This window comes from Streptomyces rugosispiralis (assembly GCF_024505145.1).
Classification (GTDB): domain Bacteria; phylum Actinomycetota; class Actinomycetes; order Streptomycetales; family Streptomycetaceae; genus Streptomyces; species Streptomyces rugosispiralis.
Map to the genome: position 1 here is coordinate 1 of NZ_JANIAA010000036.1, position 57,671 is coordinate 57,671.

The 57,671-nt window shown below is 71.2% G+C and carries 49 protein-coding genes (1 of these 49 running past the window's edge); 28 read left to right on the forward strand and 21 right to left on the reverse strand.

The features are described 5' to 3' along the window. Nucleotides 1-310: 310 nt before the first annotated feature. A complete protein-coding gene (trpS, locus tag NP777_RS35775; RefSeq protein ID WP_256654352.1) occupies nt 311-1,330 on the forward strand; it encodes a tryptophan--tRNA ligase in 1,020 nt (339 codons plus the stop codon). Between the two features lie 54 nt (nt 1,331-1,384). Here the strand turns inward: trpS and proC are convergent, their stop codons facing one another. Further along, complete coding sequence (proC, locus tag NP777_RS35780) at nt 1,385-2,194, reverse strand: pyrroline-5-carboxylate reductase (protein ID WP_256654353.1); 810 nt, start codon at nt 2,192-2,194, stop codon at nt 1,385-1,387. A 309-nt stretch (nt 2,195-2,503) separates the two neighbouring features. On the opposite strand from proC, the gene NP777_RS35785 reads away from it, so the two are divergent. Both NP777_RS35785 and NP777_RS35790 read left to right on the forward strand, forming a co-directional pair. After that, a complete protein-coding gene (locus NP777_RS35785) occupies nt 2,504-2,890 on the forward strand; it encodes a hypothetical protein (RefSeq protein WP_256654354.1) in 387 nt (128 codons plus the stop codon). Between the two features lie 178 nt (nt 2,891-3,068). After that, a complete protein-coding gene (locus NP777_RS35790) occupies nt 3,069-4,643 on the forward strand; it encodes a SulP family inorganic anion transporter (protein ID WP_256654355.1) in 1,575 nt (524 codons plus the stop codon). 143 nt (nt 4,644-4,786) lie between these two features. Here NP777_RS35790 and NP777_RS35795 read toward each other — a convergent pair whose 3' ends face one another. Next, the gene (locus NP777_RS35795) at nt 4,787-5,119 is read right to left on the reverse strand and encodes an SH3 domain-containing protein (protein WP_256654356.1); all 333 of its coding nucleotides are present in this window, start codon (nt 5,117-5,119) and stop codon (nt 4,787-4,789) included. A 146-nt stretch (nt 5,120-5,265) separates the two neighbouring features. Between NP777_RS35795 and NP777_RS35800 the strand changes: the two genes are divergently transcribed. Then, nucleotides 5,266-7,581, forward strand: coding sequence for a protein kinase domain-containing protein (locus NP777_RS35800; protein WP_256654357.1), 2,316 nt, complete (start codon nt 5,266-5,268; stop codon nt 7,579-7,581). 75 nt (nt 7,582-7,656) lie between these two features. Further along, complete coding sequence (locus NP777_RS35805) at nt 7,657-9,939, forward strand: protein kinase domain-containing protein (RefSeq protein ID WP_256654358.1); 2,283 nt, start codon at nt 7,657-7,659, stop codon at nt 9,937-9,939. Between the two features lie 67 nt (nt 9,940-10,006). Here the strand turns inward: NP777_RS35805 and ilvD are convergent, their stop codons facing one another. The 4 genes from ilvD to NP777_RS35825 form a co-directional block, all read right to left on the reverse strand. Then, nucleotides 10,007-11,857 carry a dihydroxy-acid dehydratase gene (gene ilvD / locus NP777_RS35810; RefSeq protein ID WP_256654359.1) on the reverse strand — a complete coding sequence of 617 codons (1,851 nt, stop codon included), beginning with the start codon at nt 11,855-11,857 and terminating at the stop codon, nt 10,007-10,009. A 133-nt stretch (nt 11,858-11,990) separates the two neighbouring features. Beyond that, the gene (locus NP777_RS35815) at nt 11,991-12,620 is read right to left on the reverse strand and encodes a TetR/AcrR family transcriptional regulator (RefSeq protein WP_256654360.1); all 630 of its coding nucleotides are present in this window, start codon (nt 12,618-12,620) and stop codon (nt 11,991-11,993) included. Further along, a complete protein-coding gene (locus NP777_RS35820) occupies nt 12,617-13,462 on the reverse strand; it encodes a sugar phosphate isomerase/epimerase family protein (protein WP_256654361.1) in 846 nt (281 codons plus the stop codon). Before NP777_RS35820 ends, NP777_RS35815 begins: the two co-directional genes overlap by 4 nt. 96 nt (nt 13,463-13,558) lie before the next feature. Then, the gene (locus NP777_RS35825) at nt 13,559-14,488 is read right to left on the reverse strand and encodes a Ppx/GppA phosphatase family protein (protein ID WP_256654362.1); all 930 of its coding nucleotides are present in this window, start codon (nt 14,486-14,488) and stop codon (nt 13,559-13,561) included. A 201-nt stretch (nt 14,489-14,689) separates the two neighbouring features. Between NP777_RS35825 and NP777_RS35830 the strand changes: the two genes are divergently transcribed. Continuing rightward, nucleotides 14,690-15,490 (forward strand): hypothetical protein, encoded by an 801-nt coding sequence (locus tag NP777_RS35830; RefSeq protein WP_305890472.1) that lies wholly within the window; start codon nt 14,690-14,692, stop codon nt 15,488-15,490. A gap of 44 nt (nt 15,491-15,534) precedes the next feature. Here NP777_RS35830 and NP777_RS35835 read toward each other — a convergent pair whose 3' ends face one another. Beyond that, a complete protein-coding gene (locus tag NP777_RS35835) occupies nt 15,535-17,247 on the reverse strand; it encodes an RNA polymerase sigma factor (protein WP_256654364.1) in 1,713 nt (570 codons plus the stop codon). A 174-nt stretch (nt 17,248-17,421) separates the two neighbouring features. Here NP777_RS35835 and radA point away from each other — a divergent pair, with 174 nt between their 5' ends. Continuing rightward, the gene (gene radA, locus NP777_RS35840) at nt 17,422-18,846 is read left to right on the forward strand and encodes a DNA repair protein RadA (protein WP_256654365.1); all 1,425 of its coding nucleotides are present in this window, start codon (nt 17,422-17,424) and stop codon (nt 18,844-18,846) included. Nucleotides 18,847-19,272: 426 nt separating this feature from the next. Beyond that, a complete protein-coding gene (disA, locus tag NP777_RS35845; protein WP_044581604.1) occupies nt 19,273-20,331 on the forward strand; it encodes a DNA integrity scanning diadenylate cyclase DisA in 1,059 nt (352 codons plus the stop codon). Nucleotides 20,332-20,855: 524 nt separating this feature from the next. Here the strand turns inward: disA and NP777_RS35850 are convergent. Then, entirely contained in the window at nt 20,856-21,743 is an 888-nt protein-coding gene (locus NP777_RS35850; RefSeq protein ID WP_256654366.1) for a hypothetical protein, read from the reverse strand. Nucleotides 21,744-22,033: 290 nt separating this feature from the next. On the opposite strand from NP777_RS35850, the gene NP777_RS35855 reads away from it, so the two are divergent. The 5 genes from NP777_RS35855 (at nt 22,034) to cseC (ending at nt 26,571) form a co-directional block, all read left to right on the forward strand. Next, a complete protein-coding gene (locus NP777_RS35855; RefSeq protein WP_256654367.1) occupies nt 22,034-22,960 on the forward strand; it encodes an A/G-specific adenine glycosylase in 927 nt (308 codons plus the stop codon). A 234-nt stretch (nt 22,961-23,194) separates the two neighbouring features. Further along, nucleotides 23,195-23,806, forward strand: coding sequence for a SigE family RNA polymerase sigma factor (locus NP777_RS35860; RefSeq protein WP_256654368.1), 612 nt, complete (start codon nt 23,195-23,197; stop codon nt 23,804-23,806). A 26-nt stretch (nt 23,807-23,832) separates the two neighbouring features. After that, a complete protein-coding gene (locus NP777_RS35865; RefSeq protein WP_256654369.1) occupies nt 23,833-24,528 on the forward strand; it encodes a hypothetical protein in 696 nt (231 codons plus the stop codon). 9 nt (nt 24,529-24,537) lie between these two features. Continuing rightward, nucleotides 24,538-25,245, forward strand: coding sequence for a two-component system response regulator CseB (gene cseB, locus NP777_RS35870; RefSeq protein WP_201857125.1), 708 nt, complete (start codon nt 24,538-24,540; stop codon nt 25,243-25,245). Between the two features lie 6 nt (nt 25,246-25,251). After that, nucleotides 25,252-26,571: a two-component system sensor histidine kinase CseC gene (gene cseC / locus NP777_RS35875; protein WP_256654370.1), complete on the forward strand. Its 1,320-nt coding sequence runs from the start codon at nt 25,252-25,254 to the stop codon at nt 26,569-26,571. Nucleotides 26,572-26,707: 136 nt separating this feature from the next. Here the strand turns inward: cseC and NP777_RS35880 are convergent, their stop codons facing one another. The 3 genes from NP777_RS35880 to NP777_RS35890 form a co-directional block, all read right to left on the reverse strand. Next, on the reverse strand, nt 26,708-27,175 hold the full coding sequence (locus NP777_RS35880; RefSeq protein ID WP_256654371.1) for a VOC family protein: 468 nt from the start codon (nt 27,173-27,175) through the stop codon (nt 26,708-26,710). A gap of 88 nt (nt 27,176-27,263) precedes the next feature. Beyond that, nucleotides 27,264-27,722 carry a helix-turn-helix transcriptional regulator gene (locus NP777_RS35885; RefSeq protein WP_256654372.1) on the reverse strand — a complete coding sequence of 153 codons (459 nt, stop codon included), beginning with the start codon at nt 27,720-27,722 and terminating at the stop codon, nt 27,264-27,266. 70 nt (nt 27,723-27,792) lie between these two features. Further along, a complete protein-coding gene (locus NP777_RS35890) occupies nt 27,793-29,430 on the reverse strand; it encodes an MDR family MFS transporter (RefSeq protein ID WP_256654373.1) in 1,638 nt (545 codons plus the stop codon). 158 nt (nt 29,431-29,588) lie between these two features. Here NP777_RS35890 and NP777_RS35895 point away from each other — a divergent pair, with 158 nt between their 5' ends. After that, complete coding sequence (locus NP777_RS35895; protein WP_256654374.1) at nt 29,589-30,170, forward strand: TetR/AcrR family transcriptional regulator; 582 nt, start codon at nt 29,589-29,591, stop codon at nt 30,168-30,170. 71 nt (nt 30,171-30,241) lie between these two features. Here NP777_RS35895 and NP777_RS35900 read toward each other — a convergent pair whose 3' ends face one another. Continuing rightward, nucleotides 30,242-30,868, reverse strand: coding sequence for a M23 family metallopeptidase (locus tag NP777_RS35900; protein WP_256654375.1), 627 nt, complete (start codon nt 30,866-30,868; stop codon nt 30,242-30,244). A gap of 323 nt (nt 30,869-31,191) precedes the next feature. On the opposite strand from NP777_RS35900, the gene NP777_RS35905 reads away from it, so the two are divergent. After that, complete coding sequence (locus NP777_RS35905) at nt 31,192-34,254, forward strand: NACHT domain-containing protein (protein WP_256654376.1); 3,063 nt, start codon at nt 31,192-31,194, stop codon at nt 34,252-34,254. Nucleotides 34,255-34,374: 120 nt separating this feature from the next. Next, a complete protein-coding gene (locus NP777_RS35910; protein ID WP_256654377.1) occupies nt 34,375-36,690 on the forward strand; it encodes a tetratricopeptide repeat protein in 2,316 nt (771 codons plus the stop codon). Between the two features lie 15 nt (nt 36,691-36,705). On the opposite strand, the gene NP777_RS35915 is transcribed toward NP777_RS35910, so the two are convergent. Continuing rightward, nucleotides 36,706-37,029 (reverse strand): hypothetical protein, encoded by a 324-nt coding sequence (locus tag NP777_RS35915; RefSeq protein WP_256654378.1) that lies wholly within the window; start codon nt 37,027-37,029, stop codon nt 36,706-36,708. A 159-nt stretch (nt 37,030-37,188) separates the two neighbouring features. Between NP777_RS35915 and NP777_RS35920 the strand changes: the two genes are divergently transcribed. After that, nucleotides 37,189-38,076 (forward strand): helix-turn-helix domain-containing protein, encoded by an 888-nt coding sequence (locus NP777_RS35920; RefSeq protein WP_256654379.1) that lies wholly within the window; start codon nt 37,189-37,191, stop codon nt 38,074-38,076. 10 nt (nt 38,077-38,086) lie between these two features. Further along, a complete protein-coding gene (locus NP777_RS35925) occupies nt 38,087-38,281 on the forward strand; it encodes a DUF397 domain-containing protein (protein WP_256654380.1) in 195 nt (64 codons plus the stop codon). A 397-nt stretch (nt 38,282-38,678) separates the two neighbouring features. Here NP777_RS35925 and NP777_RS35930 read toward each other — a convergent pair whose 3' ends face one another. From NP777_RS35930 to NP777_RS35940, 3 genes are all read right to left on the reverse strand, one after another. Further along, on the reverse strand, nt 38,679-39,788 hold the full coding sequence (locus tag NP777_RS35930) for a methyltransferase domain-containing protein (protein ID WP_256654381.1): 1,110 nt from the start codon (nt 39,786-39,788) through the stop codon (nt 38,679-38,681). A gap of 301 nt (nt 39,789-40,089) precedes the next feature. After that, a complete protein-coding gene (locus NP777_RS35935) occupies nt 40,090-40,977 on the reverse strand; it encodes an alpha/beta fold hydrolase (RefSeq protein ID WP_256654382.1) in 888 nt (295 codons plus the stop codon). Between the two features lie 42 nt (nt 40,978-41,019). Next, nucleotides 41,020-42,261: an MFS transporter gene (locus NP777_RS35940; protein ID WP_256654383.1), complete on the reverse strand. Its 1,242-nt coding sequence runs from the start codon at nt 42,259-42,261 to the stop codon at nt 41,020-41,022. Between the two features lie 88 nt (nt 42,262-42,349). Between NP777_RS35940 and NP777_RS35945 the strand changes: the two genes are divergently transcribed. The 4 genes from NP777_RS35945 (at nt 42,350) to NP777_RS35960 (ending at nt 46,428) form a co-directional block, all read left to right on the forward strand. After that, nucleotides 42,350-43,351: an AraC family transcriptional regulator gene (locus NP777_RS35945; protein WP_256654384.1), complete on the forward strand. Its 1,002-nt coding sequence runs from the start codon at nt 42,350-42,352 to the stop codon at nt 43,349-43,351. A gap of 168 nt (nt 43,352-43,519) precedes the next feature. Continuing rightward, nucleotides 43,520-44,653, forward strand: a complete 1,134-nt coding sequence (locus tag NP777_RS35950) for an NADH:flavin oxidoreductase (protein WP_256654385.1) — start codon at nt 43,520-43,522, stop codon at nt 44,651-44,653. Nucleotides 44,654-44,767: 114 nt separating this feature from the next. After that, nucleotides 44,768-45,028: an RNA recognition motif domain-containing protein gene (locus NP777_RS35955; protein ID WP_020869496.1), complete on the forward strand. Its 261-nt coding sequence runs from the start codon at nt 44,768-44,770 to the stop codon at nt 45,026-45,028. A 101-nt stretch (nt 45,029-45,129) separates the two neighbouring features. Further along, nucleotides 45,130-46,428 carry an LmeA family phospholipid-binding protein gene (locus NP777_RS35960; protein WP_256654386.1) on the forward strand — a complete coding sequence of 433 codons (1,299 nt, stop codon included), beginning with the start codon at nt 45,130-45,132 and terminating at the stop codon, nt 46,426-46,428. A gap of 75 nt (nt 46,429-46,503) precedes the next feature. On the opposite strand, the gene NP777_RS35965 is transcribed toward NP777_RS35960, so the two are convergent. Together NP777_RS35965 and NP777_RS35970 are read right to left on the reverse strand one after the other, a co-directional pair. Beyond that, nucleotides 46,504-47,754, reverse strand: coding sequence for a sensor histidine kinase (locus NP777_RS35965; RefSeq protein WP_256654387.1), 1,251 nt, complete (start codon nt 47,752-47,754; stop codon nt 46,504-46,506). Further along, entirely contained in the window at nt 47,748-48,404 is a 657-nt protein-coding gene (locus NP777_RS35970; protein WP_256654388.1) for a response regulator transcription factor, read from the reverse strand. The genes NP777_RS35965 and NP777_RS35970 overlap by 7 nt, the downstream gene beginning before the upstream one ends. Before the next feature lie 212 nt (nt 48,405-48,616). On the opposite strand from NP777_RS35970, the gene NP777_RS35975 reads away from it, so the two are divergent. The 6 genes from NP777_RS35975 (at nt 48,617) to NP777_RS36000 (ending at nt 54,572) form a co-directional block, all read left to right on the forward strand. Then, nucleotides 48,617-49,153: a hypothetical protein gene (locus NP777_RS35975; RefSeq protein ID WP_256654389.1), complete on the forward strand. Its 537-nt coding sequence runs from the start codon at nt 48,617-48,619 to the stop codon at nt 49,151-49,153. Next, nucleotides 49,150-50,298 carry an efflux RND transporter periplasmic adaptor subunit gene (locus NP777_RS48255; RefSeq protein ID WP_256654390.1) on the forward strand — a complete coding sequence of 383 codons (1,149 nt, stop codon included), beginning with the start codon at nt 49,150-49,152 and terminating at the stop codon, nt 50,296-50,298. Before NP777_RS35975 ends, NP777_RS48255 begins: the two co-directional genes overlap by 4 nt. Further along, entirely contained in the window at nt 50,295-51,017 is a 723-nt protein-coding gene (locus tag NP777_RS35985) for an ABC transporter ATP-binding protein (RefSeq protein WP_256654391.1), read from the forward strand. Before NP777_RS48255 ends, NP777_RS35985 begins: the two co-directional genes overlap by 4 nt. Next, complete coding sequence (locus tag NP777_RS35990) at nt 51,014-52,240, forward strand: ABC transporter permease (protein WP_256654392.1); 1,227 nt, start codon at nt 51,014-51,016, stop codon at nt 52,238-52,240. The genes NP777_RS35985 and NP777_RS35990 overlap by 4 nt, the downstream gene beginning before the upstream one ends. 148 nt (nt 52,241-52,388) lie before the next feature. Further along, nucleotides 52,389-52,517, forward strand: a complete 129-nt coding sequence (locus NP777_RS35995; protein ID WP_256654393.1) for a hypothetical protein — start codon at nt 52,389-52,391, stop codon at nt 52,515-52,517. A gap of 111 nt (nt 52,518-52,628) precedes the next feature. Beyond that, entirely contained in the window at nt 52,629-54,572 is a 1,944-nt protein-coding gene (locus NP777_RS36000) for an ABC transporter ATP-binding protein (RefSeq protein WP_256654436.1), read from the forward strand. Nucleotides 54,573-55,275: 703 nt separating this feature from the next. On the opposite strand, the gene NP777_RS36005 is transcribed toward NP777_RS36000, so the two are convergent. The 3 genes from NP777_RS36005 to NP777_RS36015 all read right to left on the reverse strand — a co-directional run. Continuing rightward, entirely contained in the window at nt 55,276-56,697 is a 1,422-nt protein-coding gene (locus tag NP777_RS36005) for a HAMP domain-containing sensor histidine kinase (protein ID WP_256654394.1), read from the reverse strand. After that, entirely contained in the window at nt 56,694-57,434 is a 741-nt protein-coding gene (locus tag NP777_RS36010) for a response regulator transcription factor (protein ID WP_256654395.1), read from the reverse strand. Before NP777_RS36010 ends, NP777_RS36005 begins: the two co-directional genes overlap by 4 nt. An 88-nt stretch (nt 57,435-57,522) precedes the next feature. After that, nucleotides 57,523-57,671: the end of a S1C family serine protease gene (locus NP777_RS36015; RefSeq protein ID WP_256654396.1), read on the reverse strand. Its footprint extends 976 nt past the window's final position; 149 of the gene's 1,125 nt are visible here — the last part of the coding sequence; its start codon lies beyond the right edge, outside the window — the gene reads right to left on this strand; its stop codon occupies nt 57,523-57,525.

The window sequence follows — 57,671 nt, forward strand, 5'->3', positions numbered from 1 at the left end:
GGTAGTGGTTTGCCGCCGGTGCGGCTCGATGGTCGCCGCGTTTCCCCGTAGGGCTCCGTGGCAACTCGGTGAACAGTACACGACGCCCCGAGGTCCACCAAACCCATGGCCGGACCCCCCCGTCAGGGCGTACTGTCTATGGCATGACGAGCGCATGTGTTCACCCACGGTGGTGGGCCGCCTGACGGCGGCCGCCCCTTACACACATGCGCAACCACGGCCGCCGCTCCGGCGGCCGTTCGCGTTTCTCCCTCCCGCGAATCCCGGCCGACCGGGTCGGCGGCCCCGACACAGCGGGAGACGCGGAGCGATGACAGAGACGAAGACGGCGGGGCGCCGGATCTTCAGCGGGATCAAACCGAGCGGGCATCTGACCCTCGGGAACTACCTCGGGGCCGTACGCCGGTGGGTTCAGGAGGACCAGCACCGTGCCGACGCGCTGTTCTGCGTCGTCGATCTGCACGCGCTCACCGTGGAGCACGATCCGGCGCGGGTGCGGCGGCTGACCCGGCAGGCCGCCACGCTGCTGCTGGCCTCCGGGCTCGATCCCGAGCTCTGCACGCTGTTCGTGCAGAGCCATGTGGATGAGCACGCGCGGCTGTCCTATCTCATGGAGTGCACGGCCACCGACGGCGAGATGCGGCGGATGATCCAGTACAAGGAGAAGTCCGCGCGGGAGCGGGCCGGAGGGGGGAGCGTACGGCTGTCACTGCTCACCTATCCGGCGCTGATGGCGGCCGACATCCTCGTCTACGGAACGCATGAGGTGCCGGTCGGCGAGGACCAGACGCAGCATGTGGAGCTGGCCCGGGATCTGGCGCAGCGGTTCAACCAGCGGTACGGACCGGTCTTCACCGTGCCCCGGGCCACCAGTCCGCGGGTCTCGGCGCGGGTGATGGATCTGCAGGACCCGACCTCGAAGATGGGGAAGTCGCACGCGGAGACGGCGGGCATCGTCTATCTGCTCGACGAGCCGGATGTGGTGCGGAAGAAGATCATGCGGGCGGTCACGGACAGCGGTACCGAGGTGCGGTACGACCGGGCGGAGCAGCCGGGGGTGGCCAATCTGCTGGATGTGCTGGCGTCGTGCACCGATGGCAAGCCGGAGGTGCTGGCCGAGGAGTTCACCTCGTACGGGGCGCTGAAGGGGGCCACGGCGGAGGCGGTGCTGGAGGTACTGCGTCCGCTTCAGGCCCGGCACGCCGAGCTGTGCGCCGATCCGGCGTATGTGGACGGGGTGCTGCGGGCCGGGGCCGAGCGGGCGCGTGGGCTGGCCCGGCCCCGGGTGGACGAGGCGTATGCGGCGGTCGGGCTGCTGCCGTCCACCTGAGCGGAGCGGCTCTCCCTGAGCGGAGCGACCTCCGTCGGCTGGAGCGGCTCTCCGTCAGCTGTTGCCGGAGGCGAGCTCGCGGCTGCGGTCGCGGGCCGCCTCCAGCGCGGCGATCAGCGCGGCGCGCACCCCGTGGCTCTCCAGCTCGCGGATGGCGTTGATGGTGGTGCCCGCCGGGGAGGTCACCGCCTCGCGCAGCTTGACCGGGTGCTGATCGCTGTCGCGCAGCATCACCGCCGCGCCGATGGCGGCCTGGACGATCAGGTCATGGGCCTTGTCGCGGGGCAGGCCCAGCAGGATGCCCGCGTCGGTCATCGCCTCGACGAGGAAGTAGAAGTAGGCCGGGCCGGAGCCGGAGAGCGCGGTCGCGGCGTCCTGCTGGGACTCGGGGACGCGCAGCGTCTTGCCGACGCCGCCGAAGATCGCCTCGGTGTGGGCGAGGTGCTCCTCGGTGGCGTGGCTGCCCGCCGAGATGACGGACATGGCCTCGTCGACCAGCGCCGGGGTGTTGGTCATGACCCGGACGACCGGGGTGCCGGCGGCCAGGCGCGCCTCGAAGAAGGAGGTGGGGATGCCGGCCGCGCCGGAGACGACCAGCCGGTCGGCGGGGACGTGCGGGGCTAGCTCATCGAGCAGGGTGCCCATGTCCTGCGGTTTGACGGTGAGGATGAGGGTCTCGGCGGCCTTGGCGGCCTCGGCGTTGGAGACGGCCTCGACGCCGTAGCGCGACCGGAGCTCCTCGGCGCGCTCGGGACGGCGGGCCGTGACCAGCAGGTCGGACGGCGACCAGCCGCCCCGGATCATTCCGCTGAGAAGGGCTTCGCCGATCTTTCCCGTGCCGAGCACGGCGACCTTCTCCGTCATGGTGCGGCTCTCCTCATGCCTGTGCGGTTCATGCGTGTGCTGTGTAGATGTTCTCGGCCATCCTCGCACGGGCGGCGCATTCCGTATGGCCCTTATGAATTTCTTATTCATTGTTCGATGAATTAAATTTTGTGCGCCATCCGGCGTGCGGGTCGAGCCGCTTTGCGCCGGTGCCAACCGGGGCGCCCGGAACCAAGCGATCCTGTTCGATGACTCCGAGTTCACAAGTCGGTTACATATCGACTTGCAAATGGTCACAGTCTCATGGACACAATAGGGCTCGGTGTCTATACGTACGGGAAGGGGGCGATGGTGAGGACGTTCCGGCATACCGCTCACGCACTGGTAACGGCGGTTGCCGTGTTGCTTGCCCTCTTCATCGCGGCTGATTGCGCGTCCGCGCAGGTCATCCATCCCGAAACGGTCAGCGCCACCGCATCAGCCGATCCGCGGCCGACCACCGAATCGTTGGTATCCGCGCACGGCGACCACGGAACTGAAGATTGCAAGGGGCTCCGCGGAAGGGCCCCGCTCACCGCTCCCACACCGAGCGGCAAATACGGATGTGTGTGCGGTTGCGATGCCGGTGTTCCGGTGCCGCGTACCGCCATCTCCACCTCGGTCACCGGACGGCAAGCCGTTCCGGTGACGAGATCGGGCGAACTGCCCGTCATCCTCCAGATCTTCCGCTGCTGAGAGCTACACCGCCGTAGCCCGGCGGTCCGTCTCACGCACATCTCAACGCTTTTCACGCGTCTCGCAGCAAGCGATCTCAACCGCCAGCGACCGATTCCATCGATCCCACTGACGTAGCGCTATGCCGTGCCCCCGCCTGCCCATGAGCCGGTGACGGGGCGCACTGGAGGCAACCCTCATGCGAAATCTCCTTGACCGTTTCCGTGGTGCCGGAGGCACCTCTGGCTCATCCGGCGCCGGAACCTTCCGCGCCGACTTCACCGCTTCTCTCGTCGTATTCCTGGTGGCCGTCCCCCTGTGCGTGGGGGTGGCGGTCGCCTCCGGTGTGCCGGCCGAACTCGGCCTGATCACCGGCATCGTCGGCGGGCTGGTCACCGGCTTCCTGCCGGGCAGCAGCCTTCAGGTGTCCGGCCCGGCCGCCGGTCTGACCGTGCTGGTCTACGAGGCCGTGGAGCAATACGGCGTCGCCGCGCTCGGCGTCCTCGTCCTCATCTCCGGACTGCTCCAACTGGCCATGGGCGCGCTCGGCCTCGGCCGCTGGTTCCGGGCGATCTCCGTCGCCGTGGTGCAGGGCATGCTCGCGGGCATCGGCCTGGTGCTGATCGCCGGACAGCTGTACGCGCTCGCCGACGCCAAGGCGCCGAGCAGCGGGCTCGACAAGATCTTCAACATTCCCGGGCTCATCGGGGATGTGGCCGGTTCCGCGGACGCCCTGAAGGCGGTCGCCGTGGGCGTCGGGACGATCGCCGTCCTGGTGCTGTGGCCGCGCTTCCGCCAGGGCGCCAAGGCGCTGCCCGCGCCGCTGGCGGCCGTCGCGCTCGCCACGGGCGCGACCGCGATCTTCGACCTGCCGATCGCGCGGGTCGAGGTCAAGGGTCTGCTGGACGCCATCCAGCCGCCCGGCGGCAGTGAGTTCCAGGCCCTCGCCGAGGTGGGCGTCATCGGCACCGTGCTCGCGTTCACGCTGATCGCCTCCGCCGAGAGCCTGTTCAGCGCCGCGGCCGTGGACCGGCTGCACGACGGTCCGCGCACCGACTACAACAAGGAGCTGATGGCACAGGGCGCGGGCAACGCGGTGTGCGGTGTCCTCGGCGCGCTGCCGATGACCGCGGTGATCGTGCGGAGCGCGGCCAATGTGCAGGCCGGTGCGAAGACGAAGGCGTCGCGGGTGCTGCACGGTGCGTGGCTGCTGGTCTTCGCGGTGCTCTTCCCCTCGGCGCTGGGCGTCATCCCGGTGGCGACGCTCGCCGGTGTGCTGGTCTACTCCGGCTGGAAGCTGATCCCGACCAAGGATCTGGTGCCGCTGTGGAAGACCCACCGGGGTGAGGCGATCATCCTGATCGTCACCGCGGGCGCGATCGTGGTCACCAATATGTTCGAGGGTGTGATCATCGGTCTGCTGATGGCCGTGGCCAAGACCGCCTGGGAGACCTCGCATGTGCATGTCGAGGTCAGCGGGCGCGAGGACGACGACGGCTCCGACTCCGACTCCGACTCTGGGTCCGGCTCCGGCTCCGGCTCCGGCGACAAGCCCCTGCACGTCCGGGTGCGCGGCAACGCGACCTTCCTCCGGCTGCCCAAGCTGCTGGACGAGTTGGAGGGGCTGCCCCGTGAGCGCGAGGTGGAGCTCGACCTGACCGGGCTGCGCCATGTGGACCACGCCTGTGAGATGGCGCTGGCCACCTGGACCGAGCGGCACAACGCGGTGGTCAAGCGGGGCGCCGCCCTCGACGAGGAGCGGATCCCGGCGTAACCCGTGGATAGGCGTAACCCGTGGATAGGCGTAACCCGTAGATAGCGGAAGGCCCCCTTCCGGGGAAGGCCCCTTCCGTCGCCCGGCCCCCGGCACCGCACTCGCGGCGCCGGGGGCCGGCTGCGCTCCGGCCGGGCCCTGGGTCAGCCGCAGGGCACGGTGACGAAGCCGTCGCTGCCGGTCTTCACATACGCGTCGGAGACATACTGGCCCGGGGCGATGTTGTCCCAGATGTCCGAGGTGCCGTACGGCCCCGAGACCTTCTGGCCGTGCCGCTGGCAGCGGATGGGGACCCGGCTGTTGTACGGCAGCACCTTCACGAGCCGGTGGTTGGTGCCGGGCCCGCTGCGGACGTTCAGCTGGTAGCCGGGCGCGACCGGATAGGTGATCGCTCCGGCGGTGGTCCCCACCGTGTCCGCGACGGTGTCCGTGGCGTCGGTGGTGGCTACGGCGTCCGCGGTCTCTTCAATGGCCATGGCGGCCCCTCCCCCGTTGAACTTCTTTCCGAAGTTGTGCACATGTCGTGTGAAGTGACACGACATGCGGAGGCTAACAAGGCTCGCACGTGTCATCGACTAGGCTCGCCGAGTCGCGAAGGCGGCCGAATTCACGGGGGTGGGGCATGCCACCGGTGCACAGAGCCGGGACGGGCCCGGAAGCGGAGGATCCGGAGTACGCCGGGCAGTACCAGCTCGAGGCGCGCCTCGGATCCGGTGGCATGGGCGTGGTCCATCTGGCCCGTTCGCCCTCGGGGCGGCGGCTCGCGGTGAAGGTCGTCCATGCCGGTCTGGCCGAAGACCCCGAGTTCCGGGCGCGGTTCCGGCAGGAGGTGGCGGCCGCCCGGCGGGTCAGCGGCGCGTTCACGGCGCCCGTGGTGGATGCCGACCCGGAGGGGCCGAGGCCCTGGATGGCCACCCTCTACATCCCCGGTCCGACCCTCGCCGAACACGTCAAGCGGAGCGGCCCGTTGGCGCCGGACGAGACCGTGCGACTGGCGGCGGGGCTCGCCGAGGCGCTGCGGGACATCCATCGGGCGGGCGTGGTGCACCGCGATCTCAAGCCGAGCAATGTGCTGCTCGCGGCGGACGGCCCGAAGGTCATCGACTTCGGCATCTCCCGGCCGTCCGACAGCGAACTGCGCACCGAGACCGGGAAGTTGATCGGCACTCCGCCGTTCATGGCGCCGGAGCAGTTCCAGCGGCCGCGTGCGGTGGGCCCGGCGGCGGATGTGTTCGCGCTGGGGTCGGTGCTGGTGCACGCGGCCACCGGGCGGGGCCCGTTCGAGTCCGAGAGCCCGTACATCGTGGCGTACCAGGTGGTGCACGACGAGGCGGATCTGGCGGGGGTGCCGGATGAGCTGCTGCCGCTGGTCCAGCGGTGTCTGGCCAAGAACCCCGAGGACCGCCCCACGCCCGACGCGCTGATGACGGTCCTGCGCGCCGTGTGCGGACCCCGGTCGCCGGTGCCGCGCGGGCCCGTTCCGCTGGTGCCGCAGCAGCGGACGCCGGAGCCGCACTCGCTGCCGGGTATGCGCTGGGGGCAGGACGAGGGCGCCACGGATACGCATGTGAAGGCGGCCCCCCACGATGTGGATCCCGATCCCGCGACCCCCGGAACGGCGGAGCCCGATACGCATGTGAAGGCGGCTCCCGAGCCGGAACCGGCCGCGGACCGGCCCGAGTCGGTGACGAGCGAGCCCGGGGCGCGGCGCCGGGGGATCCGGCGGTGGGCCCTCTCCGGGCTCGCGGCCGTCGTACTGCTCGGCGCGGGCACGGTCGTCGCGCTGCGCCCGTTCGACGGCACGGACTCCTCCGGCGGCGGCCGCCCGCGGATCAGCGCGGCGACCGCCGAGGCGTGGCGCCCGTGGGCGACCGGGCCGGCCGGCGGAAAGGCCGTGGGCTCGGGGGCGCGGCCCGCGTTCTGCTCGTACGGAGCGGGCGCGCTGTACTGCGCCCGGCACGGTGTGGAGACCGCCCGGGTCGATCCGGACGACGGCCGCGTGGTCTGGTCGCGGCCGTCCGCGGCGGCACGCCCCGGTGACGGCGCGACGATCTCCGCTCCCGTGGTCGCGGGCGGTCTGGTGCGGACGGTGTCCCCGGACGGCGAGCGGCTGCGGGCGGTCGACCCCACGACCCACCGCGTCCGCTGGAGCCGCGAGGTGTCCCGCTACCAGGGCGGGGTCTACTCCGCGGGCGGCACCGTGCTGCTGGTCACGCCGGACGGCATGGTCACGTCGGTGAATGGGACGACGAACAAGGAGCGTTGGAGCCATCGGCTGCCCGGCCACGCCCGGCCCGTCTTCTTCTCGTACGGCGACGGCCGCACCGCGTACGCCGTGACCACCGCGGGCGACGGCTCGCACACGCTGGTCACGGCGGTGGACACGGTGCGCGGTACGACGCGCTGGCACGCCTCGCTCAGCGGCAACCTCACCCCGGCCGGAAGCGGCCCCGACGGCGTGCTGCTGCTGACCGAGACGGATACCCGGACCAGTACCACCGCCGTCGTGCGCTACGACCCGGAGCGGCGCGCGGCGCGGCGGGTCGCGCTGTCCACGCCGGTGTCCGCGCTCAGCGCCGTCACCAGCGGCGACCGGGTGTATGTGCTGGGCTCGGACGGCGGGTTGGTGGCCGTCGACACCGCGCGCGAGGGCTCGGCGCGGGCGCGGCTCTGGCGCGTGGAGACCTCGGTCTCCAACGCCTCGTCGCTGGTGGCGGCGGACGGCAGGGTGTACTTCTCGGCGGCGGACGGCCGGCTGCTGGCCGTGGACGCCCGGCGCGGCGAGGTGATCGGCGAGACCCGCTCGCGCGGGGGCGCGGCCGGTCGGGGCTTCCTGGCCACGATGCCCGCGCCCGTGGTGGCGGACGGCAAGGTGTTCGCGACGGCCCCGGACGGCACGCTCTTCGCCGTGGACGGGCGGAATCCGGCCGGTTGGTGAGCGGCGTCACGGGTCCCCGGCGCGAGCCGGGCCTAGAGTGACCGCCGGATCGTGGGTCGGTGGGAGAAGGCAGGAATGGCACTGCGCGCCGGGGACCCGGAGTCCATCGGAGGCTACGCACTCGAGCGGCGGCTCGGCCGTGGCGGGATGGGCACCGTATATCTGGCCCGGTCGCAGTCGGGGCGGCCGCTGGCGCTGAAGGTGGTGCATCAGCAGTTCGCCGACGACGACGAGTTCCGGGTGCGGTTCCGGCAGGAGGTCGCGGCCGCCCGGCGGGTCAGCGGCGCGTTCACCGCGGCCGTCGTGGACGCGGACCCCGATGCCGTCCTGCCGTGGATGGCGACCTCGTACGTCCCCGGCCGCACCCTCGCCGAGCAGGTCGCGGCGGACGGTCCGCTGCGCGGCGCCGAGCTGCGGCGGCTGGCGATCGGGCTGGTCGAGGCGCTACGGGACATCCACCGGGCGGGGGTGGTGCACCGGGATCTGAAACCGGCCAACATCGTGCTGTCCGACGACGGCCCCCGCGTCATCGACTTCGGCATCTCCCGGGCGGCCGACCACCAGACCCTGACCATGACGGGCCGGGTCATGGGCACGCCCCCGTTCATGTCGCCGGAGCAACTGCGCGATCCGCGCGAGGTCGGGCCGGAGTCCGATGTGTTCTCGCTGGCGACGGTGCTGGTGTACGCGGCGACCGGCCAGAGCCCGTTCGACGCGGACAGCCCGTATATGACCGCCTATCACGTGGTGTACGAGCCCCCGGCGCTGGACGCGGTGACCGGGCCGCTGCGTGCCGCGGTCGCGGACTGTCTGAGCAAGGACCCGCCCGCCCGCCCCGGTCTTGACGAGCTCCTGGAGCGGCTGGGGACGCTGCCCGAGGACGACGGTGACGGCGGTGAGGACAACGGCGATGACCGTGAGGACGACGGTGACAGCCGTAAGGACGACGGCGATGACCGTAACGACGCCGGTGACGGCCGTAACGACGCCGGTGACGGCCGTAAGGACGTCACGGACTCGGGTGGCGGCACCGGTGAGGGCGACGAAGGCGACGCCGCCACGCCGACCGAGGTCGGCCGTGCGCCGGGCCGTGCCCATCTGACGCGCCGCCCCTTGGTGTCCGCCGCGGCGGCCGCGGGCCTGGTCGCCGTGGCTGTGGGGGCGATCGTCTTGCTGCGGGCCGGATCCGGACCCGAGGGCGAGCCGGACGCCCGCCCCACCACCCGCGCGTCGGCGAACGGCTCGTTCCCGTCCGGCTGGCGCCCCTGGCAGCGCACCCTCGCCGGGCCCAACACCGACATCGTGACCAGCGCCAATGGCGCTCCGCGCTCGGTCAGCGGGCCGACCGGCCGCCGCTGTCTGCCCTCGGGCACCGATCTGTACTGCGGTGGTTCCGGGATCGCCCTGACCCGGCTGGATGTCCGGGGGCGGGTGGCCTGGCATCGGTCGGCGGAGCCGAGCGAGCTGATCGGAGTGGCCGACGGCCTCGTGCTGGGCACTGTGGAGAAGTCGGACGGCACGGCCCGGCTGGAGGGCTATCGCACCAGCGACGGTGAGCGGGTCTGGAAGACCGACATCGGCAGCGCGTACCAGGGGGCGGTGTTCCAGCGGGGGCGCCACCCGGCCGTGCTCACCCAGAGCTGGGACGACGAGACCTTCCAGGCGGTGGAGGTACGCACCGGCCGCACGCTCTGGTCGCGCCGGGTCGGCCACGGGCTGAGCTGCGGCCCGGAAGTGGTGTCCGGACGCCCCCTCGCCGACTGCGGTCCGGTGGAGGACCAGGGCGACCCGGCCGTTCCGAGCGGGCTCTACGCCCTCGCCCCCACCACGGGGGCGGCCCGGCGGATCGGCACGCTCTCCGCGGGCACCTCACTCGCCGAGCGCTCGGGCCGGCTCCTCTATCTGGAGCAGCGCGAGCACGCCACCGACGACTACACCGATCTGCTGTTCCTCGGCACGGACGGGGGACGGGAGCGCCGGGTGAAGCTGCCCGCGGGGCTCTCCGCCCGGCAGATCACGCCCACCCTGGTGGGCGACACGCTCTACTTCGTCCGGCAGAACGGCGAGGTCACCGCCGTCACGACGGCCGGAAAGCGGCTGTGGAGCAGGGCGACGCAGGTGGAGTGGCTGGGCCCGCCCGTGGTGTCCGGGCGCCGGAACGCCCTGTATCTGGCCACCGCCGCGGGCCGGGTGGTCGCCCTGGACCGCCGGGACGGCCGGATGCTGTGGCGGACCAAGCCGCGTACGGACCCCGGTGGCATCCCCGCCGAGCTGACGCTGAGCGGGGACGCCCTCACCACGGTCTACGGATACGACACCCTGGAGGCGTCCGGGATGGACGTCACCCGGGACGGCTGATGCCGCGCGAGGCCAGCCGGGACGGCTGACGCAACGCGACCGCACCCGGGACGGCCCACCCGCGACGTCAGCCCAGCCGGCTGATGTCGCGGACCGCGCCCTTGTCCGCGCTGGTGGCCATCGCCGCGTAGGCACGCAGCGCGGTGGACACCTTGCGCTCGCGGTCCTTCGGGGCGTAGACGCCGTCGAGCTCCTCGCGGCGGGCCGCCAGCTCCTCATCGCTCACCAGGAGGTCGATGGAGCGGCCGGGGATGTCGATGCGGATCCGGTCGCCGTCCCGGACCAGGGCGATGGTGCCGCCGGACGCCGCCTCCGGCGAGGCGTGGCCGATGGAGAGCCCCGAAGTGCCGCCGGAGAAGCGGCCGTCGGTGACCAGCGCGCACGCCTTGCCCAGGCCCCGGCCCTTGAGGAAGGAGGTCGGGTAGAGCATCTCCTGCATCCCGGGGCCGCCCTTGGGGCCCTCGTAGCGGATGACGACCACGTCGCCCTCCTTGACCTGCTTGCCCAGGATCCGCTCGACGGCCTCCTCCTGGGATTCGCAGACCACGGCCGGGCCCTCGAAGGTCCAGATGGACTCGTCCACGCCCGCGGTCTTCACCACGCAGCCGTCGACGGCCAGATTGCCCTTGAGGACGGCGAGTCCGCCGTCCTTGGAGTAGGCGTGCTCCATGTCGCGGATGCAGCCGCCGGCGGCGTCCGTGTCCAGCGAGTCCCAGCGCTCGGACTGTGAGAAGGCGGTGGCGGAGCGCTTGCAGCCGGGGGCCGCGTGCCACAGCTCGACGGCCTCGGCGGACGGCGAACCGCCGCGCACGTCCCAGGTCTTGAGCCAGTCGGCGAGCGAGGAGCTGTGCACGGAGTGGACGTCCTCGTTCAGCAGCCCGCCGCGGAACAGCTCGCCGAGGATCGCCGGGATGCCGCCCGCGCGGTGCACGTCCTCCATGTAGTACGTGCCGCCGGGGGCGACGTTCGGGGCGACCTTGGCCAGGCACGGCACCAGGCGGGAGACCTCGTCGATGTCCTTGAGGTCGTAGTCGAGACCGGCCTCCTGGGCGGCGGCCAGCAGATGCAGGATCGTGTTGGTCGAGCCGCCCATGGCGATGTCGAGCGCCATGGCGTTCTCGAAGGCGGCGCGGGAGCCGATGGAGCGCGGCAGAACCGTCTCGTCGTCCTGCTCGTAGTGGCGCTTGGTGATCTCCACGACCGTACGGCCCGCGGTCTCGTAGAGCGCCTTACGGGCGGTGTGGGTGGCCAGCACCGAACCGTTGCCCGGCAGGGAGAGGCCCATCGCCTCGGTCAGGCAGTTCATCGAGTTGGCGGTGAACATGCCGGAACAGGAGCCGCAGGTCGGACAGGCGTTGTTCTCGATGCGGAGGATGTCCTCGTCCGAGACGCTCTCGTCGACCGCGTCCGAGATCGCGTTGATCAGGTCCAGCTTGCGGACGGTGCCGTCGACGAGCGTCGCCCGGCCCGCCTCCATGGGGCCGCCGGAGACGAAGACGGTCGGGATGTTGAGCCGCATCGCGGCCATCAGCATCCCGGGGGTGATCTTGTCGCAGTTGGAGATGCAGATCAGCGCGTCGGCGCAGTGCGCCTCGACCATGTACTCCACGGAGTCGGCGATCAGGTCGCGGGAGGGGAGGCTGTAGAGCATCCCGCCGTGGCCCATGGCGATGCCGTCGTCCACGGCGATGGTGTTGAACTCGCGCGGAATGCCGCCCGCCGCGTGGATCGCCTCGCTGACGATCCGGCCCACCGGCTGGAGGTGGGTGTGGCCGGGCACGAACTCGGTGAAGCTGTTGGCGACGGCGACGATCGGCTTGCCGAAGTCCTCGCGCGCTACGCCGGAAGCCTGCATAAGGGCGCGGGCGCCCGCCATGTTGCGGCCGTGGGTGACGGTGCGAGACCTCAGCTCGGGCACGGTGCTCGGCTCCCTCGTGATACGTGCGTTCTGCGGATCGGATCGGAGTCTTCTGAGCCTACGCCTGTGTCCACGGATCCGGATGGTCCGTCCGGATCCAGAGACGGCCGGGTCACGGAGCGGAACGGACCGATCAGCGCTCGGTCAGATAGCGCTGGAGGGTGGGCCCCACCATGGCCACGATGTCGTCGGTCTCCGCCGAGGCGATCGGCTCCATCCGGATCACATAGCGCAGCATCGCGATCCCGATCAGATGCCCGGCCGCGAGCTGGGCCCGGAACTCGGGGTTCGGGACGTCCAGCTCAACCGCCATCCGCAGCAGCAACCGGCGCTCGATCATGCCGCGCAGCACCACGGCGGCGGTCTCGTTGGTCAGCGCCGAGCGCATCACGGCGAGCAGCGGCAGCCTGCTGACCGGGTTCTCCCAGATGCCGAACATATAGCGGGCCATCCGCTCGCCCGCGCCCTCCCGGCTGCCGTGCACCGCGTCCGGGACGCCCATGGCGGGGGCGAGGATCAGCTCGATGGCGGCCTCGAAGACCCGCTCCTTGGTGCCGAAGTAGTGGTGGACCAGTGCCGGGTCCACCTCCGCGGCCTTGGCGATGCCGCGGATCGAGGTCTTGTCGTAGCCGCGCTCGGCGAACTCGTTGCGCGCCGCGATCAGGATCCGGTCGCGGGCGGCGGGGCCGTCGGAGGCGCTCGTACGGGCCGGGCGGCCGCGCTTGCGCGGGGGTGTGGCGGACCCGGATGCGGCGGCGGTCATGAACCGGGCACCGCCCTGCTCCGCCGGGTGGTCGAGGTCGGCGAGGCGAGGTGCAGCCGGGTGAAGGCCAGGGCCTCCGCCAGATCCGCCTCGCGCTCGGTCGTGGACATGGCACGCCGGGTGTTGACCTCGACGACCACATTGCCGTCGAAATCGCCGACCGCGAGCCGTTCCAGCAGTTCGGCGCAGGGCTGGGTGCCGCGCCCCGGCACCAGGTGCTCGTCCTTGTTGGAGCCCTGGCCGTCGGCGAGGTGGAGATGGGCCAGCCGGTCGCCCATGCGGTCCACCATCTCCAGCGCGTCCGTGCGGGCGGTGGCCGTGTGCGACAGGTCGATCGTGAAGTGGCGGTAGTCGTCCTGGGTGACGTCCCAGCCCGGGGCGTACGCCAGCATCTCGCGGTCGCGATAGCGCCACGGGTACATGTTCTCGACCGCGAACCGCACATCGGTCTCGTCCGCCATCCGCCAGATTCCGCGGACGAACTCGCGGGCGTACGCCCGCTGCCATCGGAACGGCGGGTGGACCACGACGGTGGACGCGTCGAGCTTCTCGGCGGCCGCCCGCGCCCGCTGCAGCTTCACCCACGGGTCGGTCGACCAGACCCGCTGGGTGATCAGCAGACAGGGGGCGTGCACGGCGAGGATCGGCACCTGGTGGTAGTCCGAGAGCCGACGCAGGGCCTCGATGTCCTGGCTGACCGGATCGGTCCACACCATGACCTCGACGCCGTCGTAGCCCAGGCGTGCCGCGATCTCGAAGGCCGTCGCCGTCGACTCCGGATAGACCGAGGCTGTGGACAGCGCGACCTTCGCATCCGGGATGCGCACCACTGGCTCTGTCACGAGGGACAGCGTACGGCGGCTGCTCTCCGCAACCGAACCGCGGCGGCCTTCGCGGCTGAACGGCCGCCGCTTTCCGGCCCCGGTCACGTTCCGTGGTCAGGTGGGCAGATGGTCCAGGCGGCGGAGGATCACGCCCTCGCGCAGCGCCCAGGGGCAGATCTCCAGCTGGTCCACGCCGAACAGGTCCATCGCGGCCTCCGCCACCAGCGCCCCGGCCGTGAGCTGCCCGGCCCGGCCCTCGGAGACCCCGGGCAGCTCGGCCCGCTCCTGGGTGGACATAACCGCCAGCTTGGGCACCCACTCCTCCAGCGCCCGGCGGGTGAGCCGGCGCTCCACGTAGAGCCCCTCGGCGGAGCGCGCGGCGCCGGTGATCCTGGCCAGCTGCTTGAAGGTCTTGGAGGTGGCCACCACATGGTCCGGCGCCCCATGACGGCTGAAATCGCCGACACTCCGGGCGATCTCCGCCCGCACATGGCGCCGCAGGGCCCGTACGTCCGCCGGGTCGGGCGGATCGCCGGGCAGCCAGGACCCGGTCAGCCGGCCGGCCCCCAGTGGCAGCGAGACCGCCGCGTCGGGCTCCTCGTCCATGCCGTACGCGATCTCCAGCGAACCGCCGCCGATGTCCAGGACCAGCAGCTTCCCCGCGGACCAGCCGAACCAGCGGCGGGCGGCCAGGAAGGTGAGCCGCGCCTCGTCCGCGCCGCTGAGCACCTGGAGCCGGACGCCGGTCTCCTCGGCGACCCGGGCCAGGACCTCATCGGCGTTGGACGCCTCGCGGACGGCGGAGGTCGCGAACGGCAGCACGTCCTCGACGCCCTTGTCCTCGGCCGCCTCCAGCGCCTCCATGACCACCGCGATCAGACGGTCGACGCCGTCGGGGCCGATGCCCCCGTGCCCGTCGAGGAGTTCGGCCAGCCGCAGTTCGGCCTTGTGCGAATGCGCGGGGAGCGGGCGTGCGCCGGGATGGGCGTCCATCACGAGCAGATGAACCGTATTCGAACCCACGTCGAGGACACCGAGTCTCATGACGTGAACGCTACTGCTCCCACCTCGGTGTCATGCACAGGTCCTGCCACGTTCCGGCACCTCGGCCGCGCCGGGGACGTGCCCGGTCCCCACCTCCGGCTTTTCACCGAAGGCGCCTACGCTTGCACCGTGGCAAAGACGAAAAAGGCGAAGCAGGACAAACGCCGGAAGGCCGCCCTGGAGTGGGCGGCCGAGGAGCCGATGCCGTCCGGGGCGGAGGGCGCCGAGGACGCCCCCCGCGCCGAGGACGAGGTCGGCCTGGACTTCGCCCGCGCATGGGTCGAATTCCCCGATCCGGCCGACGACGAGCAGTTCTTCCGATGCGATCTGACCTGGCTGACCTCCCGGTGGACCTGCGTCTTCGGCCAGGGCTGCCAGGGCATCCAGGCGGGGCGGGCCGACGACGGCTGCTGCACGCTGGGCGCGCACTTCTCGGACGAGGACGACGAGGCGCGGGTCGGACGCCATATGGCCCGGCTGACCCCGGAGATCTGGCAGTTCCACGACGAGGGGCACGCCTCGGGGTGGGTGCAGGAGGACGAGGACGGCGAGCGGCAGACCCGGCGCCACAAGGGCTCGTGCATCTTCCAGAACCGGCCGGGCTTCCCGGGCGGCGGGGGCTGCGCGCTGCACATCCTGGCGCTGCGGGAGGGGCGCGAGCCGCTGGAGACCAAGCCGGATGTGTGCTGGCAGCTACCGGTGCGCCGGTCCTACGACTGGATCGACCGGCCGGACGACACCCGGGTGCTGCGGATCACCATCGGCGAGTACGACCGGCGCGGCTGGGGGCCGGGCGGCCACGATCTGCACTGGTGGTGCACCTCGGCCACCTCGGCGCACGGGGCCGGGGAGCCGGTGTTCCGGTCGTACCGGCCGGAGCTCACGGAGCTGATGGGCAAGGCCGGATACGCCCGGCTGGCCGAGCTGTGCGAGCGGCGCCTGGCGTCGTCGCTGCCGCTGCTGGCACCGCATCCGGCGGATCCTGCCGACCAGGCCGACTGACGCGGCTCCGGCAGCGCTCGTCTTCGACGCGTCCGGTCCGTTCGTCAGCGCTTCGCGGCGGGCGAACCGGACGGCGTGGGCGACGGGTCGCTCGGGGCCGGGGTCGGCTGGTCGGAGGGGTCCGTGGGGCTGGGCGTGGGCTCGGGGGACGCGCCCCGGCCCTCGATCAGCACCACCGCGCCCGCCGGGTCCACCGAAATCCGCGCGCTCCAGTGACCGGCCGGCTCCCGATCGTGGTCCACCGAGACCGTGATGGTCGTGGCATCGCCGGGCCGCAACACCCCGGCCGGGTGGTTCAGCTGGAGCCAGGGCGCCCCGGCGGAGGCCGACCAGTGCACCGGTGAGCCGCCGGACGCGGTGAGGGTGATGACCGTCACATCGCCCTCGGGGTGGGCCGTGACGGTGAGCCGCCCCGGCCCTGGCGCGGGCCGGGAGGGGCCGGAGCCGTCCCCGGGGCGGCCGCCGCCGGCCGGGGCGCCGTCCGGGCGGGACGCCTCACCGGCCTTGTGCCCCGGCCGCTCCACCACACCGTCCGCGTCGATCACCTCGACCGACACATCCGACCTCCCGCGGCCCGCCCTGGCGCTGTGCGAGCCGGAGCCGATCCGCGTGCCGGAACGGTCCTGCGCGCTGCCGGTCTGCTCGTACGAGCGCCGGGCGGGCCGGTCCTGACCGGCCGGGGCCTGGTCCACGCCGTCCGCGTCGGCGGCGGCCACCGAGTCCGTGTCGCGCTCGTCACCGGCGAGCGGGGCGCCCCGGTAGGCGGCCCACAGGGCGAGCACCGGGGCCGCCACGACTGTGGCGACCACCGTCGTGGTCAGCACGCGGCTGCGCATCCGGCTGCGGCGGGCGGCCCGGTCCTGGGGCTCCAGCGGAAAGCCGCGCCGGTCGAACCGGGGCCCGGCGGCCGCGCGGGCGGGCCGTCCGCCCAGCGCGCCCAGCAGCGCGGCGTGCACGGCGGCACGGGGGGCCTCCACCACCGGCAGCGCGGCGGGCGCGGCCGCCGTACCGGGCCAGGGCCCGTCGGCCGTGGCGCGCTCGGCCATCCGGCGGCACTCGCGGCAGTCGTCCACATGGCGCACCAGCTCGCGGCGGAGCGCGGCGGAGAGCAGCACCTGGGTGTCGCCCGCGAGCCGCGCGACCACCGGGCAGTGGCCGAGCTCGACGACGGCGAGCGCGGCGCGGGTCCGCTCCACCTCGCAGGCGGCGCTGGAGAGCAGCGCGCGGGTCTCCTCCTGGTCCTTGCCGAGCACGGCGGCCACCTCGGAGGGGCCCAGCCGGTGGCGCACCGCGAGCTCGAGCGCCTCGCGCTGCTCGGCGGAGGTCCCGGCCGCCTCCGGCCAGGCCAGCGCGGCCAGTTCGCGGCGGCGCTGGGCGGCGATGGGCTCGGGCAGCTCGGCCCCGGCGCCGTCGCCCGGGGTGTCCGTCCCCGTACGGCCGCGGCGCTCGGCCAGTGCGCGCAGACAGGCCCAGCGGGCGATCGCGTAGAGCCACGGGCGGGACAGCTCGCCCTCCGCGGTCGCCCGGCCCCGCCCCCGGCCGGTGCGGCGCTCGGCCACCGCCAGTACGTCGCCCACCGCGACCGCCGCGGCGTCGTGCTCGCACAGGGCCGACAGGCAGTACGTGAACAGGCCGTCCAGATACGGCTCGTAGCGTTCCGGAGGCCGCTGGGGGCGGGTGGTGGTGGAGCGGGGCGCACGGCGCCGCGCCCGCTGTGCGCCGGTGGTCTGTGTCGAGTGCTCGGACCTGCTGCTCATCACCCGGCGACGGTAGGCGGATGATGCAGACTTCCTCGCGCCACTTGCGCTGTTTTAACCCTTACGGGTGACCATCTCCCTCATAAGGGGACAGGTGTCCCCCTCCGGCGGCCGCAAACTGCTATGTGCCCGGCGCCGTTCGGCTCTGTCGGTGGCCGACGCTAGCGTTACGGCATGGCTGCCCGTAGCTCCTCCCGCTCATCCGCCAAGGACCGCCCCTCCTACCGCTGTACGGAGTGCGGCTGGACCACCGCCAAGTGGCTCGGCCGCTGCCCCGAGTGCCAGGCGTGGGGCACCGTCGAGGAGTACGGGGCGCCCGCGGTGCGCACCACCGCACCCGGCCGGGTCACCTCGGCCGCCCTGCCCATCGGCCAGGTCGACGGCCGTCAGGCCACCGCGCGGGGCACGGGCGTGGACGAGCTGGACCGGGTGCTCGGCGGCGGGCTGGTCCCGGGAGCGGTCGTGCTGCTCGCCGGGGAGCCCGGGGTCGGCAAGTCCACGCTGCTGCTGGACGTGGCGGCCAAGGCCGCCTCCGAGGAGCACCGCACGCTCTACATCACCGGTGAGGAGTCGGCGAGTCAGGTGCGGCTGCGCGCCGATCGCATCGGCGCGCTGAGCGACCATCTCTACCTCGCCGCCGAGACCGACCTCGCCGCGGTCCTCGGCCATCTCGACTCGGTCAAGCCCTCGCTGCTCGTCCTGGACTCGGTGCAGACCGTCGCCTCGCCCGAGATCGACGGCGCGCCGGGCGGGATGGCGCAGGTGCGCGAGGTGGCCGGGGCGCTGATCCGCGCGTCCAAGGAGCGCGGGATGTCCACGCTGCTGGTGGGCCATGTCACCAAGGACGGCGCCATCGCCGGGCCCCGGCTGCTGGAGCATCTGGTCGATGTCGTGCTGCAATTCGAGGGCGACCGGCACGCCCGGCTGCGGCTGGTCCGCGGGGTGAAGAACCGCTACGGGGCGACGGACGAGGTCGGCTGCTTCGAGCTGCACGACGAGGGCATCACCGGGCTCGCCGACCCCTCCGGGCTGTTCCTCACCCGCCGCGACGAGCCGGTGCCGGGCACCTGTCTGACGGTCACCCTGGAGGGCCGCCGGCCACTGGTGGCCGAGGTGCAGGCGCTCACCGTGGACTCCCAGATCCCCTCGCCGCGCCGCACCACCTCCGGTCTGGAGACCTCCCGGGTCTCGATGATGCTCGCGGTGCTTGAGCAGCGCGGCCGGATCAGCGCGCTGGGCAAGCGGGACATCTACAGCGCCACGGTGGGCGGGGTGAAGCTGTCCGAGCCCGCCGCCGACCTCGCCGTGGCGCTCGCGCTGGCCAGCGCCGCCAGTGACACCCCGCTGCCCAAGAACCTGGTGGCGATCGGCGAGGTGGGGCTCGCGGGCGAGGTCCGGCGGGTCACCGGGGTGCAGCGGCGGCTGGCGGAGGCCGCCCGGCTCGGCTTCACCCACGCCCTGGTGCCGGGCGACCCGGGCCGGATCCCGGACGGGATGCGGGTGCTTGAGGTGGCGGACATCGGGGACGCGCTGCGGATGCTGCCGCGGCGGCGGGAGCGGGGCGAGAAGGCGCGGGTGGAGGCGGACGACCGGAGCTGACATGGTGGGCGAGGCGTCACCGGAGCGGTGGCGGAGGCGTGGCCGAGTGCGCTGGTGAGGGCGTACGACGGGGGCCGGTGAGCCGGGTGGCGCACGGTTCAGGGGGAGCCCGGCGGGGAGCCCAGGGGGAGCCCAGACGGAGCCCAGGGGGAGCCCAGGGGGAACCCAGACGGAGCCCAGGGGGAACCCAGACGGAGCCCAGGGGGAGCCCAGGGGGAGCCGCACTCCGCTTCACGCCTACGGGCGTACGCCGGGAGACCCCACGGGAGGCCGGTGGCCGCCGGTAGACTTTGCCCTGGTCTCGCCCATACGTGGCCTCGCGCATCGGCATGGCAGGGCGACTCGTGGCACCGACAGACCTTGCGACGGAGGAGTGCAGTGGCAGCAGGCGACCGGGCATCGACACCCGGCAAGGCCGACGGTCTGATGCGTGCCTCCCTGAGCGCGGTCGCGCCCGGCACGGCGTTGCGCGACGGCCTCGAGCGCGTTCTCCGGGGAAACACCGGCGGGCTGATCGTGCTCGGCACCGACAAGACCGTCGAGTCGCTGTGCACCGGCGGCTTCGTCATCGACGTCGAGTTCACCGCGACCCGGCTGCGCGAGCTGTGCAAGCTGGACGGCGCGCTGGTGCTCGACAAGGACATCACCAAGATCGTGCGGGCCGGGGTGCAGCTGGTCCCGGACGCGGCGATCCCCACCGAGGAGACCGGCACCCGGCACCGCACCGCGCAGCGCGTGTCCATCCAGACCGGGTTCCCGGTGGTCTCGGTCAGCCAGTCGATGCGGCTGATCGCGCTGTATGTGGACGGTCAGCGGCGGGTCCTGGAGGACTCGGCGGCGATCCTCTCCCGCGCCAACCAGGCGCTGGCCACCCTCGAGCGGTACAAGCTCCGCCTCGACGAGGTGGCGGGCACGCTCTCCGCCCTGGAGATCGAGGACCTGGTCACCGTCCGGGATGTGAGCGCGGTCGCGCAGCGGCTGGAGATGGTCCGCCGTATCGCCACCGAGATCGCGGAGTACGTGGTCGAGCTGGGCACCGACGGCCGGCTGCTCTCCCTCCAGCTGGACGAGCTGATCGCGGGCGTGGAGCCCGAGCGCGAGCTGGTGGTCCGGGACTATGTGCCCGAGCCGACCGCCAAGCGCACCCGTACGGTGGCCGACGCGCTCGCCGAGCTGGACCGGCTGACCCACGCCGAGCTGCTCGAACTCCCCATCGTGGCCCGCGCGCTCGGGTACACCGGCTCGCCCGAGACCCTCGACTCCGCCGTCTCGCCGCGCGGCTTCCGGCTGCTGGCCAAGGTGCCGCGGCTGCCGGGCGCCATCATCGAGCGGCTGGTGGAGCACTTCGGGGGCCTGCAGAAGCTGTTGGCCGCGAGCGTGGACGATCTGCAGATGGTGGACGGGGTGGGCGAGGCTCGGGCGCGCTCGGTCCGCGAGGGGCTGTCGCGGCTGGCGGAGTCGTCCATCCTGGAGCGGTACGTCTAGGGGCGTGCGTCCGGCCGCCTCTTGACGCCTGCGGCGGGTTGTTCCCCTCCCCGCCCCTTCCCACAACTGGGGCTCCGCCCCAGACCCCGGCTGGGCGACCCGGATGGCTCGGGCGTCCACCCGGTCGTCCACCACACCGGCGTGCCGACCGCGATCAGCCCGCCGGTGCGGGTATTCACGGCGGCGACGCTCGGCGTCGCCCCCCGGGGTCCAGGGGCGGAGCCCCTACCACGCGGCGGAGCCGCATATCGACACCGCGGGAAGGGGCGAAGCCCCGGCCCGGGGCCCGAGGCAGAACCCCCGCCCGAGGCCCGAGGCAGAACCCCCGCCCGAGGCCCGAGGCAGAACCCCCGCCCGAGGCCCGAGGCGAAGCCCCCGCCCGAGGCCCGAGGCGAAGCCCCCGCCCGGGGTCTGGGGCGAAGCCCCCGCCCGGGGTCTGGGGCGAAGCCCCCGCCCGGGGTCTGGGGCGAAGCCCCAGTTTCGGGAAGGGGCGGGGAGGGGAACAGCCCGCCGCAGGCCCCCGGTCAGTCCTTCTCCAGGACGAACGACACCTTGGCCGTCCCGAGCCCGTCCACCTTCACCTCGACCAGGTACGTGCCCGGCTTGGCCGACGCGCTGCCCGACGGCGTGGCGCAGTGCTCGGCGCTGCGCTTGCGGTCCCACTCCACGGTGCGCTTGGTCTGGCCGGAGCCCTCCACCTCGACCAGCGCGGCGGCGCTGCCCTCGGGGCAGTCGTCGGAGGCCCAGACGTGGGCGTTGTGGGCGTCGGTGATGGTCAGCGAGGCCGCCGCGCGCCCGAAGTCGACCTTGCAGGGGCTCGACTTGGTGTTCTTCACGACGATCTCGAAGCTGGGCTTCTCGCCCGGCGCCCAGGTGTTCTTGACCTTGGAGTCCTTGACGCTGCGCACCGTCAGCTCCGCGTCGCCGGAGCGGCAGTCCCGCAGGCTCGACCCGGCGGGCAGGCCCTGCCCGGTCCCGGTGCCGAGGCCACCGCCCGCGCCGCCACCCGATGAGCCGCCCGCGCCACCCGCGCCGCCGGAGCCGCCGCCCGCGCCCCCGCCACCGCCGCCCGCACCCGAACCGCCGTCGTCCGAGCCGCCCCCGCTGCCGCCGCTGCCCCCGCCGCCGCCGGAGTCACCGGAGCCCGAGCCGCCGTCGTCCGACTCATCGCGCCCGCCCGGCCGTTCGCTGTTGACCGGCCCGGAGGAGGAGGGGCCCGGGGTGATCGTGCTCGCGGGTCCCCCGCCGCCCGCCCCCTTGCCCTCGTCACTTCCGCCACCGCCCGAACCACCCCAGCCGAAGGCCCAGATGACCACGAGAGCGATGGCGATGAGCAGGGCCAGCGCAACGGCCCTCCGCCGCCAGTAAATGGAGGAGGGAAGCGGCCCGATCGGATTGCGCAGAGATCCCACGCGGAAACTCTACGAGAGATCGGGAGCAGTACCGGCCAATAACCCCCGCTCCAAGCCCTACTTTTCTCATGATCCGACCGGATCCGGCACATGAGGGGTCCCACAGGCGTCCACAAGGCGCCCCGAGGTCACCCCAGGGGCACCGGAAGACCGCACCCGGGCGCGGCAAGCGGCCATCCGTTCCCGTACGGGCGCCGTATCGCACGATTTGGCAACGACTGGCGCGGCTCGACCCGAACGCCCGCGCCCTGGGCCCCGCGAGCCGTCCCGTCATGTCAGGATCGGATGCGATGACTGCCATTTCCGCTTCCGCCGTCCCGGCCGCCGCATCCTCCGACTCCGACGGAGCCGTTCTGCACCGGCCCGTCATCGACTGGTTCGACGCGCACGCGCGCGACCTCCCCTGGCGCCGCCCCGAGGCGGGCGCCTGGGGTGTGATGGTGAGCGAGTTCATGCTCCAGCAGACCCCGGTGAACCGGGTGCTGCCGGTGTACGAGCAGTGGCTCGCCCGCTGGCCGCGCCCGGCCGACCTGGCCGCGGAACCGCCCGGTGAGGCGGTCCGCGCCTGGGGCCGGCTCGGCTATCCGCGCCGGGCGCTGCGGCTGCACGGCGCCGCGGCCGCCATAAGGGAGCGGCACGGCGGTGACGTACCGCGCGACCACGCCCAGCTGCTGGCGCTGCCGGGGGTGGGTGAGTACACGGCGGCGGCCGTGGCCTCGTTCGCGTACGGCCAGCGCCATCCGGTCCTGGACACCAATGTCCGCCGGGTGTTCGCGCGAGCGGTCGGCGGTGCGCAGTACCCGCCGAACGCCACCACCGCCGCCGAGCGCAAGCTGGCCCGCACCCTGCTGCCCGAGGACGAGCCGACCGCGGCGCGCTGGGCGGCCGCCACGATGGAGCTGGGCGCGCTGGTCTGCACGGCCCGCACCCCGGACTGCGCCCGCTGCCCGATCGCCGCGCTGTGCGCCTGGCGGCAGGCCGGTTCGCCGGAGCACGACGGACCACCGCGGCGCGGCCAGACCTACGCCGGTACGGACCGCCAGGTGCGGGGCAAGCTGCTCGCGGTGTTGCGGGAGGCTGTGACACCGGTGCCGCAGACGACGCTGGACCAGGTGTGGGACGAGCCGGTGCAGCGGGCCCGCGCGCTCGACGGACTCGTCTCCGACGGACTGGTGGAGCCGCTCTCCGGCGGCCTCTACCGGCTGCCGCTGACCTGAGATCATCCCTCGTCACGGCCCTGTCTGTGACAGACCTGTGACACGCCCAGGACCCGGTTCTGACACTCAGTCGGGCCGGGTTCCGTTGTTACACAACCTATGGGTAGCTGTGCCTTTGCCGAGGCGTAGTTGCGTATGGCGCCGCAACAGCGCCTCCGTAGCGTCCTTCCCGTGCCGAGCGAGAAGCCGGACACATCAACGGCGGGGAAGACAGCGGGATGGAGGCTGCACACCATGAGCAGCAGCAATGTTCTGGACTTTGAGGAGTACGTGCGGAATCGGCAGGACGCGCTGCTGCGCAGCGCCCGCCGGCTGATCCCCGACCCGGTCGAGGCACAGGATCTCCTCCAGACCGCCTTGGTGCGCACCTACGGCCGCTGGGACGGCATAGCCGACAAGTCGCTCGCCGACGCCTACCTCCGGCGCGTGATGATCAACACCCGTACCGAGTGGTGGCGCGCCCGCAAGCTGGACGAGGTGCCCACCGAGCAGCTTCCGGAGGCGAGCGTCGACGACGGCACCGAGCAGCACGCCGACCGCGCCCTGCTGATGGACATCCTTTCGGTGCTCGCTCCCAAGCAGCGCAGTGTCGTGGTGCTGCGACACTGGGAGCAGATGACGACCGAAGAGACCGCGGAGGCGCTCGGAATGTCGACCGGAACGGTCAAGAGCACGCTGCACCGGGCGCTGGCCCGGCTGCGGCAGGAGCTGGAGAGCCGCGATCTGGACGCCCGCGCGCTCGGCCGTCAGGACGGGGACGCCAAGCCGGCCACCAACGTCCGGCAGCACACGGGTCGGGTCCGGCGCGCCCGCCAGGAGCGGGGGCAGGACCGGTGCGCGGCCTGACCAGGGCCTCTCCCAGCAGGACAGTCATGCTCACCGGCGGCGCGGTCGTGGGCCTCGCGGCCGCCGGCGGCTGGATGCTGGCCGGATGCGGTGACGCGAGCCAGGGGGTGCGCAAGGAGGGACCGGCGAGCACCGAGTGGGCCTCGGCCGCCGCGGACTCCGGTGCGTACGCGGGTGGCCGCGCCTCGGGCCGACCGTCACCGGCTGCCGGGAAGAAGGTCGACGTGATCAAGCTGGTCAAGGCGGATCCGCAGGTCAGCGACGATCTGAAGACAAGCCTCAAGCCCTGCCCCACGGCCAAGGAGCGCGAGACCAAGCAGGAGATCAAGGGCTATCCGGTGGACGTGACGTCCGGCCGGCTGACCGGCTCCGCCGATTCCGACCTGGTCATCAACGTCATGAGCTGCACCGACGGCTTCGGCATCGGCTCGTATGTGTACCGCAAGGTGGGCGATCGGTACGAGAACGTCTTCAGCGACGAGCAGCCGCCCGTCTACGCCGACGTCGCCAAGGACGAGCTGCGCGTGACGAAGCTCTCGTACACCTCCGGGGACTCGGTCTGTTGCCCTTCGAGCGAGACCGTGATCACCTACGGCTGGTCCGGGGCGGACCGCTCGTTCGCGGTGCGATCCCGCGAGCACAACGACTACAGCAAGAATGTGCCCAAGCAGGAGGCGACCCCGGTGCCCACCGCACGCGCCGACGACGGAACGGAAGGCTGAAGCGAGGCTGTGGCCGAGACCCATGTGCTCTTCGTCGAGGACGACGATGTGATCCGTGAAGCCACGCAGCTCGCCCTGGAGCGCGATGGCTTTCTCGTGACGGCCGCGCCCGACGGGCTGACCGGCTTGGAGCGCTTCCGGGCCGACCGCCCCGATATCGCGCTGCTCGATGTGATGGTTCCGGGCCTGGACGGGGTCTCCCTGTGCCGCCGGATCCGCGACGAGTCCACCGTTCCCGTGATCATGCTCTCCGCACGCGCCGACTCCATCGATGTGGTGCTCGGCCTCGAAGCCGGCGCCGACGACTATGTGACCAAGCCCTTCGACGGCGCGGTGCTGGTGGCCCGCATCCGGGCCGTGCTGCGCCGCTTCGGCCATGCCAGCGGCCCCGGCGGGCGGGGTGCGGAGCCCGTCCCCGAGGAGCCCGACGGCGGGGTGCTGCGCTTCGGCGATCTGGAGGTCGACCCCGAGGGCATGGAGGTCCGCAAGGGCGGCCATCAGGTGGCGCTCACCCCGACCGAGATGCGGCTGCTGCTGGAGTTCTCGGCCGCGCCCGGCACCGTGCTCTCCCGCGACCGGCTGCTGGAGCGGGTCTGGGAGTACGGCTGGGGCGGGGACACCCGGGTCGTGGACGTCCATGTGCAGCGGCTGCGCGGCAAGATAGGCCAGGACCGTATCGAGACGGTCCGTGGCTTCGGCTACAAGCTCAAGGGCTGAGCGGCATTGCGGAGGTTCGCACTGCGCACCGGCTTGCGGTGGAAGGTCAGCCTCGCCATCGCCGCGGTGAGCACGCTGGTCGCGGTGGTGCTGAGCCTCGTCGTCCACAACGCGGCCCGCGTCTCGATGCTCGATAACAGCCGCACCGTGATGGACGAGCGGGTGAAGGTAGCCCAGCGGTGGTACGAGCAGTCCCGGGTGCTGGGGTTCGGCGCCAAACTGGACGACCCCCGTCTGCCCGACCAGCTGAAGAAGGAGGCGTGGCGCGGTCAGCGCGCCACCTATCTGGAGGACTCCGGCACCGGCACCCCCGAGGTGTGGGCCTCGGTGCCGCTGCGGAACGGCAAGGTGCTGTCCGTCCACACCAAGTTCCAGGACCGGTTCGCCGTTCTCGACGACCTCGACCGGGTGCTGATCATCGGCTCGGCGGCGGTGGTGCTGGGCGGTATCGCGCTCGGTGTGCTCGTCGGCGATCAGCTCTCCCGGCGGCTGCGCAAGGCGGCCACCGCCGCCCGCAAGCTGGCCGAGGGCGACTCCGAGGTCCGGGTGCGCGAGTCGATCGGCGGCCGGGTGCGCGATGAGACCGACGATCTGGCCCGCGCGGTGGACGGTATGGCCGAGGCTCTGCAGCAGCGGCTGGAGGCCGAGCGCCGGGTCACCGCCGATATCGCCCACGAGCTGCGCACCCCGGTCACCGGGCTGCTCACGGCCGCCGAACTGCTGCCGCCGGGCCGCCCCACCGAGCTGGTACGGGACCGGGCGCAGGCGATGCGCACCCTGGTCGAGGACGTCCTGGAGGTCGCGCGGCTGGACGGCTTCGCGGAGCGCGCGGAGCTCCAGGAGATAGCCGTGGCCGAGTTCATCACCCGCCGGGTGCGGGCGGTGGCCCCCGACGCGGCGGTCACCGTGGTGCGCGACGCCCATGTCTCCACCGACCCCCGGCGGCTGGAGCGGATCATGGGCAATCTGCTCGCCAACGCCGCCCGGCACGGCAAACCGCCCTTCGAGGTCATCGTCGAAGGGCGGATACTGCGCGTCCGCGACCACGGCCCCGGCTTCCCGGAGGAGCTGCTGAAGGACGGGCCGAGCCGGTTCCGCACCGGCAGCAAGGACCGCGCGGGCACCGGGCACGGCCTGGGGCTGACCATAGCCGCGGGCCAGGCGCGGGTGCTGGGCGCCCGGCTGACGTTCCGCAACGCCGATCCGCTGATGGACAGCGGCGAGGAGGCGGACGGGGAGTGCCGGGGCGCGGTCGCCGTGCTCTGGCTGCCGGAGTCCGCGCCCACCAACACCGGCAGCTTCCCGATCATCGAGGTGCCGGACTGAGCGGTCGGCTCGAGGTGCTGAGCTCGGCTCGGAGTCTCGGAGTACGGAGCGCTCGGCCCGCGGCGCTCGGCCCGCGGCGCTCGGCCCGCGGCGCTCGGCCCGCGGCACCCGGCCCGCGGCACCCGGCCCGCGGCGCTCAGCTCGAGGCGCAGCCGTCCCAGGGCTTGCTGAAGTCCATCTCCTCGCGGGGCTGGGTGAACGAGAACCAGTTGCCGGAGTCGTCGCGGAAGAGCGCCTCGGTGCCGTACGGCCGCTCCTGGGGCTCCTGGACGAACTCCACGCCCTTCGCCTTGAGCGCCTCGTAGTCCCCGTGAATGTCATCCGTGGTGAACACCCCGGCGCCGAGCACACCCTTGGCGACCAGCGTCCGCAGGGCCTCGGCGGACTCCGGGTCGAGCCCGGGTGAGCTGGGCACCATCAGGGTCAGCTGGACATCCGGCTGGCCCTTGGCGCCGACCGTCAGCCAGCGCATACCGCCGCCCTCGCCGTCCCCGCCGATGCTCATATCGGTGCGGACCTCGAAGCCCAGCTTCTCGGTGTAGAACGCCTTGGCCCGGTCCTGGTCGAGGACCCAGACGGTGACGATGGACATCCCCTTGATCATTGCTGCCTCCGGAGGTACGGGGTGAGGTACGGGGTGGGCGTGGGCCGCGCGCGTCGGCGCGACGTGGCCACGGTAGGCAGCGGCGGATTCATTCCGCTTCTTGAGAATTGCGGTCCTTGGAGCCATGGGCGCTGGCGTCCCGCCCGCCGTACCACAGCATCGCGTAACACCCCGGGATGACCGCCGCGGCCCGGCCCACGTGCAGGTCCCGGTAGGCGCTGGGGGTGAGCCCGGTCTGCTTCTTGAAGCTCGTGGAGAAGGTGCCGAGGCTGCTGAAGCCGACGAGCGAGCAGATCTCGGTGACCGAGAGATTGGCCGAGCGCAGCAGCTCCTCGGCCCGCTCGATGCGGCGCCGGGTCAGGTACTGGCCGGGCGTGGATCCGTAGGCGCCCTTGAAGGCGCGGATGAAGTGATAGCGCGAATAGCCGGCGTGCGCGGCGACCGCGTCCAGGTCGAGCGGCTCGGCCCAGTCGCGGTCCATCACGTCCTTCGCGAGGCGCAGCCGGCGCAGATGCGCCAGCCGCGCCTCGTCCGGCGAGGTCACCATGGGCCCGATGCTGTCATGCCCCACCGACAGCGGCCCCTGACGGCGGCCCCGCTCCCCCCTGGACCGTTGGTCAGACGGTCTCGGCGATCGGCGCCGTCTCGGCCGCCGGGGTCCCGTCACCGTCGGCCGGCTTGGCGGCGGCCCCGCGCAGCGGGACCTCCTTGACGAACCAGGCGGCGACGGCACCGACGATGCTGATCAGCGCGCCCCACAGGAACACCTGGTGGGCACCGCTGGCCACCGCGTGGGTGTACGCGTCCCGGATTTGCGGCGGCAGCAGCTTGAGGCTGGCCGGGTCGAGCTGGGCGCTCCCGGAGGTGATGGCCGCGGCCTTACCGCCGCCACGCTCGGTCATGGTGTCCCGCACCTGGTTGGTGAACAGGGCACCGAGGATGGCGACACCGAAGGAGCCGCCCAGGGTGCGGAAGAGGGTGGCGGAGGAGCTGCCGACGCCCATGTCCTTCATCTCGACGCTGTTCTGCGCCACCAGCATGGTCGTCTGCATCAGGCAGCCCATGCCCATGCCGAGCACCGCCATGTAGAGACCGGAGGTGAAGCGGGTGGTCTCGGTGTCCATCGTGGACAGCAGGAACATCCCGACGGTGATCAGGAGACCGCCGACGATCGGGAAGATCTTGTACTTGCCGGTCTGGGTGGTGACCCGGCCCGCGACCAGCGAGACGACCAGCATGCCCAGCAGCATCGGGAGCAGCAGCAGCCCGGAGTTGGTGGCCGTGGCGCCCTGGACGGTCTGCTGGTAGAGCGGCAGGAAGGTGGTCGAGCCGAACATCACGAAACCGGTGAGGAAGCCGATCGCGGTGACCAGCGAGAAGTTGGGGTTCCGGAAGATGTGCAGCGGCAGGACGGGCTCGGCGACCCGCGTCTCGACGTACAGGAACGCGACGAGCGAGAGGACACCGAGCACCCCGAGCCCGATGATCTGGCCCGACCCCCAGGCGTACTCGTTGCCGCCCCAGGTGGTGATCAGCACGAGCGCGGTGATGCCCACGGTCAGCAGGGCCGCGCCGGTGTAGTCGATCCGTCCCTCGGAGCGCTTCTTCGGCAGGTGGAGCACCGCGGTGATCGCCGCGAGGGCGATGGCACCGAGCGGGAGGTTGATGTAGAAGATCCAGCGCCAGCCGAGGTGGTCGGTCAGCGTGCCGCCGACCAGCGGGCCACCGATCATGGCCACGGCCATCACACCGGCCATGATGCCCTGGTAGCGGCCGCGCTCCCGGGGCGGCACCAGGTCACCGATGATCGCCATCACGCCGACCATCAGACCGCCCGCGCCCAGGCCCTGGATGGCCCGGAAGCCGATCAGCTCACCCATGCTCTGCGCCATACCGGACAGCGCCGAACCACCGAGGAAGATCACGATGGAGGTGAGGAAGACGCCCTTACGGCCGTACATGTCGCCGAGCTTGCCCCAGATGGGGGTCGAGGCGGCGGTGGCCAGGGTGTACGCGGTCACTACCCAGGAGAGGTGGTCGAGGCCACCGAGCTCGCCGACGATGGTCGGCATCGCGGTGCCCACGATCATGTTGTCGAGCATCGCGAGGAGCATCGCGATCATCAGCGCGAATATCACCACACTGGTGCTGCGCTGCTTGGGCTCGGCCTTGGCCGGGGGCCGCTGGGCCTCCCGGGCGGCCTGAGCCAGTTCCGAAGCGGATGGCGCTTCGTCGTCTGATTGTTTACGGACCATGTTCTCCGTCTCCCCCTGGATGATGAGAGCCCTGACGCCCACTTACTTGCCGCCCGGCTAGTTCAGTACAGTAGAGAAGGTAAGGCGCCAACTAGCCGGGCGTCAAGTAAGTTACGTTCGGCCTGCCGACGGCAGCCACACCAGCACAGGAGAGCACCATGGGCAGCACACCGCGGCGGGGCGACACCCGTCAGCGCATCCAGGACGTCGCCCTGGAACTCTTCGCCGAGCACGGTTACGAGAAGACGTCACTGCGCGAGATCGCCGAGCAGCTCGAGGTCACCAAGGCGGCCCTCTACTACCACTTCAAGACCAAGGAGGACATCGTCCTCAGCCTGTTCCAGGACCTGGGCCGGCCGATGGACGAGCTGATCGCCTGGGGCGAGCAGCAGCCGCGTACCCTGGAGACCAAGCAGGAACTGCTGCGCCGCTACAGCGCGGCCATGGACATCGGCGAGCCGCTGATGCGCTTCGTGCAGGAGAACCAGGCGACGGTGCGCGAGCTGAGCATCGGCCAGATCTTCAAGAACCGGATGCTCGCGATGTCCGCCCTGATCCGGGACCCCGAGGCGCCCATGGTCGACCAGGTCCGAAGCGTCACCGCACTGTTCTGCATGCATGCGCGGATGTTCGCGCTGCAGACGGTCGAGGGCGACCCCGAGGACAAGCGCGAGGCTGTCCTGGAAGTCGCCCTCGATCTGCTGACGCAGGCGCATGCGTCGTCATCGACCCACGGATGACGACGCATGACGCGTCAGCGGTGAGCGTCAGACGTTGACGCGGAAACGTTGACGCCTCAGACCTTGATGCCTCAGACCTTGACGCCGTGGTCGCGGAGGAACTTGAGCGGCTCGACGGCGGAGCCGTAGTTCGGCGTCGTACGGATCTCGAAGTGCAGGTGGGGGCCGGTCGAGTTGCCGGTGCTGCCGGACAGGCCGATCTGCTGGCCGGTGCTCACGGACTGCCCGATCCGCACGTCGATCCGGGACAGGTGGGCGTACTGCGAGTACGTCGTGTCGTCGTGCTTGATCACGATCGCGTTGCCGTACGCGGGGCCGTCACCGCCACCGTTCGGGCCCGCCTTGACGACCACACCGCCGTGCGCCGCGTGCACCGGGGTGCCGGTCGGCACGACGAAGTCCTGACCGCTGTGGTTGTGCGACCAGAGGTTGCCCGCCAGGCCGAAGGCGGCGCCTATCGAGTACTTGTCGACCGGGGTCTCCCAGGCGTCCGCCGCCTTCGCGGGGGCCTTCGGGGCGGGCGCCTTCGCGGCGGCCCGGCTGACGGACGGGGCGGAGGCGGCGGTGCCGGTCCCCACGGCGAACGCCGTGCCGGCGCCGAGCGCGAGCGAGGCCCCCAGACCCATGGCGACCACGGCGGCGCGCCCCCTGGACGCGGACGTAAGCGAGAATCGGCGGTTTGTGGCGCGCGGGGACATGGGAAGTACCTCCAGAAGCGTCTTCGGAACGCCTCTTGTTATCCCGTTCTCGTTAATAGGCCAAGGCGTTGTTCTACTAAGTGGGTACGTAGCGAATTGGTTATGAGGAGCCGTATCCCGCGCGGAATTCCCAGAAACTCCCATCACACCTCTGACCTGCGAGATCCCCTATTTTCCGTAGTAGCCCCCGGACGGCCTGTGCGGGATGTCACCTTCCCAGGGACTTTCGGATGTCCGGTTCGGGACCAAGGGCCTTACCCCGCTGTACGCTGTCGGCGGCCCTCCGCGGCCGGGGGGCACACGACTACCGGGGGGAATGGGACGTGGATCCCGCAACCATTGGCGCTCGCCTCGCGTCGAGCGTCGTCACACCGCTCATCAAGAAGCTGTTCGTCAAGGAGGGGCCGGGCGCCGGGCTGGTGAACCAGCCGGTCCGCATTTCCTCCCTCATCTCGTTCCGGGGCGAGCAGCGCACCCTGACCGAGAAGGACCTGAACAAGCTCGCCGCCGAACTGGTCGCACGGGCCACCCGGCACGCCGGCCCCGGCGAGCGGCCCTGCCCCGCCGACGAGGACGAACTCGTCGCCGAGAAGCTGGCCACCACGCTGTACGCGCTCGGCGACCTCGATATGAACGACATCCAGGCGGTGCAGCTCGGCCACCGCGGGCTGGCCCATGAGCTGACCCATGCCACCCGCGCGCGGGGACGCGACACGCTGCACCTCAGCCAGGGCGGCGCGACGCTCCACGAGCGCCTGCTGGACACGGCCTGCCTGCACATCCTGCACTTCTTCACCCAGCGCTCGACCTTTGTCGCCCGCTCCCTCGTCGAGCAGAGCGGCCAGCTCAGCGATCTCATCACCAAGATCGACATCCTGATCGAGCGCATCCCGTCGCAGTCCGCGCAGGACGCGGGGTTCGAGCGGCGGTACGCGGAGTACATGATCGGCAAGCACTCCACGCTGACGATCGTCGGGATCGACCTCAGCCACGCCGAGGCCACGTGGCCGCTGGACGCGGCGTATCTCAGCCTGGAGGCGGTGTCCTCCGGCGAGGAGCGCCCGCTCGACTCATTCGCCGATGAGGCCGGTGAGGCCCCGCAGCACGCCGCCCTTCCCGCCGACCGGGCACTCTCCGGCCATCAGCGGGTGCTGCTGCGCGGGATCGCGGGCTCCGGCAAGACCACGCTTGTGCAGTGGCTCGCCGTCTGCACCGCGCGGCAGGAAACGCTGCGCGGCCTGGAGCAGCTGATCGGCCGCGTCCCCTTCGTCCTCCCCCTGCGCACGATCGCCCGCCAGGAATCCCTGCCCTCCCCTGCCGCCTTCCTCGCCTCCGTCCACAACCCCCTGAGCGGCGCCCAGCCGCCGGGCTGGGCCGACCGCGTCCTGGCCGCGGGGCGCGGGCTGCTGCTGATCGACGGCATCGACGAGATCCCCGAGCGCGACCGCGAGCGCACCCGCGCCTGGCTCGCCGATCTCCTCATCGCCTACCCGGACAATCTGTGGCTGGTCACCTCCCGCCCCTCGGCCGTCGCCGAGGACTGGCTGGGGGCGCAGGACTTCGCCGAGTTCACGCTGTCCCCGATGAGCCGCGAGGACATGGCGGCGTTCATCGACCGCTGGCACGAGGCGGCGCGCCAGACCTGCCGTACGGAGGAGGAGCGGGCCGCGCTTGACGACTACCAGTCGGCCCTGCACACCGCCGTCCGCACCAAACAGGACCTCAGCCGGCTCGCTACCAACCCCCTGATGTGCGGCCTGATCTGCGCCCTGCACCGCGCCCGCCGCGGCTATCTGCCGCCGGGCCGCAAGGCGCTGTACGACGCGGCGCTGTCGATGCTGCTGACGCGGCGCGACACCGAGCGCCACATCTACGCGCCGGGCGACGTCCAGCTCGACGAGGAGCCGCAGATCCAGCTCCTCCAGCGGCTCGCCTACTACCTGATCCGCAACGGCGAGGCCGAGCTGGACCGCGACCGCGCGGAGCACCTGATCGAGGAGGCCCTCCCCTCCGTCCCCGCCGCCCGCGCCCTGGGCGACGCGCCCGCCATCCTGCGCCATCTGCTGCTGCGCAGCGGGCTGTTGCGCGAGCCGTCCGTGAGCACGGTGGACTTCGTCCACCGCACCTTCCAGGACTATCTGGGCGCGAAGGCGGCGGTGGAGGCGTGGGACGTCGGCCTGCTGATCCGCAACGCGCATGACGCGCAGTGGGAGGACGTCATCCGCATGGCGGTCGCGCATGGGCGGCCGCGCGAGCGGGCGGAGTTGCTGGGGAAGTTGCTGGAGGAGGCGACGAGGTGGGACCCGCGGTCGTCGCTCCGTCTGCGTCTGCTGGCCATGGCCTGCCTGGAGCACGCGCCCGATCTGGACCCGGGGATACGGGACGAGGTCACACGGCACGCCATGGAGTTCATCCCGCCCTTGACCATCCCGCGAGCACGGGAGCTGGCCACGGTGGGCCCGCTGGTGCTGGAGCTTCTTCCGGGGCCGGAGGGGCTGACGGACGAGGTGGCGGAGTGCTGCGTGGTGACGGCCTCACGCATACCGGTGGACGCGGCGATCCCCTGTCTGGCCCAATTCGCCGACCACCCGGCGGTCGGGGTACGCGCCCAACTGGCCTCGAGCTGGGGGCGGTACGACACCGAGCGGTACTTCCATGAGGTGATCCTCCGCCTGAACCGGGACGACCTGTACTTCGTGGCCGAGTCCATGGAGCATCTGCGGCTGCTCCTGGACACCGGTCCGCGTCCATGGCTGATCCTGCGCGGGGATTTCACGGAGGACGAGATCAGGGACAGCCTCGCCGGGGAGGTGGTGACCCGGCTGCGGCTGAGCGGCAACGACGCCGTCGGCGACCTCGGCGCCCTCAGCCACCTGTCGCGTCTCGACACGCTCTATCTGACCAACTGCATCAGCGTGTCCGACCTGACTCCTCTCTCGGAACTGCCCATCCACACCTTGGTCTTCGAGCCGCCATGGTCCGGCCCGGCGGACGCGACCCTGCCCGAGGGCCTGGAGAAACTGGCCGCGCTGGACCGGCTGAAGCTCGACAACTGCCTGCCGCCTTTCAACCCCCGCTTCGTCCCGCCCGGGATCACCTGGCTGGACCTGCATGTTCCGGCGGAGAGCCTGGACACCGCCTGGGTGGCGACGGCGTTCCCCCGTCTCCGTCACCTGAACCTGCTACTCAAAGTGCGCTCCAACCACTCCATCGACCTGTCCCCACTCGCCGCCCTCCCCGACCTGGAGACGGCCACCGTCGTCAACGCGGCGGTCACGGACCCCCAGGCGCTCCCCGGCGTCACCGTGACGACGCCCGACAACGAGCCAAGGCGTACCGGCCGCCCAGGCGACCCCACCGGCCGCACCACAACCGCCGTATCGTGAAAGGCCGACTTCGGCACGGATGAGGGGGCGGAACGGAATGCGGCCGCAGAACGCACACCTCGCACGAACGACCGGGTCCACCGGGGTGCTGGTCGTGGCCCGCCCGCACAGCACCCAGTGGTGAGCGGCCCGCCGCCTCCGCACACGGAGGGCCGCGCCTCGGGACAGGGCCGGGTCTTTCAGTCATCCGGCGACCAGCACATCACCGAACACCATCACCACTACGCGCCGGGCCCCGGCGCCTCCCTGTTCACCGGGACCTCCCCATCGGATCCGCTCTCCGCCGCGGGGATTGGCCCGGACTCCGTACGGATACCGCTGGTCGGCCGGGTCCCGTCCGTCCTGCGCGACCGCGCGGACCTGATGCGGCGATTACGGACGGCCCTGGACGGTGGCGGCGGACAGATCCACGTACTGCACGGCATGGGCGGCTGCGGCAAGACGGCGGTGGCCCATGCCCTGTTCGCGGAGGCAGTCCACGACCGGGCCCGGATCGGATTGTGGGTCAACGCCTCGGAGCGACTGTCCCTGCGCGCGGGCATGCTGGCGGTCGCCGCCGACCGGGGCGCGAGTCCCGGCGAACTTGCCGCCGCGCACAGCGGGCAGCGTGCCGCCGCGGATCTCGTATGGCACCACCTGGACCGTTCCCCGGAGCCGTGGCTCCTGGTCATCGACAACGCTGACGATCCGGCGATTCTGGAGGAAGGCGGCTGGTTGCGTGCCGGCCCTCGCGGCACGGTGCTGGTCACCACGCGATACGCGGCCTCGCGCGTCTGGCGAGGCGCGATCCTCCACCCCGTCGACGTGCTGCCGAGCGAGGACGCGGCCCAGGTCCTGTGTGACCTCGCACCGCATGCGGGCACTCCGGCGGCGGCCGAGCTGGTCGCGGTCCGCCTCGGCTGCCTGCCGCTCGCCCTCACCCTCGCGGGTTCCTATTTACACCAGCAGCTACTGGAGTCCTGGTCCATGGACGAGTACCGAACCCACCTCGAAGACGACCCGATCGGCCTCATCGACCAGGGAGCGGCGCTCGACTCCGGCCGTTCCGACTCCCGCCACCTGGTCAGCCGCACCTGGCAGTTGTCCCTGGACGCACTCGCCGACCAGGGCCTCCCCGAAGCGACGACGCTGCTGCGGCTGCTGTCCTGCTGGAGCGCGGATCCACTGCCGCTCGCCGTTCTGTCTCCCGCATCGCTGGGCGGAACGGGCCTGCTGGACAGCGGGCGCGTCGAACCGGCACTGCGCGGGCTGATCGACCACTCGCTGGCCACGATCGTCTCCGCGCCGCCGGGCGCGGACGGCGAACGGCCGGTGCGCTGTGTTCAGGTGCACGGAGTGCTCCTCGACAGCATCTCCTCGGGCATCCCCGCTGACCAGCGCGCTGCTCTCACCGAGGCTGCGGCATCGTTGCTCGAGGCCGCCCTTCCGGCGGAGGCCGGGTCCGGGGATAGGTTCGTTGCGTTGCTCGTGCCGCATGCGGTGCGGTTGCTGCGGCGGGTGGACGGTGGCGCGGTGGATCAGGTGGTGGATCTCGCCGTACGCCTCTCGGAACGCATCCACGAGACCGGTGATTACGCCGCCGCCCTGGCCCTGGCTCAGCAGGCCGCGGGGGCGGGTGAACGGATGCTGGGCGCTGAGCACCCTCTGACGTTGAGCGCGCTGCATCGTGTTGGGCGCTCGTTGTTCCGGCTCGGTCGCATCGTGGAGTCGGAGGACGTACACAGCCGGGTGCTACGAGTACGTGAACGGGTCCTGGGCCCTGATCACCCCGACACGCTTGAGTCCTGCCACGGACTCCAGCAGCCGCTCTTCAGGATGCGACGACGGCCTGAAGCCCTGTCTTTGCTGCGTCGCGCGGCCAATGGGCTGCGGAGCGCTTTGGGCGTGGAGCATCCTAAAGCGCTGCGCAGCCGGGCGATGCTGATCGAAGAACTGGCCACATCGGGCGAGAACGAGGAGTTCGCGCGCGTATCACCAGAGATCGTGGTCGACTGCGAGCGGCACCTTGGCACGGATCACCCAACCTCCTTGTCCGCCCGGCACGCTTACGCCTTTGGTGTCTCCCGACTCGGCGACCCTGCGGAAGCGGAACCGCTTGTCCGCCGAGTTCTGGCGGATCGGGAACGCGTACAGGGCGACGCCCACCCCATGACGCTCACCGTTGTCGTTCTGCTCAGTCAGGTACTTGCGAAGCGCGGGCACTGGGAAGAAGCGGTTGAACTGACCCGCCGGGCCATCGCCGGACGTGAGCAAGCGCTCCCAGCCGACAGTCCCGTTCTGGTGGAGAACTACAGTCAGTTGGCCGACTATCTTGCTCACGCGGGGCGGGTGGCGGAAGCCGAAGGTACGGCACGTGTAGCCCTTCCGCTATGTGAGCGCGTCCTTGGCCCCGATCACCCCGAAACGCTTCGTGCTCGTCGAGTTCTCGCGAGGTGAGAGCCATCCGACGCTCTAACCTCTCCGCTCTGGCCGGGCCCGCTCGGCCTTCAGCAGGCCCTGGTAGTCCGTGAGCACGCGCAGCAGCGCGAAGCCGGTGCGCCGAGGGGGATGGTGCCGAGTTCGAGTTGCGGTTGGTGGGGGTCGCTGAGGTCGGCCCGGGTGGACGTTGGTGACTAACTCCGAGGTGCAGATCGCTGCCGCCTCGGCGAGTTGATCCAGCCCGGAGGCAGTGAAAACCCCGCGCACGAAGTCGCGGCACAGCCGGGGCGAAGTGGGGAGGGCGGGGGCGGAGAGGGTGTAGCGGTACGGATGTTCCGGGTGTGCGGGTGCTCCCATGCGACGCCTCCGTGGCGCTCGTAGCTCAATACCCTGTGTGAGCAAGGCAACACCCAAGGCATGGCAGATCTCAGCAATGTTGCAACCAATCCGCGAAGATGATTGGACTGCCCCACTCGAGCGGGGCACACTGACACCGATTCCCCTGGAGGACCGGCCGTGGCGCTGCGAACGCTCATCACCGAACGGCAACGCCGACTTGGCGCAGAGCTCAAGAAGTTACGGCTCAAGGCAGAGTTGTCGATCGCCGACGGCGGCAAGCGGATCGGCATGGGCGCGCCTCACCTGAGCCACATCGAGGCTGGGCGGACTGCCATCCCAGCGGATCGCCTGCGCGATCTCGTTGACGCTTACGGGTGCAAGAATGAACCGTACGTTGACGAGCTTGTCAGCATGGCCGAGAGCAGTGGCAAGGGTTGGTGGTCGACGTATCGGAAGTCCTTCCCGCAGTCCACACTCGACCTCGCCGAGCTGGAATCCCGGACGACGACGGTCCAGACATACGAAACCCTTCTGATCCCCGGCCTGTTGCAGACCGAGTCGTACATGCGCGCCCTGTTCCGCAGCGGACTCCCTGACGCCTCACCCGAGGAGATCGAGCAACTCGTCCGCTTCCGAAGAGCGCGCCAGGCCATCCTGGGACCTGATCAGCCCGTCGCCTTCCAAGCGGTCATTCACGAGGCTGCGCTCCGCATGGAGGTGGGCGGTCCGCACGTCATGAGGGAGCAACTGGTTCAGCTCATCCGGGTATCGATGAACCCGCACATGACCATCCAGGTCTTGCCCTTCAAAGTCGGCGCACGCTTCTGGCACAGCACGCCATTCCTCGTCTTGGGAGTCGGAGTTCCGGGCCTCGAGACCGTGGTCGCGGATCACCCGTCCGCGAACCTGCGGCTCGGCGATCCCGAGTCCATCGCGCGCTACGAATCCACATTCAGCGATCTGAGCCAGAGCGCACTGCCACCGGTAGTCGCAGATGCGACCCCCGAACTCCACGAACAGCGTGACTCGTGGGGCCTCCTCCAACACATCCTTTACACCCTCTAGGGAAGGCATCATGTCCGACCTCACCTGGCGGAAGTCATCGTTCAGTGAAGCTGCTGCGGCCAACTGCATGGAACTCGCCGCCACCTCCGGCGGCATACACATACGCGAGAGCGACGAGCCCGACGCGGTGGTCCGTACGACGCCCGCCGCGCTCGGCGTCTTCATACGTGCCGTGAAGGCCGGTCGACTCGATCGCACCCTCTGAGCACAGGCCGGATGCCAGGCGCGGGTATCGTCTCGCGCGCTTCGCGCGATTGAGCAGCGGCGGCGGGGGCCGGGGCGCAGGGCGCGTTGCCGGCTGCCGGGCCGGTGGGGACCGCCTCCGGGTACCCCCTCCGAAAACGCTTGATCTGAAGCAACTACCTTGTCAAGGGTTTTCGGGAGAGGTACCCCCTGCGGCGTCCAGGCGCGGCTGATGGGTGATCCAGCGTCGCAGTGGATGCGGAGTCCGGCGGTCCGGCGACGGGCCTCGCCCCCGCCCCCTGCCCCGCTGCTCAATCGCGCGAAGCGCACGAGACGGCGCCGCACCCGACCGATGCGGCACGGCGGAGGCGGCGCGTCGGGCGAGCGGGACGGCCCCGGCCGATGAGACGGCGCTCCGGCTACGCGGCGGGCAGGGGCCATGCCACCGAGGGATCGCCGAGCCATACCCGGTGGTGGCCGTCGGCCGTTACCGTCAGGCCGAAGTCGAACAGCTCCGGCCGCCCGGTGCCCGCCCACCAGGCGAGGGCACCGGCGGTCTCGTCAGCCAGGTCTCGCGGACCCCACTGGTGCACCGTGCCATCGCTCGCGTACGCCCACGAGTCCCGGCTGCACCACCAGTGCCCGCCGTCCTGTGGCCAGTGCGCCACGTCCGCAAGCCTCAGCCCGACCGCGAACTCGGCGTGTGGGTCGGCGAGCCGGGTGATGTCCAACTCCGCTTTGCTCTCGCGGCTCTCCTCCCACGCTTCCGTGGAGCAGACTTCATCGATACGCGGATGTGCGCGCTGGCCACGCACCGCCATGAACGTCACCGCGCCCGCGAACCGGCCCTCGGCACGGCCCTCCGAGACGGTCAGCCGCGCGAGTCCGTGTGAGCAGAACGCGGTCCGGAAGGGGGCCAGGATCAGGCCGCCGGGCCGCATCTGCTCCACCCACGCCCATGGGATCGACATCACCGAGGCCGTCGCCACCAGCCGGTCGTACGGGGCGCAGCTGCGCCAGCCCTGCTCGCCGTCCGCTTCGAGCACGGTCACCTCGCCGTACCCGGCCCGGTGCAGCGCGGCCCGTGCGCCATCGGCCACATCCGGGTCGATCTCCAGGGTGGTCACCCGCCCGGCGCCCGCCCGCTCGGCCAGCAGTGCCGCGTTGTACCCGGTGCCCGCCCCGATCTCCAGCACCCGATGCCCCGGCCGCAGGTCCAGCTCGGCGAGCATAGTCACCACGGCGGCCAGTGCGGAGATGGAGCTGGTGGGCACATCGCCGCCAGCGGGATCGGGGGCACCGTCGTCCACCTGCGTGGCAATGGCCTGTGCGGGGTCGTACACCATGCGGGCCCACCGTTCCGGGTCGTCCTCTCGGCGGAGCGGCCGGTATACGCCGCCGCCCAGCACCCATACGGTGCTGGGGACGAACTCGTGCCGCGGGACGGCCCCGAACGCGCGCCGTACCCACGGCTCGGCGATGTCGAGCGTCTCGGCCGCCCTCGCGCGTAGCCCTTCCAGGTCGGTCACTTGCGGTGCGTCCCACCGCCCGGCCTGGAGACATCCGGATGCTGTCCGTCCGAGTCCCGCGGGCTCGGCTGCTTCGGCTGCGGGTTCGGTGTGGGCGGCTTGCCGTGCGTTCCCATGTGGGCCCCCTTGCATCGGTGGTCAAGCAACCAGTGTGGGCTTCGCCCGTCGAGAGACAGTAGAGCGCGTATGCACCAACCGGGCGCAAGGCACGTTGCCGGCCCTCCTGGGTATCCCTCTCGAAATCGCTTGATCTGGCGCAACTAATACATCAAGCGATTTCCAGGGGGCCGCCGCGCCCTGCTCAGACCCAGCGCTTCATGAACTCGATCGCCGCGGAGTCGACCTCCTCGGGGTTCGAGGCGCTCAGGAAGTGCTGCCCGCCCTCGATGGTTTCCAGACGTGCCTCGGGGGAGCGGGTGAACATCCGGATCTCCTCCTGGGCGTTCGCCACCGAGTACACCTGATCCGCGGTGCCGTGCAGCCACAGGACGGGGCAGCGGACATCGTCGAGCCTGCCGTGGAGCCCGTCGCGGTCGCGCAGGTTCACCGTGCTGAGGCGCAGGCGGTGGCGCCCGGCGTCGCCGGCGTAGTTCGCACGGTAGGTGGCGAGCCAGAACTCACGTTCCTCGCCCGAGACGCCGCCCAGGGCCGCGTCGAACACGTCGTCCACGAACTGGTCCGGCACGACCCAGTCCTCGCCGACCCGGTCGGCGAAGGCGTCGACGATCGGCGTGTTGAACCCGATCCCGTCCCAGCACCCCAGGTCGCGGCTGCGTGGGCTCTCGAAGTCCATCGACGTACCGAGCGGGATGAGGCCCTTCACGACGTCCGGGGCGAGCAGCGCCATGCGGACCGCCACCCAGCCGCCTTGCGAGGTCCCCAGCACGAAGGTCTCACGGATCCCGAGCGCCTCCAGGGCCTGGAGGCCCGCGACCGCGCTGTCCCAGTAGGTGAAGTGCTGGTACGAGGCCCTCGTGCGGCCGTGCCCATAGGGCTCCAGGGCGAGCAGGTTGGCCGCGGACCCGAGCGCCGGGTCGGCGAACTGCGGCCGGTACAGCTCGGCCGAGGTGGTGTACGAGTTGATCAGGACCAGCGTCGGCAGCGCGGGGTCGTACGGCCTGGCGAAGGTGCACCCGACGGTCGACCCGCCCAGGTGGGGTATCTCCACCGTCTGCTCAATATTGCTCATCAATTACTCCTCGTATACATGGGAAATTTCGGCATCGACGAATTAGTTCAGTGCGCGGTGTCGGGGCGCTTTCACCCGCAGTACGATCAGCAACGCGGAGGCGAGCAACACCACGCCGGAAACGGTGAATACGGTCGTGACGCCGCCGATACCGAACATCACACCGCCCGCGGCAGCCCCGCCGGCGATAGCGGACTGCACACCTACCACCACCAGCCCGCCCGCACTTTCCGCGTGGTCGGGCACCATACGAGTGGCCCAGTTCGACCATGCCACCGATACACCGCCAAAGGCGAGGCCCCAGAGGACCACCAGAGCCACATACCCGGCTTGCCCGGCGGGAAGCAGGGCCAGGCCCAGTGCCGCAACGCCCATCAGCACCGGCGTCAGCGTCAATGTCAGGCGCAGGCTGATCTCCAATAGCCATCCGGCCACCAGCGTACCGACGAAGTTCGCCACTCCGAAGGCGAACAACAGCAGCGCCAACTCATCGACGTCGACTTTCACCACGTTTTCCAGAGTGGGCCGGATATAGGTGAACAGTGCGTAGTGCCCAATGTGAACCAGGAGCATCCCCGCAATGCCAACCCCGAAACCCGGGCGTCGCAGCACCTCCCACAACGTGCTCAGCTTTGCCGTGCCATGGGGCGCCATCCGGGGCAGCGCGAACAATTGGAACACCAACGTCACCACCCCGAGTGCGGCCGCCGCCAGGAAGGTGCTGCGCCAGCCGGACAGCTCGCCGAGGTAGCTGCCGAGCGGCACCGCCACGATGGTCGCCACCGCGATGCCGCTGAAGATGACCGCTACCGCACGCGGAACCAAAGCCGCGGGCACCAGACGCATCGCCACCGCCGCCGCCATGCTCCAGAAGCCACCGAGTGCGACACCCAGCAGAATCCGCATCAGCAACAGCACCATGACGTTGGCGGCCACGGCCACCAGCAGATTAGAAACGATCAACAGGACGGTGAAGCCGAGCAACACGATCCTTCGGTCGACCCTCCGGGTCAGGCTCGCCGTCAGCAAACCGGAAAGCATCGCCGCCACCGCCGTGACAGTCACCGACTGCCCCACCAGAGCTTCCGATACTCCTAGGTCGTCGGCCATCGGGGTCAACAAGCTGGCCGGCAGATATTCCGCCGTCAGCAACCCGAAAACACCCACCGCCAACGAGAACACCGCCGCCCACGACGATGAGGCCGGTTCGGGCGGTATCCGTTTCGCACCGGCCGCTTCGCCGGGGCCGGCATCGGGCAGGGTGGCGCATACATCACTGCTCAACTGTTTACTTCCCCTGAATCGCATGAGACGTTCAAGTCAAGCCTGCACGCGAAATTCAGGATGAGCTATGACAGAAAGTCCGCAATATTTGATCGAGGCTCCGGGCGGGGGTGCCACAGCACAGTTCGCCCTGTCGTCCGACCTCATCAGCGAACTGCTGACCAGCATGCGGCTGAGCGGTGTTCGGTATCGTCGTGTCCATGCTGGCCCGCGGTTCGGCCTCAATTTCGACGCCAAGCCCGGACGCGCCTCTTTCCACTTCCTCGCCGTCGGCTCCGCCGTCCTGCGCACCGAGGACGGAACTGTCCACAAGCTCTCGGCGGGCAACGCCGTATTCATGCCACACGGCGAGTCCCATCAGCTGCTCTCCGGTCCGGACATACCGGTCCGGAACATAGACAGCTTCGACGCGGTCTCTCTCAGCGATTCGGTGTGCGATGTGGATGCCTGCCCGAGCGCCGACCCGGCTCCCGGCGCGATCTTCTTCAACGGCTCCATGGAGTTCGACCTCGGCGGAATGCAGGGCCTCAGCCGGTTGATGCCCGATGTCATGCTGGTCGACGCCGAGGGGAAGCGTTACCCCGGGCTCATGCCGATCCTCGCGTCCATGAGGCGCGAAGTCTGCGCCGAACGTGTGGGCTTCGCCGGCATCCTCGCTCGTCTGGCCGAAGTGGCGGCGGCCATGATCGTGCGGGGCTGGATCGAATGCGGCTGCGACAACACCTCCGGCCTCGTGGCCGCGTTGCGCGACCCCCGCCTGGCGTGCGCCATCCTGGCTCTGCACAGGCGACCCGGGCATCACTGGACCGTGGCGGAGCTGGCAGCGGAATGCAATGTCTCCCGATCCGTCTTCGCGGACCGATTCCAGACCACGATCGGCATGCCGCCCCTCCGTTACGCCACGGAGCTGCGGATGCTCCTCGCCAGCCAGTGGCTGGCCCAGGACACATTGCCGATCCAGTCCGTGGCGCAACGCCTCGGCTACACCTCGCAGGCCGCTTTCAGCCGTGCCTTCAAACGCGTCACCGGCCGGCCGCCGGGCGCCAGCAGGGACACCGCACGTTCGAGAGCCGCTGATGAGCGCGACTGACGCATGCGTATGCGCGGAGCGGGGGCGGACAGTGGCGCCGCGCATCCGCTCCTGGGGCGGCTCGCGGAGGCGGCCTCCGGTACTTGCCTCTGACGTCGACGTCAGGTTTTAGCGTGGCCGGGCCGCGCGATTCCGCGTGGCGATGGCGTCCGGTCAAGGAGTATTGACGTGTCCATAAGCAGTAGCGCCGAGCGCGCGGCCCAGGTTCTGGCCCGTCCCTTCAGCGTGGGTGGGCTCACCGTGCGCAATCGGATCGCCATGGCGCCGATGACCCGTATGTTCTCGCCGGGCGGGGTGCCGAATGCCGATGTCGTGGCGTACTACGCGCGTCGCGCCGCCGCCGGGGTGGGGCTGATCATTACCGAGGGGACCTATGTCGATCACCGATCGGCCGGGCTGAGCGACAGCGTGCCGCGGTTCCACGGGGAGGACGCCCTCGCGGGGTGGGCCGAGGTCGTGAAGCAGGTGCATGGCGCCGGTGGGCGGATCGCGCCGCAGATCTGGCATGTGGGGGTTTCGCGGCCGGAGGGGGCGCCCCCGTACCCCGAGGCGCCCGTGCTGAGCCCGTCCGGTGTCAGGCTGGACGGGCGGCCGGTCGGGCAGGCGATGACGCGGGGCGACGTGGACGCGGTGATCGCCGCCTTCGCCGACGCGGCCGCCGCCGCGGAGCGGATCGGCTTTGACGGGGTCGAACTCCATGGGGCGCACGGGTACTTGATTGATCAGTTCCTGTGGGGTGCCACCAACCGCCGTACCGACGCCTACGGCGGCGACCCGGCGTCGAGGATCCGCTTCGCGGCCGAGTTGGTGGCCGCCTGCCGTAAGGCCGTCTCCGCCGAGTTCCCGATCATCTTCCGTATGTCCCAGTGGAAGCAGGACCATTACGACGCGCGGATGGCCGAGACCCCGCAGGAGCTGGAGGCGCTGCTCACCCCGCTCGCCGAGGCGGGGGTGGATGTCTTCCACTCGTCCACCCGGCGCTACTGGACGCCGGAGTTCGAGGGCACGGACCTGAATCTCGCGGGCTGGACGAAGAAGCTCACCGGGAAGCCGACGATCACGGTCGGCTCGGTCGGCCTGAACCAGGACTTCCTGCCGACGTTCGTGCCGGGGACCGGCGGCGGGCCGGCCCAGGTGGCGGACATCGAGAATCTGCTGGACCGGCTGGAGCGGGACGAGTTCGATCTCGTGGCCATCGGGCGGGCCCTGCTCGCCGACCCCGAGTGGGCCGAGAAGGTGCTGACCGGTCGCGCGGACGAGCTCGTGCCGTACTCCATGGAACAGCTCGGCACGCTGCGCTGAGCAGCCGTACGGGATGACCGGTTCAGCCTATGCGAATGGCCGGTTTTATACCTCGCTGAGAGGATTGAGCCGGTTCGCTCCCCTGGGAACCACGGAGAACAAGGAGAGCCGGTCATGTCCAAACGACTGCATGTGGGCAACCTGAGCTATCAGACGACGACACGGGACCTGGCGACCCTGTTCGGGCAGTTCGGCGAGGTGCTGGACGCGACCGTGATCACCGACCGGGAGAGCGGTCGCTCGCGGGGGTTCGGGTTCGTGGAGATGGACGAGGTGGCCGCGGAGAAGGCGATGGCCCAGCTCGACGGCTGCGAGATGGACGGCAGGGCGGTGACGGTCACCGAGGCGAGGGCGGTCTCACGCGGCACACGCTGAGAAACGGCACGTGTACGGAAGGCAAAATCGGAACGTGCCGTTCGCCACGTATCACCGCTAGGACTTGCGGGTGGAGCAGTGTGCCGTGGTGGTATTGAGTGATGCGATCCCCCACCCGCATATCTTCACCCCAGCCCTCGTATCCCCACGGCGGTTCACCTGGTGTTCATTACCGGAACCCGTACGAGGAACTCGGCGAGCTGGCCGACCCGTACGATCCGGTCGACCCGCTCGGCCTCGGCCTGACGTCGGACGATGACGACGACGCCGACCTCGGCGGGCGCAGAGACAAACCGGCCGCCTCGGGCTCCGGGGACGACGGCGAGCAGTGGTCACCGCCCAACCACCGCCGCTCGTCCCGTCGTCGGCGCGGCCGCTTCCGGGCGGTGCCGCGCACCGCGAAGGCGCTGATCGGGCTGGTCGTGCTGGCGCTGCTGCTGGTGCTGGCCGACCGCTGCGCGGTGATGTACGCCGAGCGCAAGGCCGAGCAGGAGCTGCAGAAGAAGCTGGATCTGGCCACGGCACCGAACGTGACCATCCACGGCTTCCCGTTCCTCACCCAGGTACTGGGCAAGGACCTCCAGCAGGTCGACATCGTGGTGCCGGATGTGGCGGCCGACCGGGTCTCGCTCGCCGAGGTGCGCGCCCAGGCCCAGGACATCCGGATCATGGGGGACCTGCCCAGCTCCTTCAGGGGCGCGACGGTGAGCCGGATGAAGGGTGATGTGCTGCTGTCCTTCGAGGACCTCAGCCGTGAACTGGGCGCCTCCCAGGTGCGGTTCCGGGCGCTGGGGCCCAGCTCGGTGCGCGCGGACGGGAAGCTGCCGGTCGCGGGGCAGCAGGTGTCGCTGCACGCCCAGGCACATATCCGGCGCCAGGGAGACCGTGGGATCTCCACGAGCGTCACCGATATGCGGCTGGACATCCCCGGGATCGCCACCTACCGGCCCGGCCCCGAGCCGCGCCCCGGGCTGTATCTGCACAAGAAGGCGGCGAAGCAGATCAGCGAGGACTCCGAGAAGGCGCAGGCGCTGCTGTCGATCCCGTCGGTGGCGGAGAAGCTCGGGGTGCCACCGGCGGAGGCGGGGCAGGCGCTGAACGACGAGCGGAAGCTGGACGAGATCACGGGCTCGCCGAGGTTCGTCCCGGCGCTGCTCGCGGTCAACCTCGTCCAGGCGGCCAACGACCATCCCCAGCTGGCCAGGAAGCTCGGCATCGATCCGACGGTGGCGGCGGCACTGGCGCGGATGAAGGTGCCGGAGCTGACGAAGAAGCTGGAGCTCTCCTTCCAGCTGCCCGAAAAGGCCAAGGGCATCAGGTTGGCGAACATCGGCGTGTCACCGGAGGGGATCCGGGCCGATCTGACCGGTGCGGAGCTGAAGTTCGGGAAGACCCGCTGAAGTTCGGGAAGACCCGCTGAAGTTCGGGAAGACCCGCTGAAGTTCGGGAAGACCCGCTGAACCCCGATCCACCGGTCACCGCGTCGCCGGCAGCCGTACCTCGACGCGGAGGCCGCCCGCGGGGCCCGGGGCAGCGGTGACCGTGCCGCCGTGGGCGGTGGCGATGGAGCGGACGATGGACAGGCCCAGGCCGTGGCCGTGAACGGCGGTGCGATCGCGGTCGAGGCGGCGGAAGGGTTCGAACAGGCTGTCCACCCGGGTGGGGTCGACGCGAGGGCCGGTGTTGGTCACGGTCAGCCGGCGGGCATCGTCGACGCGCACGGTGACCGTGCCCCGCGGGTGGTTGTACTGGATGGCGTTGCGTACCAGGTTGGAGGCCAGATGCTTGAGGAGCACCGGGTCTCCGTTCACGGACAGCGGTGTGGTGTGCACCGCCGTGGTGACGGTGTGTTCGGCGGCGAGGGGGCCGAGTTCGTCGGCGGCCTGCCGGGTGAGTTCGGCGAGGTCGGTGTCCTTGGTCTCGTCGAGTCCGCGGTCGCTGCGGGCGAGCAGCAGGAGTGCGGCGATGAGGTGTTCGGCCTCGCGGTTGGTGGTGAGCAGGTCCTCGCGGACCGGGATCAGGTGGGCGGGCAGTGGGTCGGCGAGGCCGACCTCGATGCCGGCGCGCTGGGCGGCCAGAGGGGTGCGCAGTTCGTGGGAGGCGTTGGCGACGAACCGGCGCTGGCTGAGGAAGGACTTCTCCAGGCGGCCCAGCATGGTGTCGTAGGTGTCGCCCAGCTCCCGCAACTCGTCCTTGGGACCGGTGAGTTGAAGGCGCTCGTGGAGGTTCTCCTCGCTCATCCGGCGGGCCGCGAGGATCACTTTGCGTACCGGGCGCAGGGCCCGGCCGGCCAGCCACCAGCCCATGGCGCCGGACAGTACGGCCATGACGGCCAGCCCGACCGCCGACCACAGCACCATCTGCCGTACGGCGGTGGCCTGGAGCCTGTTGGTGACTTCCATCCTGGCCAGCCGGGCCTTCTCGGTCTTTTGCCGCAGCCCCGCCGAGGCGGCGGGGGCGGGACTCGCCGGGGCCGCGGGGCCCGACGCCGCCGAGGAGGTGTGTTGCGGAGCGGGGGACCAGCCTGCGGGAGCGTCTGTCGTGATGTTCGCGAACTGCTCCATGGTTCCCTGCCGGGCCAGCACCGTCACGAAGATCAGCAGTGCGGCTCCGGCGCAGAAGAACAGCGCGGTGAAGGCGGCGGCGAGTTTGGCGCGGAAGGTCAGCCGTTCGCGCAGCACGGCCCGCAGGTGCCGCGGGCTGACGAGGGACAGGGGATTCAGCACAGCCGGTAGCCTTTGCCGTCGTCAATGGAGATCGCGTCGGAGCGGCCGAGTTTGCCCCGCAGCCGGCTGACGGTGGCGCGTACGGCGCTGGTGCGCGAGTCCATGTTCTCGTCCCACACATGGTCCAGAAGGGCACGGTGGGTCACGGCTTCGCCGCGCGCCTCCATCAGGAGCTGGAGGACGGCGAATTCCTTCGGGCTCAGCTCCACCGGCCTGCCGTCGATGCGGACTTCGCGACGGCTCCGGTCCAGCTCGATGCCGCCGTGCCGAAGGATCATCAGCGGGGGTGCGGGTACGCGTCGGCTCAACGCTCTGATCCGTGCGATGAGTTCGGCGAAGTCGAAGGGCTTGGCCAGGTAGTCGTCGGCGCCGAGATCGAGTCCGGACACCCGGTCCGCCACCGAACCGGCGGCGGTGAGCATGAGGATGCGGGGCGGGCTCTTGAGCGCACGCAGACCCAGGCACACCTCGTCGCCGCTCATGACGGGCAGATCCCGGTCCAGGACGATGATGTCGTAGTCGTTGAGCAGGCACATCCGCTCGGCCACGTCCCCGGAGCCGGCCAGGTCGACCGCGATGGCCTCACGGCGCAGGCCGGTGGCGATCGTACGGGCCAGGATGTGGTGGTCTTCGGCGATCAGGACCCTCATGGGTGAGCTTCCTCGGGGTGGCTACGCGGCAGTTACTGAAAGGTAACAAACCGGGTGGATCGGACCCCGGCCCAGCCATGCAAGCAGGGAGGCGATTACAGAGGGATAAGCGTGGCGGGGCGCGACGGCCGCCCGCGCTTACCTCCCTGCGCACGGCCTACTGGTTCTCTCCTGGGGCAAGCACCGCCCCTTACTCCAACCATGAGGTCCCCATGCCTGTCCTCTCTCTGCGTAAGCACTGTGCCCTGGCCTCGGCCGCCCTGGGCATGGTCCTCGTCCTGTCGGCCTGTGGCGGAGGCGGCGGTGACAAGGACGTCGCCAGCGCCGGTGGCGAGAAGAAGCCGTCCGCGGGCGCCTCCCAAAACGCTTCCCACAAGGAGAAGAGCCCGGAGGAGATGCAGAAGGCCCGGCTGAAGTACGCGTCCTGCATGCGCGAACAGGGCATCGACATGCCCGACCCGGACGCCGACGGGACGAACGTCGTCATGCCGGCCGACCCGAAGAAGTTCCAGGCGGCGCTCGATCAGTGCAAGCGGTTCATGCCGAACGCGGACGGCCGGGCCCCCGAGTACACCCCTGAGCAGAAGGCGAAGGACGTGAAGCTGGCCAAGTGCCTGCGCGACAAGGGAATCGAGGCCGAGGACCCGACCGACGACGGGAGGATGAACATCCCGGACGGCGGATCGAAGAAGACGCAGGACGCCCTCAAGGCATGCGGCGCCATGTCCAGCGGTAAGACCGGCCGGTGACCGCCACCACGGAGAGCGGCACCGCGCCCCGGAGCGAGGAGAGCGGGGGCGACTCCCATGAAGCCGCGGCGCGCCACCGGCCACGCGGCCGCCGGCGCCGCGGCCACTGGATCATCGCGGCCGTCCTGGTCGCCGCGGCCGGCGGCGGCGTGTACTACGCGACCGCCGACGCCGGCACCGCCTCGGTGGCGGGCTCGGACAAGCCGACGCGACACACGGACAAGGTCACCCGCCAGACGCTCGTCAACAGCAAGCAGGTCGACGGAACGCTCGGCTTCAAGGGCAGCACCTCGGTCATGGGCCGCCTGGCCGGGACCGTCACCGGTCTGCCGGGCATCGGCGGCACCGTCTCGCGCGGCGAGCGGCTCTACGGCGTGGACGGGAAGCCCGTGGTGCTGCTGTACGGGAAGTCGCCCGCGTACCGGGACATGAAGAGCGGCGACAAGGGCGAGGACGTACGTCAGCTCGAGGAGAACCTCCAGGCCCTCGGCTACAGCGGCTTCACCGCCGACAGCGAATTCACCGACCTCACCGCGCAGGCGGTCAAACGCTGGCAGAAGGCTCTCGGCCTCGCGCGGACCGGGAAGGTGGAGAACGGCCGGGTCGTGTTCGCCCCCGGAGCCTTGAGGATCGGCGGGCACAAGACCCCGGTCGGCTCGGACGTCCGGCCGGGCCAACCCGTGCTGACCTGCACGTCGTCCAAGCGCCAGGTCCATGTCGACCTGGACATCGGCGACCGGTCACTGGTGAAGAAGGGCGGCACGGCCACAGTCGCCCTCCCCGACGGCAAAACGGTCAAGGGCACGATCACCAGTGTCGGTACGACGGTGAAGAAGACGCCGGGCACGAACGGCACCGCGGACAAATCCACCATCGGGGTCGACATCGAGCTGGACGGCGGCGTCGCGGACATCACCGAAGCGCCGGTCACCGTCGGGATCCAGAGCGAGAAGAAGGAGAACGTCCTGACCGTGCCGATCACCGCACTGCTCGCACTCCGTGAGGGCGGCTACGGCGTCGAGGTCATCGGCGCCGACGGTAAGGGCACAGTCAGGGCCGTGAAGCTCGGCATGTTCGCGAACGGCAGGGTCGAAGTCAGCGGCGGCGGCCTCACGGCCGGCACCACGGTGGGGGTCGCCGCATGACGCCGGCCCCGGCGGGGGCCGCGCCGACCGGACCCGCGCCAACAGAACCGGCGCTGGTGGAACTCGAAGACGTCGACCATGTGTATCCGGGCGGGGTGCGGGTGCTCCATCAGGTGTCCTTCCGCGTCGATCGGGGCGAACTCCTCGCCGTCGTCGGCCCGTCGGGCTCCGGCAAGTCCACCCTGCTCAACCTGATCGGCACGCTGGACGTGGCGACGTCCGGCACCGTGCGCATCGACGGTCACGACATCGCCGGGCTGACCGAGAACAGGCTGTCCGCTCTGCGGGCCAGGTCCATCGGCTTCGTCTTCCAGCAGTTCTTCCTGGCCGACGGGGTCAGCGCGTTGGACAACGTCGCCGACGGGCTCCTCTACCTGGGCATCCCCCGCAAGGAACGCCGCGCGCGGGCCGCGAGGGTGCTGCGCCGGGTCGGCCTCGGGCACCGCCTCGACCACCGCCCGCACGAACTGTCGGGCGGCGAGAAACAGCGCGTCGCCATCGCCCGCGCGGTTGTCGGGGACCCGCCGCTGCTGCTGGCCGACGAGCCCACCGGAGCGCTCGACACCACGTCCGGGGCGTCCGTGGTGGAACTTCTGCGGGAACTCAACGCGGCCGGCACGACCGTCCTGGTCATCACCCACGACCAGGAACTGGCCGCCGCGCTGCCCCGCCGTATCCGCGTACGCGACGGCAGGATCACCGAAGGGGTACCGCGGTGAGCCGCCGCCCCGGCCCGCGGCACCTCACCGCGGCCCGGCTCGCCCCCCGCAGGCTCAGCCTGGCCGACACCCTGCGGGTGGGCAGCGTGGGACTGCGCACCCGCCCCGCCCGAGTGCTGCTGTCGGCGCTGGGCATCGCGATCGGTATCGCCGCGATGGTCGCGGTGGTCGCGGTATCCGCTTCCAGCCAGGCCGCGTTCAACGCCCAACTCGCCTCGGTGGGTACGAACATGCTCACCGTGACGCCCGGAAGGGACTTCACCGGCGAGCCCGCGCCACTGCCGCGAAACGCCGCCGAGATGGTCAGGCACATCGCCCCGGTCGAGAACGCCGCGGCCACGGGCAGCCTCAAGGACGCCAAGGTCTACCGCAACGACCACATTCCCAAGGCCGCCAGCAGAGGCATCGGTGTCCTCGCGGCCGGACTCGGCCTGCCCAGGACCGTGGGGCTCCACATGGCCGCCGGAGCCTGGCTCAACGGCGCCCAGGGCCGCTACCCGGCCGTCGTCCTCGGCACCACCGCGGCCGAGAACCTGGGCATCACCACCCCCGGCGCCCAAATCTGGCTCGGGGAGCGGTGGTTCACCGTCACCGGAATCCTCAAGAAGGCGCCGCTCGCCCCCGAGCTGGACTCGGCGGCGCTCATCGGCTGGGACGCGGCCAAGACCTATCTGGGTTTCGACGGCCGCCCCACGATGATCTACACCCGCACCGCCGACAGCAAGGTCGACCAGGTACGCGGGGTCCTCGCCGCCACCGTCAACCCCGAGGCGCCCAACGAGGTCACGGTCTCCCGGCCCTCCGACGCGCTGACCGCCAAGCAGGCCGCCAACCAGGCCTTCACCAGCCTGCTTGTCGGCATCGGCGCCATCGCCCTGCTGGTCGGCGGGGTCGGCGTGGCCAACACCATGGTCATCGCCGTCCTCGAACGGCGTGGTGAGATCGGCCTGCGCCGTGCGCTCGGCGCCACCCGCGGCCAGATCCGCACCCAGTTCCTCACCGAGTCGGTCATGCTCTCCGCCCTCGGCGGCATCGGCGGCGCGGCCCTCGGTGCGGGAGCGTCGGCGGGATACGCACTCTCGCAGAACTGGCAGGTGGTCGTCCCGCCCTGGGCACTGGGCGTCGGCGTCGGCGCCACCATGGCGATCGGCGCGCTCGCCGGCTTGTGGCCCGCCGTACGCGCGGCCCGGCTCGCGCCCCGGGCCGCACTCTCCGGGCCATAGAAAACGGGCCTGTCCGCTTGAGACCGCTCTTGGTAAACGCACAGCTCAGCCTGACCTCCCTCACGGATAGCGCTCCTAACGTCTTCCGTGTCGAAGCCGAACGGCTCCGGCAAAGGAAAAGAACCACCGAATTCCGAAAGGCACCATCATGAGCTTCCACAAGATCGTCCCGGTCAAGCCCGCCCGCAAGGCCGAGCCGAAGAAGAAGCACCACGCCCCGAAGCCGGCCCCGAAGAAGGCGCCGAAGAAGCCCCACCGCCGCCCCATCGGCGGCTGACCCCGCACCACGAGAGGCGGGTCCGCGGCAGCGCGCCGCGGGCCCGCCTCGGCCTTGTCCGGAGCCGAGCGGGAGAGACCGACCGTGACCCCATACGAAGACCAGCCCACCATGCAGCTGCGCACGCTCGGGTCCGGCCCGGCCGACGGTCCGGGACGGCATCGGCGCCCCGGGCGGCCGCGTCCTTACGGCCGTCATCAGCCGAAGGCCACCCCGCAGCCCAAGGCCGCCCCGCACCTCCCCGACGAGTACCTGCCCGTAGACGCGGGGGACGGCGAGCCCAGCGGCGAGGGGGTCGCTCCGCGACTGGCCGCGCGGCAGGCGTTCCGCCGGTTCTGGCCGCTCACCAGGGGCGACCGGCGCTGGCTGGTGCTCATCTGCGCCTGTGTCATCGCCGCGGCGCTCGCCGAGACCGCCGCCGTCCTCCTCTTCTCCGATCTCACCGACAACGCCCTGCGGCAGGGCTCGCTCAGCGCCTTCTGGGTCCCCGCCGCACAGTGGCTCGCGGTCGCGGTGCTCGGCGCGGGCGTCGGCTATATGGGCAACTCGCTCGCCGTATGGACCGCGGAACGGTTCGTACTGCGGCTGCGCGCCCGGGTCTTCGCGCATGTGCAGGATCTGCCCCCGCACTTCTTCCAGCGCCACCGCCAGGGCGATCTGGTCGAACGGCTCACCGGGGACGTGGAGTCCATCGAGCAGATGGTGGTCTCCGGGGCGGTGAGCACCGTCTCCGCCGTCTTCAGCACGGTCTTCTTCTCCGTGGCCGCCTTCTGGCTGCGCTGGGACCTGGCGCTGGCCACCTTCGTCCTGGCGCCGCTGTTCTGGCTGGCCGCGCGGCGCTTCTCCGGGCGGATCGGCTCGGTCGCGCGGGACGAGCGGGTCGCGGACGGCGCGATCACCTCCGTCGTCGAGGAGTCGCTCGGCAACGTGGTGCTGACGCAGGCGTACCACCGTAAGGACGCCGAGGAGCGGCGGCTGGGCCGGGAGGCCGGTGCGTGGATGCGGGCGTCGGTGACCGGTGCCCGGATGAGCGAGCTGTACGAGCAGTTGGTCGAGGTCATCGAGACGCTGTGCGTGCTCGCCGTGATCGGGCTCGGCGCCTGGGAGATCTCCCAGGGCCGGATGACCATCGGCCAGTTGCTGGCCTTCGCCGCCTTCCTCGGCTACCTCTACCCGCCGATCCGCAACCTCGGACAGCTCGGTCTCACCCTTACGGCCGCCACCGCGGGCGCCGAGCGGCTGGCGGAGATCCTCGACGCCGAGCCCGCCGTGAGCGATCCGCCGCCGGGGGCCGCGGTGGCGCCGTGGCGGGTGCACGGCACGGTGGAGTTCGACGGTGTCGGCTTCCGCTACCCCGGGGGCGACCGGCGCACCCTGGCCGGGGTCTCGTTCACCGCCCGGCCGGGTGAGTTCGTGCTGATCACCGGGGCGAGCGGGGCGGGCAAGTCCACCGTCTCCAAGCTGCTGACCCGCTTCTACGACCCGGCGGAGGGGTTCGTACGGCTCGACGGAGTGCCGCTGTACGCGATGCCGCTGGGCTTTCTGCGGACCCATGTGACGCTGCTGCCGCAGGAGACGCTCATCCTGCGCGACACCATCCGCGAGAACATCGCCTGCGGCCGCCCCGGGGCCGCCGAGCACGAGATCGTCCGGGCGGCGCGGGACGCCGCCGCGCACGACTTCATCGCGGCGCTGCCCGAGGGCTACGACACCCGGATCGCCCCGCATACGGCCCGGCTGTCCGGCGGGCAGCTCCAGCGCGTCGCCATCGCCCGCGCGATGCTGCGCGACGCGCCCGTCCTGGTCCTGGACGAGCCCACGACCGGTGTGGACGCGCTGGCCGCGCGGCGGGTCGTCCGGCCGCTGCGGCGGCTGATGTCCGGCCGCACCACGATCATGATCACCCACGATCTGAATCTGGCACCGGACGCGGACCGCATCCTGGTGCTGGACCACGGGCGGGTCGTGGAGACGGGCACGCATCACGAACTGCTGGCGCTGGGCGGGACGTACGCGCGGCTGCACGGTTCCTTGGGCGGCTCCCTGACCGGGTAGAGGAGTGTCCGGCGGATCGTGACGCCTGCGGCGGGCTGTCCCCTCCCCGCCCCTCCCCGAAACTGGGGCGCAGCCCCAGGCCCCGTGCCGGGGCTTTGCCCCAGACCCCGGGCCAGGGCTCCGCCCCTGGACCCCTGGGTCGGGGGCGAAGCCCCCGCCTCCCAGCCCCTCCGGCGCTTGAGGAGCGGGACCTGGGACGGAACCCCCGCCTCCCAGCCCCTCCGGCGCTTGAGGAGCAGGACCTGGGGCGAAGCCCCCGCCTCCCAGCCCCTCCGGCGCTTGAGGAGCAGGACCTGGGGCGAAGCCCCCGCCTCCCAGCCCCTCCGGCGCTTGAGGAGCGGGGCCTCGGACGGAGCCCCCGCCTCCCAACCCCTCCGGCGCTTAAGGAGCGGGGCCTCGGACGGAGCCCCCGCCTCCCAACCCCTCCGGCGCTTGAGGAGCGGGACCTGGGGCGAAGCCCCCGCCTCCCAACCCCTCCGGCGCTTGAGGAGCAGGGCCTCGGGCGGAGCCCCCGCCTCCCAGCCCCTCCGGCGCTTGAGGAGCGGGACCTGGGGCGAAGCCCCCGCCTCCCAGCCCCTCCGGCGCTTGAGGAGCGGGGCTTGGGGCGGAGCCCCAGTTTCGGGAAGGGGCGGGGAGGGGAAAGACCCGGACCAGGCCGGACCGGACCCGCGCCGGACCGGACCCGCGCCGGATGGGCCCGCGCTCAGCCCAGGTCGATCTCCGGCGGAGCCGTAGGCGCGCCCGGCAGTCTGAGCCAGGCCACCGTGCCGCCGCCCGGGGCCGGTTCCAGCCCCACCTGGCCGCCCGACTGCTGAACCGTACGGGCCACGATCGACAGGCCGAGGCCCGAGCCGGGCATGCTGCGTGCGGACGGGGAGCGCCAGAAGCGCTCGAAGACATGCGGCAGTTCCTCGGCGGGGATGCCGGGGCCATGGTCCCGCACCCGTACCTCTCCGCTTCTGAGGACGACGTCGATCACACCACCCGAAGGGCTGAACTTCACGGCGTTGTCGAGCAGATTGACCAGCGCCCGCTCCAAGGCGGTCGCCTCGCCGCGGACGTACCAGGACTCGATCGAGGCGTTGATGGTGAGATGGGCGCCGCGCAGCCGGGCCCGCTCCAGGGCCGTCCGCGCCACCTCGTGCAGGGCGACCACCTGCGGGGGTCCGCTGCCGGGCACGGCGTCGGGGCGGGACAGTTCCTGAAGGTCGCCGATCAGCGCCGCGAGTTCGGTCATCTGCGCCTTGACGCTCCCCATGAGCGCCTTACGGTCGGCGGGCGGCAGCGCACGCCCGGTCTCCTCGCTGCGCGCGAGCAGCTCGATATTGGTCCGCAGCGAGGTCAGCGGGGTGCGCAGCTCATGCCCGGCGTCCGCGATCAGCTGCTGCTGACGGTCGCGGGAGGAGGCGAGGGCCGCCGTCATGGAGTTGAACGACCGGGACAGCCGGGCGATCTCGTCATCGCCCTCCGTGGGGATGCGCACGGCCAGGTCCTCGGTGCGGGCCACATGCTCGACCGCATCGGTCAGCCGGTCCACGGGCTTGAGCCCGGTTCTGGCGATCCACAGGCCCGCCGCTCCCGCGCCGACGACGCCGACCCCGGCGACGAGGGCGAGGACCAGCGCGAGCGTGCCCAGCGGATGCGCGACCTCACTCAGCGGGCGCGCCATGGAGACGGCGATCCCGCGCGGCAGCGGGCTGCCGGGGCCGGAGGCCGGCCGGTAGGTGAACACCCGCATGTCCTCGCCGCCCGCGCCCGTCGCGTCATGCAGCGCGCTCGGCCGCTGCCCGACGGCCACGGCCACATCGGCGGTGGTCACCGGCAGCTTGGTCGCCCCGGGCTGGGTGCAGCGGCTCCCGTCGGCCAGCACGATCTGCACGGAGTACGAGCCGAGGGCGTGCGGGGTGCGGTCGTTGGCGCCGTCGGGGCTCTGGCACGCCTCCATGATGCTCAGCACATTGCGCTCGTCCACCGTGACATTGCGCAGGGACGAGTCGAGTTGGGCGCTGAGCTGCTCCCGGACGATCAGCCAGGACGCGAACGCGGACACCGCCACCGCGACCGCGACCGCCACGGCGGTCAGCAGGGCCAGCCGCGAGCGCAGCGGCAGTCTGCGGAACCTCACGAGGGCTCGCCCTCCGCGGGCCGCAGGACGTACCCCACCCCGCGCACGGTGTGCACGAGCCGCGGCTCGCCGCCCGCCTCGGTCTTACGGCGCAGATACATCACGTACACGTCCAGCGAGTTGGACGACGGCTCGAAGTCGAAGCCCCACACCGCCTTGAGGATCTGCTCACGGGTGAGCACCTGGCGGGGGTGGGCCAGGAACATCTCCAGCAGGGTGAACTCGGTCCGGGTCAGTTCGACGCGGCGTGCGCCGCGGACGACCTCGCGGGTCGTCAGGTCCATCCGCAGATCGCCGAAGGCCAGTACGTCCCCCTCGGGCAGCGCCGCGCCCTGCTGGGCGGCGTAGGAGCTGCGGCGCAGCAGGGCGCGGATACGGGCCAGCAGTTCGTCGAGTTCGAAGGGTTTGACGAGGTAGTCGTCGGCGCCCGCGTCGAGTCCGGTGACCCGGTCGCCGACCGTGTCCCGCGCGGTGAGCATGAGGATCGGCAGCGTCACCCCGGTGGCGCGCAGCCGCCGCGCGGCGGTCAGCCCGTCCATCCGGGGCATCAGCACATCGAGCACGATCAGCTCGGGGTCGTAGGAGCCGACCTTGTCCAGCGCGTCCAGTCCGTCCACGGCGGTCTCGGTCGCGTAGCCCTCGAAGACGAGGCTGCGCTGAAGGGCTTCCCGGACGGCCGGCTCGTCGTCGACGATCAGGATGCGGGCCGGCTGATCGCCGTGGTCGGCGGGGCTCATGGGGCGGTTTCCTTATGAGGCGGTGACGGTGGGGCGGGGAGGTGGCCGCGACGGGCTGTGCGGCGCTGCTGCCAGCCTCGCACGTCCATCACGTGTTGCTGTCACTTCCGCCCGCGCGGAGGGAGGCGAGATCGGACTTGACGGTGTTGATCGGGATCGAGAAGCCGAGGCCCACGCTGCCCGCGTCGCCGGAGCTCTGGCCCGAGGCCGAGGAGTACATCGCGGAGTTGATGCCGA

Excerpts from the sequence above, each read along its gene's own strand:
- NP777_RS35975 (WP_256654389.1), top strand. The coding sequence starts at position 48,617 with ATGCCTGTCCTCTCTCTGCGTAAGCACTGTGCCCTGGCCTCGGCCGCC.
- NP777_RS35885 (WP_256654372.1), bottom strand. The coding sequence starts at position 27,722 with ATGGTGACCTCGCCGGACGAGGCGCGGCTGGCGCATCTGCGCCGGCTG.
- NP777_RS35860 (WP_256654368.1), top strand. The coding sequence starts at position 23,195 with ATGAGCAGCAGCAATGTTCTGGACTTTGAGGAGTACGTGCGGAATCGG.
- disA (WP_044581604.1), top strand. The coding sequence starts at position 19,273 with ATGCGTGCCTCCCTGAGCGCGGTCGCGCCCGGCACGGCGTTGCGCGAC.
- NP777_RS35935 (WP_256654382.1), bottom strand. The coding sequence starts at position 40,977 with ATGAGCAATATTGAGCAGACGGTGGAGATACCCCACCTGGGCGGGTCG.
- NP777_RS35915 (WP_256654378.1), bottom strand. The coding sequence starts at position 37,029 with ATGGGAGCACCCGCACACCCGGAACATCCGTACCGCTACACCCTCTCC.
- NP777_RS35830 (WP_305890472.1), top strand. The coding sequence starts at position 14,690 with ATGCCGTCCGGGGCGGAGGGCGCCGAGGACGCCCCCCGCGCCGAGGAC.
- NP777_RS35805 (WP_256654358.1), top strand. The coding sequence starts at position 7,657 with ATGGCACTGCGCGCCGGGGACCCGGAGTCCATCGGAGGCTACGCACTC.
- NP777_RS35955 (WP_020869496.1), top strand. The coding sequence starts at position 44,768 with ATGTCCAAACGACTGCATGTGGGCAACCTGAGCTATCAGACGACGACA.
- NP777_RS35970 (WP_256654388.1), bottom strand. The coding sequence starts at position 48,404 with ATGAGGGTCCTGATCGCCGAAGACCACCACATCCTGGCCCGTACGATC.
- NP777_RS35985 (WP_256654391.1), top strand. The coding sequence starts at position 50,295 with ATGACGCCGGCCCCGGCGGGGGCCGCGCCGACCGGACCCGCGCCAACA.
- proC (WP_256654353.1), bottom strand. The coding sequence starts at position 2,194 with ATGACGGAGAAGGTCGCCGTGCTCGGCACGGGAAAGATCGGCGAAGCC.
- NP777_RS35815 (WP_256654360.1), bottom strand. The coding sequence starts at position 12,620 with ATGACCGCCGCCGCATCCGGGTCCGCCACACCCCCGCGCAAGCGCGGC.
- NP777_RS35825 (WP_256654362.1), bottom strand. The coding sequence starts at position 14,488 with ATGAGACTCGGTGTCCTCGACGTGGGTTCGAATACGGTTCATCTGCTC.
- radA (WP_256654365.1), top strand. The coding sequence starts at position 17,422 with ATGGCTGCCCGTAGCTCCTCCCGCTCATCCGCCAAGGACCGCCCCTCC.
- NP777_RS35855 (WP_256654367.1), top strand. The coding sequence starts at position 22,034 with ATGACTGCCATTTCCGCTTCCGCCGTCCCGGCCGCCGCATCCTCCGAC.
- NP777_RS35800 (WP_256654357.1), top strand. The coding sequence starts at position 5,266 with ATGCCACCGGTGCACAGAGCCGGGACGGGCCCGGAAGCGGAGGATCCG.
- NP777_RS35785 (WP_256654354.1), top strand. The coding sequence starts at position 2,504 with ATGGTGAGGACGTTCCGGCATACCGCTCACGCACTGGTAACGGCGGTT.
- trpS (WP_256654352.1), top strand. The coding sequence starts at position 311 with ATGACAGAGACGAAGACGGCGGGGCGCCGGATCTTCAGCGGGATCAAA.
- NP777_RS35995 (WP_256654393.1), top strand. The coding sequence starts at position 52,389 with ATGAGCTTCCACAAGATCGTCCCGGTCAAGCCCGCCCGCAAGGCCGAG.
- NP777_RS35890 (WP_256654373.1), bottom strand. The coding sequence starts at position 29,430 with ATGGTCCGTAAACAATCAGACGACGAAGCGCCATCCGCTTCGGAACTG.
- NP777_RS36010 (WP_256654395.1), bottom strand. The coding sequence starts at position 57,434 with ATGAGCCCCGCCGACCACGGCGATCAGCCGGCCCGCATCCTGATCGTC.
- NP777_RS35865 (WP_256654369.1), top strand. The coding sequence starts at position 23,833 with ATGCTCACCGGCGGCGCGGTCGTGGGCCTCGCGGCCGCCGGCGGCTGG.
- NP777_RS35960 (WP_256654386.1), top strand. The coding sequence starts at position 45,130 with ATGCGATCCCCCACCCGCATATCTTCACCCCAGCCCTCGTATCCCCAC.
- NP777_RS35790 (WP_256654355.1), top strand. The coding sequence starts at position 3,069 with ATGCGAAATCTCCTTGACCGTTTCCGTGGTGCCGGAGGCACCTCTGGC.
- NP777_RS35880 (WP_256654371.1), bottom strand. The coding sequence starts at position 27,175 with ATGATCAAGGGGATGTCCATCGTCACCGTCTGGGTCCTCGACCAGGAC.
- NP777_RS35895 (WP_256654374.1), top strand. The coding sequence starts at position 29,589 with ATGGGCAGCACACCGCGGCGGGGCGACACCCGTCAGCGCATCCAGGAC.
- NP777_RS35835 (WP_256654364.1), bottom strand. The coding sequence starts at position 17,247 with ATGAGCAGCAGGTCCGAGCACTCGACACAGACCACCGGCGCACAGCGG.
- NP777_RS35795 (WP_256654356.1), bottom strand. The coding sequence starts at position 5,119 with ATGGCCATTGAAGAGACCGCGGACGCCGTAGCCACCACCGACGCCACG.
- NP777_RS35925 (WP_256654380.1), top strand. The coding sequence starts at position 38,087 with ATGTCCGACCTCACCTGGCGGAAGTCATCGTTCAGTGAAGCTGCTGCG.
- NP777_RS35900 (WP_256654375.1), bottom strand. The coding sequence starts at position 30,868 with ATGTCCCCGCGCGCCACAAACCGCCGATTCTCGCTTACGTCCGCGTCC.
- NP777_RS36000 (WP_256654436.1), top strand. The coding sequence starts at position 52,629 with ATGCAGCTGCGCACGCTCGGGTCCGGCCCGGCCGACGGTCCGGGACGG.